The 57,292-nt window shown below is 69.0% G+C and carries 52 protein-coding genes and 1 riboswitch (2 of these 53 only partly in view); of the genes, 30 read left to right on the top strand and 22 right to left on the bottom strand.

Annotated features, from left to right (window positions below; all coding sequences use genetic code 11):
* The 9 genes in view from ACIHA7_RS16945 to ACIHA7_RS16985 are tightly spaced (at most 4 nt apart) and all read right to left on the bottom strand, a layout consistent with a single transcriptional unit that may run on beyond the window.
* Positions 1-971: the 5' portion of a dipeptide ABC transporter ATP-binding protein gene (locus ACIHA7_RS16945; RefSeq protein WP_397290260.1), read on the bottom strand. 715 nt of this gene lie to the left of the window's left edge; 971 of the gene's 1,686 nt are visible here — the first part of the coding sequence; the start codon lies at positions 969-971; its stop codon lies off the left edge, out of view.
* Entirely contained in the window at positions 968-1,840 is an 873-nt protein-coding gene (locus ACIHA7_RS16950; RefSeq protein ID WP_397290262.1) for an ABC transporter permease, read from the bottom strand. Before ACIHA7_RS16950 ends, ACIHA7_RS16945 begins: the two co-directional genes overlap by 4 nt.
* A complete protein-coding gene (locus ACIHA7_RS16955) occupies positions 1,833-2,843 on the bottom strand; it encodes an ABC transporter permease (protein WP_397290264.1) in 1,011 nt (336 codons plus the stop codon). The genes ACIHA7_RS16950 and ACIHA7_RS16955 overlap by 8 nt, the downstream gene beginning before the upstream one ends.
* A gap of 2 nt (positions 2,844-2,845) precedes the next feature.
* Positions 2,846-4,465: an ABC transporter substrate-binding protein gene (locus ACIHA7_RS16960; protein WP_397290266.1), complete on the bottom strand. Its 1,620-nt coding sequence runs from the start codon at positions 4,463-4,465 to the stop codon at positions 2,846-2,848.
* Positions 4,462-5,547: an LLM class flavin-dependent oxidoreductase gene (locus ACIHA7_RS16965; RefSeq protein ID WP_397290268.1), complete on the bottom strand. Its 1,086-nt coding sequence runs from the start codon at positions 5,545-5,547 to the stop codon at positions 4,462-4,464. The genes ACIHA7_RS16960 and ACIHA7_RS16965 overlap by 4 nt, the downstream gene beginning before the upstream one ends.
* Positions 5,544-6,071: a GNAT family N-acetyltransferase gene (locus ACIHA7_RS16970; protein ID WP_397290270.1), complete on the bottom strand. Its 528-nt coding sequence runs from the start codon at positions 6,069-6,071 to the stop codon at positions 5,544-5,546. The genes ACIHA7_RS16965 and ACIHA7_RS16970 overlap by 4 nt, the downstream gene beginning before the upstream one ends.
* Positions 6,072-6,075: 4 nt before the next feature.
* Positions 6,076-7,050 (bottom strand): ABC transporter substrate-binding protein, encoded by a 975-nt coding sequence (locus tag ACIHA7_RS16975; RefSeq protein WP_397290272.1) that lies wholly within the window; start codon positions 7,048-7,050, stop codon positions 6,076-6,078.
* On the bottom strand, positions 7,050-7,817 hold the full coding sequence (locus ACIHA7_RS16980; RefSeq protein ID WP_397290274.1) for an amino acid ABC transporter ATP-binding protein: 768 nt from the start codon (positions 7,815-7,817) through the stop codon (positions 7,050-7,052). Before ACIHA7_RS16980 ends, ACIHA7_RS16975 begins: the two co-directional genes overlap by 1 nt.
* The gene (locus ACIHA7_RS16985; protein WP_397290276.1) at positions 7,814-8,818 is read right to left on the bottom strand and encodes an amino acid ABC transporter permease; all 1,005 of its coding nucleotides are present in this window, start codon (positions 8,816-8,818) and stop codon (positions 7,814-7,816) included. Before ACIHA7_RS16985 ends, ACIHA7_RS16980 begins: the two co-directional genes overlap by 4 nt.
* A gap of 187 nt (positions 8,819-9,005) precedes the next feature.
* A riboswitch (SAM riboswitch) is annotated at positions 9,006-9,100 on the bottom strand.
* 245 nt (positions 9,101-9,345) lie between these two features.
* Here ACIHA7_RS16985 and ACIHA7_RS16990 point away from each other — a divergent pair.
* Positions 9,346-10,086, top strand: a complete 741-nt coding sequence (locus tag ACIHA7_RS16990) for a hypothetical protein (RefSeq protein ID WP_397290278.1) — start codon at positions 9,346-9,348, stop codon at positions 10,084-10,086.
* Here ACIHA7_RS16990 and ACIHA7_RS16995 read toward each other — a convergent pair.
* The 5 genes from ACIHA7_RS16995 to ACIHA7_RS17015 are packed head-to-tail and all read right to left on the bottom strand — an operon-like array spanning position 10,083 to position 15,190.
* A complete protein-coding gene (locus ACIHA7_RS16995) occupies positions 10,083-11,225 on the bottom strand; it encodes a glycosyltransferase (protein WP_397290813.1) in 1,143 nt (380 codons plus the stop codon). The two genes, ACIHA7_RS16990 and ACIHA7_RS16995, sit on opposite strands and share 4 nt — an antisense overlap.
* A 32-nt stretch (positions 11,226-11,257) precedes the next feature.
* Positions 11,258-12,049 (bottom strand): LppM family (lipo)protein, encoded by a 792-nt coding sequence (locus ACIHA7_RS17000; protein ID WP_397290280.1) that lies wholly within the window; start codon positions 12,047-12,049, stop codon positions 11,258-11,260.
* Positions 12,050-12,100: 51 nt separating this feature from the next.
* Positions 12,101-12,964 carry a carotenoid biosynthesis protein gene (locus ACIHA7_RS17005; RefSeq protein ID WP_397290282.1) on the bottom strand — a complete coding sequence of 288 codons (864 nt, stop codon included), beginning with the start codon at positions 12,962-12,964 and terminating at the stop codon, positions 12,101-12,103.
* Positions 12,961-14,526 (bottom strand): phytoene desaturase family protein, encoded by a 1,566-nt coding sequence (locus ACIHA7_RS17010; RefSeq protein ID WP_397290284.1) that lies wholly within the window; start codon positions 14,524-14,526, stop codon positions 12,961-12,963. Before ACIHA7_RS17010 ends, ACIHA7_RS17005 begins: the two co-directional genes overlap by 4 nt.
* 52 nt (positions 14,527-14,578) lie before the next feature.
* Positions 14,579-15,190, bottom strand: a complete 612-nt coding sequence (locus ACIHA7_RS17015) for an N-acetyltransferase (protein ID WP_107655151.1) — start codon at positions 15,188-15,190, stop codon at positions 14,579-14,581.
* A 142-nt stretch (positions 15,191-15,332) separates the two neighbouring features.
* Between ACIHA7_RS17015 and ACIHA7_RS17020 the strand changes: the two genes are divergently transcribed.
* The 22 genes from ACIHA7_RS17020 to ileS all read left to right on the top strand — a co-directional run bounded on the left by ACIHA7_RS17020 (position 15,333) and on the right by ileS (position 41,349).
* The gene (locus ACIHA7_RS17020; protein WP_397290286.1) at positions 15,333-15,773 is read left to right on the top strand and encodes an SAV_6107 family HEPN domain-containing protein; all 441 of its coding nucleotides are present in this window, start codon (positions 15,333-15,335) and stop codon (positions 15,771-15,773) included.
* Between the two features lie 147 nt (positions 15,774-15,920).
* Positions 15,921-16,349: a DUF3040 domain-containing protein gene (locus ACIHA7_RS17025; RefSeq protein ID WP_107655152.1), complete on the top strand. Its 429-nt coding sequence runs from the start codon at positions 15,921-15,923 to the stop codon at positions 16,347-16,349.
* Between the two features lie 414 nt (positions 16,350-16,763).
* Positions 16,764-17,195, top strand: coding sequence for a division/cell wall cluster transcriptional repressor MraZ (gene mraZ / locus ACIHA7_RS17030; RefSeq protein WP_107655153.1), 432 nt, complete (start codon positions 16,764-16,766; stop codon positions 17,193-17,195).
* A 181-nt stretch (positions 17,196-17,376) separates the two neighbouring features.
* On the top strand, positions 17,377-18,351 hold the full coding sequence (gene rsmH / locus ACIHA7_RS17035; RefSeq protein ID WP_397290289.1) for a 16S rRNA (cytosine(1402)-N(4))-methyltransferase RsmH: 975 nt from the start codon (positions 17,377-17,379) through the stop codon (positions 18,349-18,351).
* Positions 18,352-18,433: 82 nt separating this feature from the next.
* On the top strand, positions 18,434-19,234 hold the full coding sequence (locus ACIHA7_RS17040) for a hypothetical protein (protein WP_397290291.1): 801 nt from the start codon (positions 18,434-18,436) through the stop codon (positions 19,232-19,234).
* Positions 19,231-21,123 (top strand): peptidoglycan D,D-transpeptidase FtsI family protein, encoded by a 1,893-nt coding sequence (locus ACIHA7_RS17045; protein ID WP_397290293.1) that lies wholly within the window; start codon positions 19,231-19,233, stop codon positions 21,121-21,123. Before ACIHA7_RS17040 ends, ACIHA7_RS17045 begins: the two co-directional genes overlap by 4 nt.
* 206 nt (positions 21,124-21,329) lie before the next feature.
* Entirely contained in the window at positions 21,330-22,922 is a 1,593-nt protein-coding gene (locus ACIHA7_RS17050) for a UDP-N-acetylmuramoyl-L-alanyl-D-glutamate--2,6-diaminopimelate ligase (RefSeq protein ID WP_397290295.1), read from the top strand.
* Complete coding sequence (gene murF, locus ACIHA7_RS17055; RefSeq protein WP_397290298.1) at positions 22,919-24,433, top strand: UDP-N-acetylmuramoyl-tripeptide--D-alanyl-D-alanine ligase; 1,515 nt, start codon at positions 22,919-22,921, stop codon at positions 24,431-24,433. Before ACIHA7_RS17050 ends, murF begins: the two co-directional genes overlap by 4 nt.
* Before the next feature lie 147 nt (positions 24,434-24,580).
* Complete coding sequence (gene mraY / locus ACIHA7_RS17060) at positions 24,581-25,657, top strand: phospho-N-acetylmuramoyl-pentapeptide-transferase (protein ID WP_107660203.1); 1,077 nt, start codon at positions 24,581-24,583, stop codon at positions 25,655-25,657.
* 49 nt (positions 25,658-25,706) lie between these two features.
* Complete coding sequence (gene murD / locus ACIHA7_RS17065; RefSeq protein WP_397290300.1) at positions 25,707-27,143, top strand: UDP-N-acetylmuramoyl-L-alanine--D-glutamate ligase; 1,437 nt, start codon at positions 25,707-25,709, stop codon at positions 27,141-27,143.
* Positions 27,140-28,591, top strand: coding sequence for a putative lipid II flippase FtsW (ftsW, locus tag ACIHA7_RS17070; RefSeq protein WP_397290302.1), 1,452 nt, complete (start codon positions 27,140-27,142; stop codon positions 28,589-28,591). The genes murD and ftsW overlap by 4 nt, the downstream gene beginning before the upstream one ends.
* A complete protein-coding gene (murG, locus tag ACIHA7_RS17075; RefSeq protein WP_397290304.1) occupies positions 28,588-29,721 on the top strand; it encodes an undecaprenyldiphospho-muramoylpentapeptide beta-N-acetylglucosaminyltransferase in 1,134 nt (377 codons plus the stop codon). The genes ftsW and murG overlap by 4 nt, the downstream gene beginning before the upstream one ends.
* Positions 29,722-29,765: 44 nt before the next feature.
* Positions 29,766-31,205, top strand: a complete 1,440-nt coding sequence (murC, locus tag ACIHA7_RS17080) for a UDP-N-acetylmuramate--L-alanine ligase (protein WP_397290815.1) — start codon at positions 29,766-29,768, stop codon at positions 31,203-31,205.
* Between the two features lie 5 nt (positions 31,206-31,210).
* Positions 31,211-31,957: a cell division protein FtsQ/DivIB gene (locus tag ACIHA7_RS17085; protein WP_397290306.1), complete on the top strand. Its 747-nt coding sequence runs from the start codon at positions 31,211-31,213 to the stop codon at positions 31,955-31,957.
* 422 nt (positions 31,958-32,379) lie between these two features.
* Positions 32,380-33,612, top strand: a complete 1,233-nt coding sequence (gene ftsZ / locus ACIHA7_RS17090) for a cell division protein FtsZ (RefSeq protein ID WP_397290308.1) — start codon at positions 32,380-32,382, stop codon at positions 33,610-33,612.
* 213 nt (positions 33,613-33,825) lie between these two features.
* Positions 33,826-34,551, top strand: a complete 726-nt coding sequence (gene pgeF / locus ACIHA7_RS17095; RefSeq protein WP_397290310.1) for a peptidoglycan editing factor PgeF — start codon at positions 33,826-33,828, stop codon at positions 34,549-34,551.
* Positions 34,551-35,324: a YggS family pyridoxal phosphate-dependent enzyme gene (locus ACIHA7_RS17100; protein ID WP_397290312.1), complete on the top strand. Its 774-nt coding sequence runs from the start codon at positions 34,551-34,553 to the stop codon at positions 35,322-35,324. Before pgeF ends, ACIHA7_RS17100 begins: the two co-directional genes overlap by 1 nt.
* A 187-nt stretch (positions 35,325-35,511) precedes the next feature.
* Entirely contained in the window at positions 35,512-36,303 is a 792-nt protein-coding gene (locus ACIHA7_RS17105; protein WP_397290314.1) for a cell division protein SepF, read from the top strand.
* Positions 36,304-36,393: 90 nt separating this feature from the next.
* Entirely contained in the window at positions 36,394-36,696 is a 303-nt protein-coding gene (locus ACIHA7_RS17110; protein WP_040733487.1) for a YggT family protein, read from the top strand.
* 68 nt (positions 36,697-36,764) lie between these two features.
* Positions 36,765-37,619 carry a DivIVA domain-containing protein gene (locus tag ACIHA7_RS17115; RefSeq protein ID WP_397290317.1) on the top strand — a complete coding sequence of 285 codons (855 nt, stop codon included), beginning with the start codon at positions 36,765-36,767 and terminating at the stop codon, positions 37,617-37,619.
* Positions 37,620-37,738: 119 nt separating this feature from the next.
* Positions 37,739-37,939, top strand: coding sequence for a hypothetical protein (locus ACIHA7_RS17120; protein WP_397290319.1), 201 nt, complete (start codon positions 37,739-37,741; stop codon positions 37,937-37,939).
* 275 nt (positions 37,940-38,214) lie between these two features.
* Positions 38,215-41,349, top strand: a complete 3,135-nt coding sequence (gene ileS, locus ACIHA7_RS17125; protein ID WP_397290321.1) for an isoleucine--tRNA ligase — start codon at positions 38,215-38,217, stop codon at positions 41,347-41,349.
* Between the two features lie 105 nt (positions 41,350-41,454).
* Here ileS and ACIHA7_RS17130 read toward each other — a convergent pair whose 3' ends face one another.
* A complete protein-coding gene (locus ACIHA7_RS17130) occupies positions 41,455-41,622 on the bottom strand; it encodes a hypothetical protein (RefSeq protein WP_397290323.1) in 168 nt (55 codons plus the stop codon).
* Complete coding sequence (locus tag ACIHA7_RS17135) at positions 41,622-42,038, bottom strand: ester cyclase (RefSeq protein ID WP_397290325.1); 417 nt, start codon at positions 42,036-42,038, stop codon at positions 41,622-41,624. The genes ACIHA7_RS17130 and ACIHA7_RS17135 overlap by 1 nt, the downstream gene beginning before the upstream one ends.
* 100 nt (positions 42,039-42,138) lie before the next feature.
* Here ACIHA7_RS17135 and ACIHA7_RS17140 point away from each other — a divergent pair, with 100 nt between their 5' ends.
* Together ACIHA7_RS17140 and ACIHA7_RS17145 are read left to right on the top strand one after the other, a co-directional pair.
* Positions 42,139-42,732, top strand: coding sequence for a TetR family transcriptional regulator (locus ACIHA7_RS17140; protein WP_397290328.1), 594 nt, complete (start codon positions 42,139-42,141; stop codon positions 42,730-42,732).
* A 292-nt stretch (positions 42,733-43,024) separates the two neighbouring features.
* The gene (locus ACIHA7_RS17145; RefSeq protein ID WP_397290330.1) at positions 43,025-43,528 is read left to right on the top strand and encodes an NlpC/P60 family protein; all 504 of its coding nucleotides are present in this window, start codon (positions 43,025-43,027) and stop codon (positions 43,526-43,528) included.
* Between the two features lie 73 nt (positions 43,529-43,601).
* On the opposite strand, the gene ACIHA7_RS17150 is transcribed toward ACIHA7_RS17145, so the two are convergent.
* Positions 43,602-44,486: a UTP--glucose-1-phosphate uridylyltransferase gene (locus tag ACIHA7_RS17150; protein WP_397290332.1), complete on the bottom strand. Its 885-nt coding sequence runs from the start codon at positions 44,484-44,486 to the stop codon at positions 43,602-43,604.
* A 356-nt stretch (positions 44,487-44,842) separates the two neighbouring features.
* Between ACIHA7_RS17150 and ACIHA7_RS17155 the strand changes: the two genes are divergently transcribed.
* The 3 genes from ACIHA7_RS17155 (at position 44,843) to ACIHA7_RS17165 (ending at position 50,409) form a co-directional block, all read left to right on the top strand.
* A complete protein-coding gene (locus ACIHA7_RS17155; protein ID WP_397290335.1) occupies positions 44,843-46,243 on the top strand; it encodes a DNA polymerase IV in 1,401 nt (466 codons plus the stop codon).
* Between the two features lie 195 nt (positions 46,244-46,438).
* Positions 46,439-46,939, top strand: a complete 501-nt coding sequence (locus tag ACIHA7_RS17160; RefSeq protein ID WP_397290337.1) for a hypothetical protein — start codon at positions 46,439-46,441, stop codon at positions 46,937-46,939.
* Between the two features lie 152 nt (positions 46,940-47,091).
* Entirely contained in the window at positions 47,092-50,409 is a 3,318-nt protein-coding gene (locus ACIHA7_RS17165) for an arabinosyltransferase domain-containing protein (protein WP_397290339.1), read from the top strand.
* Between the two features lie 143 nt (positions 50,410-50,552).
* Here ACIHA7_RS17165 and ACIHA7_RS17170 read toward each other — a convergent pair whose 3' ends face one another.
* From ACIHA7_RS17170 to rarD, 3 genes are read right to left on the bottom strand one after another with little or no spacing between them, the layout of a single operon-like run.
* Positions 50,553-50,996, bottom strand: a complete 444-nt coding sequence (locus ACIHA7_RS17170) for a type II toxin-antitoxin system VapC family toxin (protein WP_397290341.1) — start codon at positions 50,994-50,996, stop codon at positions 50,553-50,555.
* Complete coding sequence (locus ACIHA7_RS17175; RefSeq protein ID WP_397290343.1) at positions 50,983-51,267, bottom strand: type II toxin-antitoxin system VapB family antitoxin; 285 nt, start codon at positions 51,265-51,267, stop codon at positions 50,983-50,985. Before ACIHA7_RS17175 ends, ACIHA7_RS17170 begins: the two co-directional genes overlap by 14 nt.
* A 28-nt stretch (positions 51,268-51,295) precedes the next feature.
* Positions 51,296-52,228 (bottom strand): EamA family transporter RarD, encoded by a 933-nt coding sequence (rarD, locus tag ACIHA7_RS17180; RefSeq protein ID WP_397290345.1) that lies wholly within the window; start codon positions 52,226-52,228, stop codon positions 51,296-51,298.
* A 35-nt stretch (positions 52,229-52,263) separates the two neighbouring features.
* Between rarD and ACIHA7_RS17185 the strand changes: the two genes are divergently transcribed.
* Together ACIHA7_RS17185 and ACIHA7_RS17190 are read left to right on the top strand one after the other, a co-directional pair.
* Positions 52,264-54,687, top strand: a complete 2,424-nt coding sequence (locus tag ACIHA7_RS17185; protein WP_397290347.1) for an HAD-IC family P-type ATPase — start codon at positions 52,264-52,266, stop codon at positions 54,685-54,687.
* An 80-nt stretch (positions 54,688-54,767) separates the two neighbouring features.
* Positions 54,768-55,586, top strand: a complete 819-nt coding sequence (locus ACIHA7_RS17190) for a PhzF family phenazine biosynthesis protein (RefSeq protein ID WP_397290349.1) — start codon at positions 54,768-54,770, stop codon at positions 55,584-55,586.
* 198 nt (positions 55,587-55,784) lie between these two features.
* Here the strand turns inward: ACIHA7_RS17190 and ACIHA7_RS17195 are convergent, their stop codons facing one another.
* On the bottom strand, positions 55,785-56,453 hold the full coding sequence (locus ACIHA7_RS17195; RefSeq protein WP_397290351.1) for a hypothetical protein: 669 nt from the start codon (positions 56,451-56,453) through the stop codon (positions 55,785-55,787).
* Positions 56,446-57,292, bottom strand: the 3' portion of a protein-coding gene (locus ACIHA7_RS17200; protein ID WP_397290353.1) for an RluA family pseudouridine synthase. Its footprint extends 80 nt past the window's final position; 847 of the gene's 927 nt are visible here — the last part of the coding sequence; its start codon lies off the right edge, out of view; it ends in the stop codon at positions 56,446-56,448. The genes ACIHA7_RS17195 and ACIHA7_RS17200 overlap by 8 nt, the downstream gene beginning before the upstream one ends.

A 57,292-nucleotide genomic window follows, 5' to 3' on the forward strand; every position in this document is an offset into this window, starting at 1 on the left:
ACCGCCGTCACCGAGCCGCCCGCCTGTGCGCGAAAGCGCTTGCGCACCTCACGCAAGGCCAGTAGCGGCGCACCCTCGCGCGGCTTGGGCGTCCGATAGGCGACCGCGGGCGCCAAGCTCGGCGAGGCGGCGAGCAGCCGCTTGGTGTACGGATGGCGGGGCGCGGCGAGCACCGTCGCGGTGGGCCCGCTCTCCACGATCTCGCCACCGCTGAGCACCACGATCCGGTCGGCGCGCTCGGCGGCCACCGCGAGATCGTGGGTGATCAGCAGCACCGCGGTGCCCTCGGCCGCGATCTGGGCGGCGAGCTGATCGAGTACCCGCCGCGCCACCGTGGCATCGAGCGCGCTGGTCGGCTCGTCCGCGATCACCAGCTCCGGCCGGCAGGCCAGCGCCGATGCGATGAGTACCCGCTGCCGTTGCCCGCCCGAGAGCTCGTGCGGGTACTGCACTTCCCGCAGTTCCGGCCGGTCCAGGCCCGCCTCGGCGAGCAGTTGGACGGCACGCGCACGCGCCGAATGCCGGTCGGCCAGCCGGTGCACCAGCAGCGCCTCGGCCACCTGTTCACCCACGCGCCGAACCGGATTCAGCGACAGCCCTGGGTCCTGCGGCACGAACCCGATGCGCGCACCGCGTAACCGTTGCAGTGCCCGCTCGGATCCGGTGTCGACGACCTTTCCGTCGAAAGCGATGGTCCCGCCGGTGATCTCGGCATTCGCGCCGAGCAAGCCGATCACCGACTGCGCGAGCGTGGACTTGCCGGAACCGGATTCGCCGACCAGGGCCACTACTTCGCCGTGGGACACGCTGAGCGAGACCCCGGCCAACGCGGTGACGTCACCGGAGTCGGACCGGTAGCGAACGCGCAGATTGTCGATCCGCAGCAGCGGACCGGTGTACCGCCCTACGTTGTCGGCAGTCGAGGGCACTTGTTCCTCGGTCGGTGCCTGCGGCGAAGTAGTGCTGGTCATAGCTGTTCGTTCCTTCCGACGGCGCGCCCGAGACGCTGGGCGGCCACGACCACCGCGATGATGACCAGGCCGGGCAGAGTGGTCATCCACCACGCGGTGGCGAGGTAGTTGCGGCCCTCGGAGATGAGCGAACCCCACTCGGGCGTAGGCGGTTTCGCGCCGTAGCCGAGGAAGCTCAGGGCCGACACCGACAGCACGGCCATACCGAACTCGACGGCGGCCAGCGCGAGCACCGGCTGATACGAGTTGGGCAGCACGTGCCGCAGCAGCACCGTGTACCAGCGGACGCCCGACGCGTGCGCGGCCTCGACATACGCCGCGCGGCGCACCCGCAGCACCTCCGACCGCAGCACCCTGGCGAAGTTGGCGACCAGTGAGACACCCACCGCGATCGCCACATTGCGCGTGCCGAAGCCCAGGGCGGTGACCAGGGCCAGCGACAGCAGCAGCGCCGGAATCGACAGCAGCACATCGACGACGCGCATGACGACCGTGTCGACGATGCCGCCCGCGGCACCCGAGAGCAGCCCGAGCACGGACCCGGCGATCAGCGCGATGCTCACCGCCGCGAGCGTCGCGGTGAGCGAGAGCCCAGCGCCGTGCACCATGCGCGTGTACAGGTCGCGCCCGAGGTTGTCGGTCCCGAACCAGTGCTCCGCACCGGGCCCGCGGAACTTGTGCGCGGGCACCCCGGTCAGTGGATCACCGCTGGCGAACAGCGACGGGAACAGCGCCCAGCCGACGGCCAGCGCCGCGACCAGACCGGACAGGATCAGAGCTATGTTGCCGCGCAACCACTTCCAGCGCAGCGTCGGCTTGTCCAGCCGAGGGAAGGCGGCACGCCGCCGCTCATCGATGACGTCAACCATGAATTGCCACCCCTTCGGCGGTGCCGCCGACCTTCTCGGCTGTCTTCTCGGGCGCGACCGCGCGCCGGGCCCGCGCGGCGATGCGCGGGTCGAGCAAGGGATAGAGCAGGTCCACCGCGAGGTTCACCGTGACGAACACGGCCGAGGTGAGCCGGACGATGCCCTGCACCACCGGAATGTCCTGGGCCAGTACCGCGGTCTGGGTGAGGCGGCCGACGCCCTGCCTGGCGAAGACCGTCTCCACCACGACCGACCCGGCCAGCATGTTGCCGATCAGCACGCCCGCGATGGTGAAGGTGGGCACGCTGGCGGGACGCAGCACGTGCTTGCGCTGCACCCACCAGCGCGAACCGCCCTTCGCCGAGGCGACGTCGACAAACGGCTGCCGCCAGGTGGCTTCGAGGCCTGCGGCCAGCACCTGGGCAATGACCGCGCCGATCGGCAGGGCCAGCGTCAGGGCGGGCAGGACCGTGCCCGCGAAGCCGTGCCCACCGAAGGCCGGAGCCAGGCGCCACTGGAACGAGAACAATTGCAGCAGCAGCAAGCCGGTCCAGAAGGTCGGCACCGAAACACCGAGTGACGGCAGGGCATTGAGCACGGTGCGCAGCCACGGCCGCCGCGTGTAGGTCGCGGCGAACGCCAGCGCCACCCCGCCGACAGTCGCGAAAAGCAGTGCCAGCCCGGCCAATCCGAGCGTCGCGGGCAGCGCGTCACCGATGGCGCCGGTCACCGGCTGACCGGTGCCGATCGAGTGCCCGAGATCGCCACGCACCGCGTGCCCGAGCGCGGTCCAATACTGTTCCCACAGCGGCCGATCCAGCCCGTAGCGGGCCTGCAACTCGGCGATGGCGGCCTTGTCCACGGGTGTCCCCGTGCCGCCGCCGTCGGCCGCGATGGAGATCGGGTCGGCGGGCAGCAGGTAGAGCACCACGAAGGAGATGGTGAACGCCGCCCACAGCACCCAGAACGCTTGCAGGACCCGCAGAGCCAGATAGCGCGCCATCGTTATCGCCCGCTCAACCAGGTATCGAAGAACTGTAGTCGCGCCGAGGCCTCGAACTTCAGATCCTGTGCGGTGCTGCCCGCCCCGATCGCCTGGGACAGCTCTACCGTCGGAATCAGCAGCCCGGCGTCGAGCACCTGTTGCTGTGCGGTGTGGATGAGGCCATGACGAACAGTGCTGTCGACCGTGCTCAGCTGCCCGTTGAGGGCGTCGTCGAGCGCCGGAATGGGCCCTCGCGCATTGAGATTGCGGCCGTCCAGCCCGAACGAGGTGCGCAGGATGTCCCCGTCCGCGCGCGTGGTGTTGCCGTAGCTGGTGTCGAAGTCCTTCGCGTTCTGCCGTGCCGTCGACTCGGCGGCCGACACCAGATCCAGCTTCAGCTCGACCCCGACCTGCCGCAGCTGTTGCTGCACCAGCTCGATGATCGCCTGGTTGCCCGCGAACACCTGACTGAACAGCACCGAGAACGACAGCCGCTCACCATTCTTCACTCGGACACCGTCACCGCCGGGCGCCCAGCCCGCCTGGTCGAGAATGCCGCGGGCCTTGCCGGGGTCATAGGCCAGCCGGGCCGACAGATCCTGGTAGCCGGGCGTGCTGCTGGCCAGCGCACCGGTCGCGGGCTTGAACTGCGGCCCGAGCACGGTGTCCACCAACTGCTTACGGTCGATCGCGGGCAGCAGGGCCTGGCGCACCGCCGGATCGCGCAGCGGGCCGCGGGTCACGTTGGTCTGGAAGCCGAACGGCACACCGGGATTCGCGGTGCTGAGCACCCGTCCGCCCGCCGCCTCGATCTGCGGTGCGTCCTGCGGCAGCGCGTCGCTGATCGCGTCGAGCTGTGCGGAGGCGAGACTGCCGGTGCGCACGCCGGACTCGGGCACCACGGTGAACTCGATCTTGTCCAGGTACGCCTCGCCGCGGTGCGCGAACACCGCGGAACCCCACTGATACCCGGCGCGTTTGGCCAGCGTGACCGAGGCGTCCTGGCGGTAGCTCGCGTAGGTGAACGGCCCGCTGGCGATGTTGTCGCCGAGGCAGCGTTGCTCGGCGGGCTTGGCGGTGGTGGCCTCGGCCAGAATGCCGAGCTGGGTGGTCGAGGACGCCTGCAGGAACTGCGCGTTGGGCTTGCTGAACTCCACCCGCGCGGTCAGCCGGTCCACGGCGGTGGTGCCGACATAGTTGGTGAGGTAGCTGGAGGCCAGCGGGGATTTGGCCGATCCGAGTTCGATGATCGAGTCGAAGGTCTTGCCCACCGACGCCGCGGTGAGCGGCGTGCCGTCGCTGAAGGTGACGCCGTCGGTGAGATAGAAGGTGAACACCTTCGCATCCGGCGTGACCTCCCAGCGCTGGGCCAGCCACGGCTTCAGCTCGCCGGTCCGCGGGTCCTGATCGGTCAGTGAATCGACGATCTGCCGTGTCACGTACAGGGTTTGGTTGGTGCCCGACTGTGCGGGATCCGAGCAGGTCGGCGCCTGCGACAAGCCATAGCGCAGGGTGCCGCCCGGCTGCGGCGGCCCCGCGTCGCCGCCGGGCGCAGCCGAATCACTGCCGCAGGCGGCCACCGTGCTGACTGCGGCGACAGCGCCTGCCAGCGCGGCGATGCGGTGACGGTAACGGATCACGGGGCGACTCCAGAGGTTTCGGTGCGGACCAGCTCGGCACCCGCGGCCAGCGGGCGGCTCGGAATACGGCGGCGCAACTCCGGCGCCACCTCGGTTTGGAACAGCGCGAGGCTGTCCAGGTAGTCGATCTCGGGGCGACCGTCCCGCTCGGCGGACAGGTGGATCACCTCGTGCCCGAACTGTTCGTGCTGCCTGCCGACCTTGTCGATCACCTGCTCCGGGCTACCGACCAGAGCCGAACTGCGGGTGACGAAGTCGTCCAGCGTCTCGAACACCACCGGCAGGCCGAGGGTGCGCGCCAGCGCCAGGCGGGCCTCGAAGATCGGCCGGTAGGTGTCGAGGGCCTGCTGGGAGGTGCGGGCGACGTGAAATCCCGCCGTACCCGCGCCGACCAGCGCATCGGCCGGGTTGTGCCCGTGGAACTCCCAGCGCTCCCGATAGTGGCGGACCAGTTCGGCATACGGCTCGATCGGGTTGGTCACATTCGCCGAGAACAGCGGATCACCATGGCGCGCGGCGAGTTCCACCGAATCGCGGCTGGTCGCGCTGCCGTGCCAGATCCGGATCTCGGGTTGCCACGGTCGCGGCAGCGCCTTGGCGTTCGTCAGCGCGGGCCGGAACCGGCCGGACCAGGTGACGCTCTCGCCGGCCCACAGCGCCCGAAACAGGTCGTAGCCTTCGCGGTTACGGTCCCACTGATCGTCGGTGCTGACATCGAACAGCTCGGCCTGCGCGGTCCCGTTGCCCTTGCCGATGATCAGCTCGAGGCGGCCGCCGGACAGATTGTCCAGCGTCGAGTAGTCCTCGAACGCCCGCACCGGATCCAGCAGGCTGAGCGTGGTGACGGCGGTGAACAGCGTGATCCGGGAGGTGACCGCCGCGATGTGGCTCAGGATCACCGGGGGAGCCGAGGACAGGAACGGATCCTCGTGCCGCTCACCGACGGCGAAGCCGTCGTAGCCGAGATCCTCGGCCAGCTTGGCCTGTGCGACGACGTCGCACAGCCGCTCCCTGGTGCCGGGCAGGCGACCGGTCGTGGGATCAGGCACCCGGGTGACCAGCGTGAACAGGAGAAACTTCATGCTGATGCTCCCAGTGCCTCGGTGGCCGCGGGCAGTCGCTTCTCGAACGGGTGCGGGCCGAGCTCCTCGGCAGGCACGGCCGGGTCGTAGAGCGCGGTGTATCCGGCGGCCAGATAGAGGCCGACGGCCTCCGGTTGCCGCGGACCGGTGGTCAGATAGATCCGCCGGTACCCGCGCCGCTCGATCTCGGCCTCTAGCTGCTCGAGCACGAACAGCCCGAGCCCTTGCCTGCGGTGTTCGCGGGCCGTCCAGATCCGCTTGAGCTCAGCGGTTTCCGCGTCGTAGCGCTGGAAGGCCCCGCCAGCCACCGGCTCGCAGTCGCGGGTGACGACCAGCAGCGCGCCGTGCGGGGGCGCGAACTCCGCGGCCGGATAGTCGCGTAGCGACGCGTGCATCTCACCGGGGCTGCGGCCGTAGCGGCTGCTGTACTCGACGGCGAGCTCGGCGAGCAGCGGCGCGGCCAATGGGTCGTCCTGGGCGACCCGGTGCACCCGCAGGTCCGTGGCCGAAAGCTGTTGCGTCACCGGGTCACCGCTGCTTCGGTAGGCCGGGCGGGTTGATCCGCGACTCGGTGATCTGCTCGCTGCGCAGGCCCCACCGATCGATCACCTGCTGGTAGGTGCCGTGTTCGATGGCGTGGTTCAGTGCCTTCTGGACGGCGGTGACCAGCCCGCTGTTCTTCTTGGTGAGCACCGCGATCTCGCCTTGCAGCGCGTCGCCCGCGCCGGAGAAGGTGCCGAGGATCTTGGTCTGGTTCGCGGTGGCAGTGTGGTAGATCGCGGTCGGATTGGGGCCGATGAAGCCATCCAGCCGCTGCGAAGCGAGCGCCAGGTAGTAGTCACTGGTCTGCTGGAAGTAGGCGATGTCGATGGGGGCCAGCCCTTGCGCGCGATTCTGCTCGTTCCACTTCACCAGCAGCTGTTCCTGGTTGGTGCCGCTGCCGACCCCGATTCGCTTGCCCGCCAGGCTCGTACGGTCCTTGAACTCGAGGGTGCTCTGCTTGGGCACCTCCAGCGCGACGGTGTCGTTGCGGTAGGTGGCGAAGTCGTACTTCTCCTTGCGCTCCTCGGTCACCGTCACGTTGGAGACGAAGGCGTCGACCTCACCGGAGTCGATGCGCACGAAGTTCTGCGCCCAATCCGCCACCCGCACATCCAGTTTCAGGCCGAGGATGTCGGCGACGAGCGAGGCGAAGTCGACCTCGGAGCCGACGACGGTCTCGTCGTCGTCGGCGTAGAAGCGCAGCGGCGGTGCGGTACCGGACGAGCCGGTCACCACCAGGGTGCCGCGGTCGCGAATGGCCGGTGGCACCTCGGCGGCGATGCTGTCCACCTTGGCGGCGCGGACACGGCCGGTCTGCGCGGCGGAGAGGTCGAAGGTGACCGTACCTGCGGGTGGGGGCGCGGACTCCGCGTCGGGGTCGGTGCAGCCGGTGGCCAGCAGGACGACCGCGGTCGCGGCGGCGGTGGCCAGGGCGGAAAGCTTCATCGGAAACCTGTTCATCAGCGGACTCGGGAGAGGAAGGCGCGGGTGCGCGGGTGGCGCGGATTGTCGAGGACCGCGGCGGGGGTCCCCTGCTCGACGATGGCGCCCGCGTCGAGAAACACGACGGTGTCGGCGATTTCGCGGGCGAAGCCGATCTCGTGGGTGACGATCACCAGCGCGGTGCCGCCGTGCGCGAGATCGCGGATCACGTCGAGCACCTCGCCGACCAGTTCGGGATCCAGCGCGGAGGTCGGTTCGTCGAACAGGATCACCCTGGGACGCAGGGCAAGTGCCCGCGCGATCGCCACCCGCTGCTGCTGTCCACCGGAGAGCCTGCGCGGGTAAGCGTCGGCCAGCTCGCCGATGCCAACCCGTGCCAGCAGCACCCGCGCCTCGGCCTCGACCTCCGTGCGGTCGCGGCGTTGCGCGGAAAGCGGTGCGAGCGTCACATTGTCGAGCACCGTCAGATGCGGGAAGAGATTGAAGTTCTGGAAGACGAACCCGATGCGGGAGCGCTGCTTGCGCACCTCGCGGTCGGGCAGCGCGTGCAAGGTGTTGCGGCGCAGCCGATATCCGATCAGCTCACCATCGATGCGCACGGTGCCCGCGTCCAGCGCCTCCAAATGGTTCAGCACGCGCAGCAGGGTGGACTTGCCGGAGCCGGACGGGCCGATCACCGTCACCACCTCGCCGGAGCGCACCGTCAGGTCGACCCCGCGCAGAACTTCCTGTGCGCCATAGGATTTGCGGACGCCGCGGACCTCGACGGCGGGCGCGGCGGTCATCGGGTCGCTCCGCGCGGCGCGGTGGCGCCGGACTCGGCGACTTCCCGCAGCTTCTGCCAGGCCCGCTGGACCGGTGACGGCGGTGGCGTGCGCTGGGTGCCCTTGGCGTAGTGGCGTTCGATGTAGTACTGCGCCACCGAGGCAATGGTGGTGAGCACGATGTACCAGGCGGTGGCAACCAGCAGCAGCGGCACCACCCGACCGTTGCGGCCGTAGATCACCTGGACCTGGTAGAACAGCTCCGCGATCGCCATCACCGACACGATCGAGGTGCCCTTGAACAGGCTGATCACCTCGTTGGTCGCATTGGGCAGGATCGACCGCATGGCCTGCGGGACCACGATGGTGCGGAACTGGCGCACCCGTGGAATGCCCAGCGCGGCAGCGGCTTCCAACTGCCCGGCGTCGACGGAGATGATGCCCGCCCGGATGATCTCGGCCGAGTACGCCGCCTGATGCAGCGCGAGCCCGATCACCGCCGCGGTGAACCCGCTGATCACGCCGTTCACGTCGAAGGTGAAAAACGCGGGACCGAACGGGATGCCGACCGACAGCGTGTTGTACAGGTAGGCGATGTTGAACCAGAACAGCAGTTGCACGATGAGCGGAATCGACCGGAACGCCCAGATGTAGCACCAGGAGATCACCCGCAGCACCGGGTTGCCGGACAGTCGCCCGATGGCCAGCGCGGTGCCGAGCAGGAAGCCGAGAGCGGTACCCCACGCGGTGAGTTCCAGTGTCACCCGCAGCGAGGCGAGCACCGACTTCGCGGTGATGTACTTGGCGAAGGTCGGCCAATCCCAGCCGGGATTGGTGACCAGGCCGTGGATGAACTGTGCGAGCAGGACGAGCGCGACCGCACTGACCACCCACCGCCACGGGTGCCGCGTCTTGGCCACGGTGGGTGCGGCACCCTCGGCGTCGGGCAGGTGGGTCGTAGTGGCGACCGGGTCGTCGCCTGCGTCGGTGTCGCCGGGCACGGCGGTGGCGGACGCACTCATTTCGAGGTCCTTCGGAAGAACGAACGAGACCGCACCACATCGGGCCGCGGTCACATCACCCGGCCAGCGACGGGTGCACAGACTGGCTGCGGGTCAGCCCCGACAGCTCGCGGACGTCACCTTGCACTGATCGATGTGGCGACGGCCCCAACGGGTGCCGAGGGCAGCGGAAATGATCACTTCGGTTCCTCCATCGGTCCCGGCGGAAGCACCCGCACCCGGTGAACCGGGGGGTTGCTGCGACGTCGACGAGCCAGGTCTCTCGGTCGCTCTGGATGGTTGTCGCCGATCCGGACACCGGCTGATGTCAGGGTCGGGCCGAATTATCATGCCCAGCAGGCGAACTCTGGGACAAGGGAACTAATCACCGTGAGCGTAAACCTCGCCGCGGCCCGGATATCGGGGGGTGCGGGGGCGGTGTGGTCGCCCGGACACGCCGATCGCTTGCCGGCGGCTATATCGCCTGATCACAGCGCTTTGCGGAGTACCGTCAGCCTTCGATCGCGTCGATGATGAGGGAGGTCTTCGTGGCTGTACCGCGCCGTTCGACCATACTGTCCGCCGTCGCGAGCTGCTCGGTCGCGCTGGCGCTCGCCGCACCGACCGCGGGTGGTGCGCCGCCGCCCGCCGTGGCACCGATTCCGACCGTCACCGCCCCGGTTCCGCCCGCAGCGGCCGGTCCGGCCCAGACCGGCACCAGCACGCTCAGCGATCTGTTCGGCGTCTACCACACCGCGGTCGACGGCCTGCGCGCCGCGGGCATGCAGCCTTTCCTGTACCCGACCGCGTCCGCGTACTGCCTCGGCGGCAGCTCCCTCGGCCTCGCCCCGGCGGTGGCCGCCGCCGTGCCCGGCCCGTGGCCCAAGACCACGATCGCCATTCCCGGCGTGGACCTGGCCGCCGTCAAGGCAGGCCAGACCATGTTCACCTTCGTGCCCTACGGCCTCGGCCAGGACGGGCCGGACACCACCGGCATGCAGGTCGCCTGGCTGAACCTGACCAGCGGCCGCGGCGGCATGGCCTCGATGGGCCCGCTGTCCACGGTGTTCGGCGCGATGATCCCCGCCGAAGTCCCGGCCGTGCTGCGCCCGATGGCCGAACGCGCCATCCAGGACTTCTTCTTCGCGGCCTTGCCGATGGGCGGCGTCCGCGCGGTACCCGTCGACACCGGTCAGGGCACCGTGCTCGCGGCGGTCTTCGGCACGGTCGACAACGGCGGCAAGTCCTGCTTCTTCCTGCCGACGGTGGGGATCACCGAAGTCCCTTAGATCTGGACCCGGCGGCCTTTCCAGCGCAACGTACCCCGTCGTCGAGCGCGATGGGAGCGGGCCCACAGCGCCAGGTAGGCGGCGACCGAGAACGGGTGGGCCAGGGCCGCGAGGACGTCGGTGCGGGCGAGTGGGCCGCCGGTCTCGGTGCAGCGAGCGAGCAGCCTGCCGGTGACCGCGGCCGCGTAACCGAGGAGGCCGACCCGGCGGAGCGCGCCGTGGCCGCGGAGTGCGACGGACGGCGGCACCCAATAGGCCAGGGCGGCAAGCGTTCCCACGGTCGCGCCGCCCGCGACGGTGCCGCCGTAGGCCGACCACAGCCATCGGGTGTAGCCCGCCGCGAGTTCGGTTGCGCTGTCGTACATTCGGGTGCTCGCCAGGCGTCCGGCGGCGACGAGCACGGTGGGTTGTCCTGCGCGGCGCAGGGTTCGGGCGATGTCGAGATCCTCGGTCGCGCTGGCGGCGACCGAGGCATGCCCACCGACGGCTCGGTAAGCGGCGGTGTCGAACGCCAGAAACTGCCCGCAGGCCACCGCGGTGGACGGCCGCAGGCTCCGATCGGCCACCGCGATCGGCAGCGTCGCGGCCCACGACCAGCACAGCAGCGGCTGCACCAGTGCCTCGACCGGCGACCCGGCCCGCTGCATCGGCCACGGCGACACCAATGCGGCTCGCCGCCTGCGCAATTCGCCGACCGCCCCCGCGATCGCGTCCGGTGCCAGCCGGACGTCGGCGTCCACGAAGACCAGCACCGGCGTCACCACCGCGTCGGCCAGTCGCACACACGCGGCAGCCTTCCCGGTCCAGCCGGGCGCGGGCGCGGTCTCGTTGCGCAGCACCGTGATTCGCGGGTCTTCGGCCGCCGCGTCGATCGCCGCGGCGAAGGTGTCGTCACCCGACGCGTCGTCGAGTATCAGCACGCTCATGCGCGGAACTCCGCGCTGCGCCCGCAGATCCGCGATCAACCGGGGCAGTCGTGCCGCCTCGTCACGGGCAGGCACGCACACGGTCACCGGCTCGGTCACCTCGACCGGGCTCGCCGCCAGCTGCCGCACCGTAAGCCGGTTGTAGAGCGCGATTCCGGCGCCCACCACCGAGATTCCGGTACCGAGCCAGGTCAGCCCGAGCGCTCCGGCGATCGGGCCTCCGCGCGACGCGAGTCGGCCCTCGCTCAGCGGCCCTGCTTGACCGTTTTCCACCAGCGACTCCAGGAGAGGCCGGTGGGGGCGCCCGGCGCGGGCGGGTTGCGGTCCATGTAGGCCATCGTGGCGATGACGGCGGCTACCGCGAGGGTGATGCCGCCGACGATGCCCGCCCAGCCCGCGAACGAACGGGTGTTGGGGTCGGCGTAGCTGACCTCGGCGCGCAACGGGGAGACGTCGCCGGCGGGCAGCTTCCAGGAGACGATGTTGTCGCCCTCGCGGTTGCCGTTGGTCTTGGCCACGCGGGCCGGGAACGCGACGGTGAACTGCACGTCGGAGCCGTGCGGCGGCACGGATTTCAGGTCGACCCGGCCGGTGAGGCTGACCAGGTCGCCGTTGCGCTGGAACTGCAGTTGGAACATGCCCTGGGTTTGCTCGGACAGCTGACCGAGCTGGCCGACCTCGCCGAAGGACATGTCTTCGAAGAACACCTGGCTGCCGACGTACCCGTCCTGGGTGTAGGGCTCCACCCGCACCTTCGCGGCGAGCGAGTCGGGCGCCTTCAGCTGCGGGCCCTTGTCATTGGGTTCGACGGGCACGACCGCGGCGACGATCCGCCCGGATACCCGGTCGTTGGACGAAACACCCATCGACACCTGCACCCGCAGGCAGCCCGCGAGCACGGGGATCAGCAACGCCGCGAGCAGAACGGCCGCGGCGACACGCGCTCCAGGGCGGGGCGTCCGCGGCGACGGTAGTACCGGGGCATCGGGGATCGTGGTGACGGGACTCGGCTGCACGCAGACATCGTGCCAGGCCATCCGTCCAGATTGCCACGCGACGGGCGGAACGGACCCCGCGATGTACGTCGGCTAGTCCGCCGTATCGGGTCGCGGACCGAAAAAGCCGAGGTGACGCAGCAGAGGCAGGCCGAGGACGGCCAGTCCGAGCCCGCCGTAACCGGCCGAGAACGGGAGCCCGAGAAACACCGCGTGCGCGAGCACGGACCCGAGCCAGGTCCACAGGAAAACAGCCACCGGCACGGCGAAACGGGGAGCGGTGTCCAGCCCCGCTGACGGATTCAGCGCTGCCGGCACCGGGGCCGCGCGCTCCCACCCGGTCAGCAGCGCACCCATGAGCACCGCCACCGCGAACCAGCCGAGATAGTTGGTGTACGGAATCTCGGCGAGCCCGGGCAGTCCGGCGCCCTGGTTACACCACGTCCATTGACCGTCGGTGACCATCTGCGGGTCGAGGAACAGATCCCAGCCGACCGCACCCACCGCCAGCAGGCCGATCCGGGGGGCCACCGCACGCGTGAGCAGCTTGGCGACCATCCAGATCGGATACAACCCACCGGTCCAGGCCAGCGGCACCACCAACGGCACGCCGCTGAGCGCGGGCCCAAGCCGATCCACCGCGTACGCGTAACACCCGAACGGCAGACCTGTTGCGGTACCGACGATCTCGGCGATCAACCCGACTCCGGAGACGATCACCAAAAACCCGGCCGCATAACGGATTCCGCGTGTTGCCGTCGCATGCGCCAACGCCGTGCCCGCCGACAGCAGGACAACCATGACCGTCACCCGATCCCGTCCGTCGCCGGACGTCAGCGGATAGGCGATCTGGACCAGGATCAGCACCCCCGCGAGCACCGCAGGCGCAAGTCTGCGCACTGTTACCGGTGCGCGGACTACCTGTGCTTCTGCTCTGGGCTGAGTGCGGTTCGTCATCGCTTGCGCAGCAGGGGGAGTCGGTTGCGGCGCAGATCGCGCAGCGCGAGCCGCGCGGCGCTGCGCCCGCTGGCGCCGGACACTCCGCCGCCCGGGTGGGTAGACGCGCCGGTCAGATACAGCCCAGGAGCTCCGGGTACGCGCTGCCCCGACAGTTCCGGCAGCGGGCGCCACATCATCATCTGATCCAGCGACATCTCCACGTGCATCACATTGCCGCCGAGCAGCCCCATCTCCCGCTCCAGATCGACCGGCGTCTGCACGAATCTTCGCAGCACGGAATCGGCGAAACCCGGTGCGTAGGAGTCGACTTCGGCAATGATCCGGTCGCCCTCCCGCTCGGCATGCGCGGCCCACTCGCCGCCGTCGGCCAGCCGATACGGATGCCACTGCGCCCACAGCGAGAGCTGATGCTCACCGGGCGGGGCGATGCTCGGATCCAGCGCGCTGAAACTCATAGCAAGCACCACCGGCCGCGGCGGCAGGTCCCCGGCCGAGGCCGCACCGTGGGCGAGGCGGAGCTGCCGCCGGTCGGACACGAGAAACTGTAGACCGCGGGCGGATTCGTCGGCCGAGCTGCCGGGATAGTGCGGCAGCGCGCTGGTGGCGACCCGCACCACCATCCCGATCCCGGGGCCGATCCGGATGCGCCGGCGCCAGTCGTCGAGCACGGCGGACTCGAAGCCGCCCGCGCGCAACAGATCCAGCGTGGTGAGCACGTGCGAGCCCGCGATCACCGTGTCCGCGTGCAGGTTTCGTCCCGAGGCCGTGTGGACCCGCCAGCCCGCACCGTCGCGCCGCAGCGCGGTCACCGCGTCACCCGCGGTCACCTCGCCGCCGTCGGAGCGCAGCCGGGCAATCAACGCCGCGGACAACGCGCCACTGCCGCCGACCGCGCGGCCCGGCGGCAGGGTGTGCATCAGCGCGGCGAACCCGACCATCGGCGCGGTGCCCGGCTCCGACATCGGCGGGCCGGACTGCGCGCCGAACCAGGCCAGCGACGCCTTGAGCCGTTCGTTCTGAAAGGTGCTGTCCAGCAACGCGTCCCCGGACTGCAGGAACTCACGCGACAGCGCGCTCCCGCCGTCCTTCGCGTCCAGCCCCCAGAACGAGCGCAGCAACCGGCCCGGCGTGGGTCCACCGCCGAACGCGCGCAGCACCCGGGTAGTGCGCGGGCCCCACACTTCGACGAACCGCCGATACGCCGCCGCGTCCCGGTCACCACACGCGGCGGCGATCGACGCGCAGGTGGCATCCAGGTCACGATGGAACACCAGCGGCGGGTGGTCGCCACTGGCCGGCGTGAAACCCCAAGGGTCGCAATCGATGTACCGCAGGCCGAAGCGGGCGAGCTCCAGCTCTTCGATGATCCCGGTGTGCCGCACCATGATGTGCGCGGAGGAGCCGCGATCGACCAGATGCCCGGGAAAGCGCTCGACCGTCGACACCGCGCCGCCGAGTACCTCGTCGCGTTCCAGCACCTGCACCGCGTGCCCGGCGCGCGCCAGATAGCACGCGGCGACCAGCGCGTTGTGGCCCGAACCGACCACAACGACCGTCACGTGACCCTCACCGCGGTACCCCGTGGCCCCTCGGATTCCGGCAGCGCCCGCGTCACAGCGGCAGCCGCCGTCCCAGAATGGCGAACGGCCGATTGTCGCCCGCGAACACGAAATTCCGTACCACGTCGGTGAATTCCTGCCGCCGATACAGCCGCCAGGCCCGGTTGTCCTCCTGGTCCACCTCCGGGGTGGACAGCAGCACCGCCTGCTCGGGCCGATCGCGCAGCAGCCGTTGCAGCAGGGTGGAACCGATGCCGAGCCCCTGCGCCGCCGGGTGCACGTGCAGCTCGGTCAGCTCGAAGTAGTCCGAAAGCAGTTCGCGCGTCGAGTGTTCCGGCCAGCCGGAGCGCCGCATCCCGCTGTGCACCTGCTGGTGCCACCACTGGTGTGGGGCACCGTGGTAGCCGTAGGCGATCGCCACGATCGGCGCGGACCGTAGGTCCACGTGCCCGGAATCGTCGGGGACCACCGCGGCGACGGCCTGCCAGCCCGGCCGGGTGGTGTGCTCGGTCCACATCGGCGCGCGATGGTGTTCGGTGCCGCGCGGATAGTCCATCGCCGCGACATACACCGCCAGCGCATCGTGCAGCCGGGAGCGCAGTGCCGTGACGGACAGGTCGACGACGACAGGTGCGGGGGTGTGATTGGGCTTGACGGCGGTCATGGCTCTCGTCGGGTCCACAGCGGGCGCGGAAGTTTGTCGGTGGGCGTCTCTATATTCAATCTCAATTCAAACGTTCGAATACCTGTTCGGTCACACCAAGGCGGTGTTGGGCCCGGGTAAGCGAGGGCGGAGGGACTCCGAGATGTCTAATCGGGTCGAACATCCGGGACAGCCCGGTCGAGCGGGCAAGCTGCTGCAACGGGCCGATGGCCTGCTCATGGAGGCGGCGGGGGAGCGGGACCCGCGCGAGCGGTTCCGCACGGCCTATCTCGCGGCATTACGCGGGGCCGGGGCGGTGATCGCGCTCACCGGCGCCGACAACGCGCCGCGGGCCCGATCGCGCAACGCGTGGGTGTTGATGCAGTCCGCCGCGCCCGAGTTCGTGATGTGGGCCGATTACTTTTCCGCGCGGTCGGAGACCAGGGCCGCGCTGGAGGCGGGGCTCGATCGCGACATCGACGACGACGAGGCCGACGAGTTCTATTCGCGGGTAGGAGCATTCCTGCACGACGTCGAAGATCTCCTCAGCGCATCGGCTCGGTTGCGCCCCGCGCCGGGGTGGACAAACGGCATGACCGGATAGTGACAGGCGGCACGCCCACATAGTTATGAGCGACTAGGTGGTACGGCCCTGATCGAACTCGTATCATTGGTGACAGATAGCCGCCAAGGTCGGCTATCAGTCGCCTACCCGGAGGCGACAGCCACGCCTAGTGCCGGGGGAGGTACCGTGCCACTCTCCGAGCACGAGCAGCGCATGCTCGAACAGATCGAGAGCGCGCTCTATGCTGAGGATCCGAAGTTCGCGTCGTCCGTCCGCGGCGGGCGCCTTCGCTCGACCTCGAGTCGTCGCAGACTCCAGGCCGCGGCCTTGTTCGTCCTTGGTCTGTTTCTACTCGTCGCCGGCATCGCTGCTCCAGTGAAGCCCGGCGGCTTCCCGATCATCAGTCTGGTCGGCTTCATCGTCATGTTCGCCGCAGGCGTACTGCTGCTGGTAGGCAGTTCCAAGGGCATTGCGAAGGGTGATCGGGCCGGCGGCGACGCCGCGCCCGGTAGCCCAGGCGGTGGAACGACCGGACAGCGTGGGCGCCAACGCAAGTCCGGCGGTTTCTCCGAGCGCATGGAGGACCGATTCCGGCGACGGTTCGAGCAGGAGTAACTCGCCCGTAGCCTGACAGCTCCAGACCACGGCGACGCCGCACCGATCCGGTGCGGCGTCGCCGTCTCGCGTGCGCCTTCGCCCGCGCCGCCGATGTTCGCCGCGCCGGTTTGCCGCGCTCGCTCCACATCTCCCCACAAGATCCCCCACTTCGCCCCCCGACTCGGCCGAGTCAGGGGGCACCTGGGCGTTTGCTGGGTGTTTCCGGGCCTTTGTCCATGCGGACTGTGCGTGTCGGCAGAACACGCAAAAAGTTCTCCACCACAGTGATAGCTGGGATGACCTGCGAAATCGTCTGGGTCGGGAGCCAGATCACCGGCAGTTTCGATTGAAAGTGGGGGAAAGTGGGGTAATGTGGAGCGCGCACTACAGGAAAGGCCGACCATCGAGGTGATCGACTAGGGAGGTATCGAGTTGTTTCTCGGTACCTACACACCTCGGCTGGACGACAAGGGGCGACTCACGTTGCCTGCGAAATTTCGAGACGATCTGGCGGGAGGGTTGATGGTCACGAAGGGTCAGGACCACAGCCTTGCCGTGTATCCGAAGGAAGAGTTCACCGCGCTCGCTCGCCGGGCCGCGGCGGCGTCTCGAAGTAATCCGCAGGCTCGCGCATTCGTCCGGGCGCTGGCGGCCGGAACGGATGAACAACGTCCCGACGCGCAGGGCCGCATCGTGTTATCGGCCGAACATCGGCGCTACGCGAACCTGCAACGGGATTGCGTGGTAACCGGCTCGGTCGATTTCCTCGAAATATGGGACAAGCAGGCGTGGGACACCTACCTCGCCGAGCACGAGGAGGATTTCTCGCAAGCGAGAGACGAGTCGCTGGGCGGAATCTTCTAGCCCCGAGCGAACGAGTGCCGCGCGGCCTCTGCCCGGACGCGGACCCTGACGTACTTCCCCGACGCCAGGTGCCGAGGTTCGGTCAGAGACCACGGGGCATTCGTCTCCGGCAACGGTTTCTTCAGACAAGGCGACCCGTGCGCGGTGCGCGACGAAGCGAGGCAGATCCCGGGAGGTCGAGGTGAACCGTGAGCAGGACGGCCCCCGCCATGTTCCTGTTCTGCTCGGTCGGGCCGACGCGCTGCTCGGGCCCGCGCTCACCGAACCCGGTGCGGTCTACCTCGACGCGACCCTCGGCCTCGGCGGGCATGCCGAACACTTCCTGCGTACCTATCCGGGCCTGCGTCTGGTCGGTCTCGACCGGGATACCGCCGCGCTGAAGCTGGCCGCCGAGCGGCTCGCGCCGTACGCGGACCGAATCACGCTGGTGCACACCCGATACGACGGGATCGCCGACGCGCTCGACCAAGCGGGTCTGCGCGCCACCGGCTCGGTCTCGGGCATCTTGATGGATCTCGGCGTGTCCTCGATGCAGCTCGACGAGGCCGACCGCGGCTTCGCCTACTCCGTCGACGCGCCGCTGGACATGCGGATGGACCCCAGCACCGGGCCCACCGCCGCCGACGTGCTCAACACCTACAGTCACGGCGAGCTGGCCCGCGTGCTGAAAACCTATGGGGAGGAACGCTTCGCGGGCCGCATCGCCTCGGAGGTGCTGCGCCGTCGCCAGCAGAAACCATTCACCACCAGCGCCGAACTGGTCGAGCTGCTCTACGCGGCGATTCCGGCGGCGACCCGCCGGACCGGCGGGCATCCGGCCAAGCGCACCTTCCAGGCGCTGCGGGTGGAGGTCAACCGCGAGCTCGATTCGCTGCGCGCCGCGCTGCCTGCGGCGCTGGACGCGCTGCGGATCGGCGGCCGCATCGTCGTCATGTCGTATCAGTCACTCGAGGACAAGGTGGTCAAGCAGGAGTTCGCGCCGCGCGCGGCCTCCAGGACCCCCGTCGACCTACCGGTCGAATTGCCCGGCATGGGACCGGAATTCCGGATGTTGACCCGTGGCGCGGAGAAGGCGACCGAGGAGGAAATAGCGGAGAACCCGCGGGCCGCACCCGTCAGGATGCGTGCCGCGGAGCGAATTCAGGAGGTCGGATGAGACATGAGCTTGTCCGGCCGGCCGGGTGTGGGGCCTGGACAAGGGAGGCCGGTAGTCCCGCACAGACTCACGAGGGGACAGTATGAGTATTCGGACGCGGACCGTCGACGCGCCCGGGCGGATCGCCCGCCGGGTCCATGACTCCGAGCGGGTGAAATCGGGTGCCGCGCAACGGGCTTACGCCCGCCGCCGGACCCGCGCCGAAACCCGTTCGGACACACCGGTGCTGCCGAAGCGCCAGGGTTCGGTGATGGCCGCGCGTATTCCGTTCGTCGCGGCGATCATCGCGCTGCTCGGCTGTGGCCTCGCGCTCACCCTGCTGCTGACCACCCGCGCTGCGGAGGACAGTTACCAGCTCGGTGACATCAAGGCGACCAACAAGCGACTGGCCGACGAGCGGGCAGCGTTGCTGCGTGAGGTCGAGGCAGCCGATTCGCCGCCCGAACTCGCCGCCCGCGCAAGGGAACTCGGCATGATCCCGGCCAAGGACCCGGCCCGGTTGGTGGTGGAGCCGGACGGCACCGTGACGGTGATCGGCAAGCCGACGCCCGCCCAGGGCCCGCCGGTGCCACCGCTGAACGTCTCGCCCACCGCCCCGATCGGCCCGCAGGCGGGCAATGCGCAGGCCCGCGGCGAGCGCGTGGTTCCGGTGACCACCACGCCACCGCCGCCCGCGCTGCCGCCGGCGCCCGGTAGCGCTGCGGCGAACAACGCGCAGGTGAACGCGGCTCCGGCGAGCCCGGTCCCGGTCAGCCCGGTCCCACAGGCGCCCGCCGAGGCCGCCCCGCAACCGGCCGAAGCCGCAGCGCCCGCCGCGGATGCCGCGCTGGGGCAGGCGGGATCCACTCAGCCACAGGTACTTCCAGACGGAGGGCAGCGGTGACCCAGACCAGGCCCGCGCCGCGCAGGCGCCGCGAGCCTGGTCCGAGCAAGGCCGCCCGACCACGCACCGCCGCACCCAAGAAGAATCAGCCGCTGCGCAGGCGCCTCGGCGCGGGCCGGATCATCATGCTGATCGCCCTCGGTGTCGTCGCGCTGCAGCTGCTGTGGATCCAGACCATCAACGCGCCGAGCCTGTCCGCGCAGGCGGCGGACCAGCGCACCACGCACGAGCCCGATTACGCCATCCGCGGCCCGATCACCGACCGCAACGGCAAGTCGCTGGCCTACACCATCGCGGCGAAACAGCTGCACTTCCAGCCGGTTCCGGTCCGTAAGCAGCTGGCCGACGCGAAAGCCAAGAATCCCAAGGCACCCGACCCGGACGAGCGGCTCGAAGCCATCGCCAAGACCGTGCACGACAAGCTGGGCAAGGCCGGCCCCACGGAGGCGGAGCTGCTCGCGAAGCTGCGCAGCGACGAGACGTTCGTGTACCTGGCGCGCGGCGTCGACCCGCGGATCGCCGCGGATATCCGCACGCAGTTCCCCGAGGTCGGCGCGGATGCCCAGTATCCGAGGGAGTACCCGGGCGGTTCGCTGGCGGCCAACGTCATCGGCGCCACCGGCTGGGACAGTCACGGCCAGATCGGCCTGGAGTCCTCGCTCGACTCGGTGCTCGCCGGCACCGACGGCTCGCGCACCTACGACCGCGGCTCCGACGGCACCGTCATTCCCGGCAGCTGGCGCGACAAGCAGGACGCGGTGAACGGCAACGGTGTCGAGCTGACCCTGGACTCGGACCTGCAGTACTACGTGCAACAGCAGGTGCAGCAGGCCAGAGACCTGTCCGGCGCGAACTCGGCCTCGGCGGTCGTGCTCGACGCCAAGACCGGGCAGGTGCTGTCGATGGCCAACGACAACACCTTCAATCCCAAACTGTCGCCGCAGAATTGGGCCGCCGCCGACATGGACAATCCGTCGGTGACCGAGGTGTTCGAGCCGGGGTCGGTGAACAAGATCGTCACGGCGGCCGCGGCCATCGAGTACGGATTGACCAATCCGGATGAGGTGCATCAGGTTCCGGGCAACATCCGGATGGCGGGCGTGACCGTCAACGACGCCTGGCAGCACGACGTCGCGCCGTACACCACCACCGGCATCTTCGGTAAGTCCTCCAATGTGGGCACACTCATGCTCGCCCAGCGGGTCGGCGAGGACCGCTTCGCCGACATGCTGCACCGGTTCGGGCTCGGCCAGCGCACCGGGGTCGGCCTGCCGGGCGAGAGCGCGGGCGTGGTCCCGGCCCGCGATCAGTGGTCGGGCGGCACCTTCGCCAATCTCCCCATCGGTCAAGGCCTTTCGATGACGACGCTGCAGATGACGGCCATGTACCAGGCCATCGCCAACGACGGGGTGCGCATCCCGCCGCGCATCATCAAGGCCAAGATCGCGCCGGACGGTACCCGCACCGACGAGACCCAGCCCGACGGCGTGCGCGTGGTGAGCCCGCAGACCGCCGCGACGCTGCGCACCATGTTCCAGTCGGTGGTCCAGCGTGATCCGATGGACGCCAACGAGAACGGCACCGGCGGGCCCGCCGCGATCGAGGGCTACCAGATCGCGGGCAAGACCGGTACGGCGCAGAAGGTCGACCCCAGCTGCGGCTGCTACTCGACCTCGTCGTTCTACATCACCTTCGCGGGCATCGCCCCCGCCGACAACCCGCGCTACGTGATCGGCCTCATGCTCGACAATCCGGTGCGCAGCTCCGACGGCAGCGGCGGCCAGTCCGCCGCGCCGCTGTTCCACAACATCGCCTCCTGGGCGATGCAGCGCGACCGCATCCCGCCGTCGCCGGAGCCGTCCAAGCGATTCGTGCTGCAGGCCGACTGAATCGGTGCGGTGCCCGACCAGCCGAGTAGACGGTGTGCCGCGTTCGCGGCACCCGTCTGCCCGGCCGCGGGTGCGGTATGCGCCGCGACGGCGACGGCAATGTCCGTCGGCGGCACGGCAACACCTGGGCGCGTTGCCGACCCGTGATCGGTCGTCGGTAACCTGACTCGTCGTCCCAGTCCCCGCCCGTATCAGAGAGGAGCAATGTGCCTGCGCAGTCCAGCCAGCACGCGCTCCGGCCCGCTCGCCCACCGTCGACCGCGCTGACCGCCGTGCTCGCGCTGACCGGCGCCGCGGCGTCCGGACCCGCGTTCGACGAGATCCAGGTCACCGGAGTCGAGCAGCGATCGCAGGCGGTACGCCCCGGCGACCTGTTCACCGCCCTGCCCGGCGCGCAGGCGCACGGTGCCCGGTTCGCCGCCGACGCGGTCGAGCGTGGCGCGGTCGCGGTGTTCACCGACGCGGCGGGCGCGCAGCTCGCGGGCGAACTGCCGGTGCCGGTGCTGGTGCGCGAGAATCCGCGCGCGGTGCTCGGCGAGCTGTCCGCGGCGATCTACGGCAACCCCTCTGAACAGCTGCGCATCGTCGGCATCACCGGCACCTCCGGCAAGACCACCACCTCTTATCTGGTGGAGGCCGGGCTGGCGGCCGCGGGCCTGTCGACCGCGCTGATCGGCACCATCGAGACCAGGATCGGCGGCAGGCGGGTGCCGAGCGCGCTGACCACCCCCGAGGCGCCCCAGCTGCACGCGATGTTCGCGCTGATGGTCGAGCAGGGCGTGGACGCGGTCGTGATGGAGGTGTCCAGCCACGCGCTGGCGCTTGGCCGGGTGGACGGGGTCCGCTTCGCGGTCGGCGCGTTCACCAACCTGTCGCAGGACCACCTCGACTTCCACGCCGACTTCGAGGACTACTTCGCCGCCAAGCGCAGGCTGTTCGAGCCGAGCTCGCCGGTGGCCGCACGGACCGCGGTGATCTGTGTCGACGACGAGTGGGGCGTGCGCCTCGCCGCGGGGCTCGACGGCCCGATCACGGTGTCCACCACCGGAACCGGGGATTGGCGGCTGGACGGCGCGATCGCGGCGCACGGTGGCGAACAGGAGTTCACCGCCGCCGGGCCTGTCGGCAATGTCGCTGTGCGACTACGTCTTCCGGGGCGCTACAACGTCGCCAACGGGCTGCTCGCGGTCGCCGTGTGCGCCGCCGCCGGGGTCGATGCCTCGGTCGCCGCGCCCGCCCTGGCCACCGTCGATGTGCCCGGCCGGATGCAGCGGGTCGAGCGCGGCCAGGACTTCCTCGCGATCGTCGATTACGCGCACAAGCCCGCCGCGCTGGAGTCGGTGATCGCCACGCTGCGTGGTCATCTCGCGGCCGACGCGCCGGAGTCGCCGGGGCGCCTCGCCGTGGTGGTCGGGGCCGGTGGCGATCGCGACGCGGGTAAACGGTCGCTGATGGGCGCCGTGGCGGCCCGCGGCGCCGATCTGCTGATCATCACCGACGACAATCCGCGCAGCGAGGATCCGGCGCAGATCAGGGCCGCGCTGCGGTCCGGTGCGCTGGAGGTGGCCGAGGCGGCGCGCGGCACCGTGCGCGAGATCGGCGATCGCGCCGAAGCCATTGCGGCGGCGGTGAATTGGGCTCAGCCCGGCGACGTGGTACTGGTTGCGGGTAAGGGGCACGAGGCCGGGCAGGAGATCCGGGGCGTGAAGCACCCCTTCGACGACCGCGACGTGCTCGCGGCGGCACTGGACAAGCGAAGTCCGCACGACGCGGACGCGGAGGACTTGACGGTTTCATGATCGAGATGACACTGCGGGAGATCGCGGACGTCGTCGGCGGCACGCTGCACGACGTCGCCGACCCGGAGGTGCGGGTGACCGGTTCGGTGGAGTTCGATTCCCGCCGAATCGGTTCCGGCGATCTGTTCCTGGCCTTGCCGGGGGAGCGGTCCGACGGCCACGACTACGCCGCCGCGGCGGTCGCCGCCGGTGCGGTCGCGGTGCTCGCGGCCAGGCCGGTGGGCGTGCCCGCCATCGTCGTCACGCCGAGTCCCGGCTCGGTGCCGTCGAGTTCGGTTGCGCTGGCGGCCGATTCGGACGGGTCGGGGGCCGCGGTGCTCGCCGCGCTCGGCGACCTGGCCCGCGCCAGCGTGCAACGCCTCACCGAGGCAGGCACTCTCACCGTGGTCGGGGTCACCGGGTCCTCGGGCAAGACCTCCACCAAAGACCTGCTCGCCGCCGTGCTCGCGCCGCTGGGCACCGTGGTCGCGCCGCCGGGTTCGTTCAACAACGAGCTCGGCCATCCGTGGACCGCATTGCGCGCCAACGCCGATACCCGTTTCCTGGTGCTGGAGATGTCCGCGCGCGGGCCCGGCCATATCGCCGCACTCGCCGAGGTGGCGCCGCCGAGCATCGGCGTCGTGCTCAACGTCGGCACCGCGCACCTCGGTGAGTTCGGTAGCCGCGAGGCCATCGCCAAGACCAAAGGCGAACTGGTGCAGGCACTTCCGCCGTCCGGGCTGGCCGTGCTCAACGCCGACGACCCCCAGGTCGCCGCGATGACGGCGCGGACGACCGCCCGGGTGGTGATGGTCGGCCAGTCCGACAGCGCCGACCTGCGGGCGACCGACATCCGCCTGGATCACGAAGCACGCGCCGGTTTCACCCTGCACACCGCGAAGGGCAGCATCCCGATCCAGTTGGCCGTGCACGGCGAGCATCAGGTCGGCAACGCGCTGTCCGCGGCGGCGGTCGCGCTGGAATGCGGCGCCGACCTCGAGACCGTCGCCCGCTCGCTGTCCGGCGCGCACGCCGCGTCGGCCCGCCGAATGGATGTGCGGACCAACGCGGGCGGGGTGACCGTCGTCAACGACTCCTACAACGCCAACCCCGATTCCGTCCGCGCCGCGCTGAAAGCCCTGGTCACCATGTCGCGCGCGGGCGAAACGCCGCGCCGCAGCTGGGCCGTGCTCGGCGAGATGGGCGAGCTCGGCGAGGAATCGGTCATCGAACACGATCTGATCGGACGGCTCGCGGTGCGGCTGGACGTGCACCGGCTGATCGTGGTCGGCACCGGAAGGCCGTCCCGGGCGATGCATCAGGGAGCGGTGATGGAAGGCTCATGGGGCGAGGAGGCGATCCTCGTGCCCGACATCGGCGCGGCCATCGCGTTGCTCGACGACGAGGTCGAGGCGGGTGATGTGGTGCTGGTCAAGGCGTCGAAGTCGGTGGGCCTCTGGGAGGTCGCCGAACACTTGATCAATGCGGAGCCATCCAGCGGACGTACGGGAAGCACGGAGGCAAGGGATTGAGCGAGCGAGTCATCAATACAGCGACCGCTTGTCGAACGGCGAAGCCGAGCGCTAGCGAGGCTTCGTCGTGAGGGAGCGAAGCGAGCGAGCCATCAATACAGCGGCTTTCTGTCGAACGGCGAAGCCGAGCGCTAGCGAGGCTTCGTCGTGAGACAGATCCTATTCGCGGCTGCGATAGCGCTCGCCGTATCGATTCTGCTGACCCCGCTGCTGATCAAGATGTTCGCCAAGCAGGGCTTCGGTCAGGAGATCCGGGTCGACGGCCCGGCCAGCCACCAGGCCAAGCGTGGCACCCCGACGATGGGCGGCGTTGCCATCATCATCGGCATGTGGGCCGGCTACCTCGGCTCGCATCTGATCGGCATCGGCTACCGCGCGGACGGCCCGTCGGCGTCGGGCCTGCTGGTGCTCGGCCTGGCCACCGCGCTGGGCGGGGTCGGCTTCGTGGACGACTTCATCAAGATCCGCAAGCAGCGCAACCTCGGCCTCACCGCCGCGGGCAAGTATCTCGGCCAGCTGACCGCCGCCGTCGTCTTCGGCGTGCTCGCCTTGCAGTTCCGTGGCGCGAGCGGGCTGACACCGGCCAGCAGGCAGCTGTCCTACGTCCGCGACATCAGCACGGTGACGATGGGTGTCGTCGTGTTCCTCGTCTTCGTCTGCCTCGTCGTCGTCGCCTGGTCCAACGCAGTGAACCTCACCGACGGACTCGACGGGCTCGCCGCCGGATCGATGAGCCTGGTGCTCGGCGGCTACGTGGTCATCACGTTCTGGCAGTACTACCACGCCTGCGAGATCAAGGCCGAGGTCGGCTGCTACAACGTGCGCGACCCGCTCGACCTGGCGTTGGTGTGTGCCGCGGGCGCCGCCGCGTGCGTCGGCTTCCTGTGGTGGAATGCCGCGCCCGCCAAGATCTTCATGGGCGACACCGGCTCGCTGGCGCTGGGCGGCATGCTGGCCGGGCTGTCCATCACCACACGGACCGAGCTGCTGATGATCGTCATCGGCGCGCTGTTCGTGGCCGAGACGCTGTCGGTGGTGCTGCAGGTCGCGGTGTACCGCACCACGCGCAACCGGCTGTTCAAGATGGCGCCGTTCCATCATCACTTCGAACTCAGCAAGTGGGCCGAGACTACGGTGATCATCAGGTTCTGGCTATTGGCCGCGATGGCTTCGGCCATCGGGCTCGGCTTGTTCTACAGCGAATATCTCTCTGCGGTCGGGTGAACTAGCGATGGTCGAACATTCTCCTCGGGCCCTGCGAACACCGGGGCCCATGCTCGAATTCCTGCGTGGCCGTGACGTTCTCGTCGCGGGCTGGGGCATATCGGGGCGCTCGCTGGTCGAGCCGTTGCGCGATATCGGCGCACGCCCGGTGGTCACCGACGGCGGCGCCGCGGCGCTCGCCGAGGCGGCCGGTCTCGGCCTGGACATCGCCACCTGCGTGGAGCTGGAAACCACGGACTGGAGCCGGTTCGCGCTGGTGATCACCAGCCCGGGCTGGCGGCCGGACTCGCCGGTGCTCGCCGCGGCCGTCGCCGAGGGCACCCCGGTGTGGGGCGACGTCGAATTCGCCTGGTGGGTCGATCAAGCCAGGATCTACGGCCCGGTCCGCAAGTGGTTGGTGATCACCGGAACCAACGGCAAGACCACCACCACGCAGATGACGCACGCCATCCTGCGCGCCGCGGGCATCCCGAGCGTCGCCTGCGGCAATATCGGCCTGCCCATCCTGGATGCGTTGCGGCGCAACCCGGGACCGCAGGTGCTCGCCGTCGAGCTGTCCTCGTTCCAGCTGCACTGGGCGCCGTCGGTGCGTCCGGAGGCGGGCGTGGTGCTCAATGTGGCCGAGGATCACCTGGATTGGCACGGCGGGCTCGATGCCTACGCCGCCGCGAAGGCGCGTGCGCTGGTCGGGCGGGTCGGCGTGGTCGGGCTCGACGATCCGGTGGCCGCCTCGCTGGCTCGTCGCTCGAAAGCCCGGCGCACCGTCGGCTTCCGGATCGGCGTGCCCGCCGACGGTGAGCTCGGCGTGGTCGACGGCAAACTGCTCGACCGCGCGTTCACCAAGGCCGCGATCCTCGCCGAGGTCGGCGACATCAGCCCGCCCGGCCCGGCAGGCGTCGCCGACGCGCTCGCCGCGTCCGCGCTGACCAGGGCCATCGACGTGGCGCCGCAGTTCATCAGGGAGGGGCTGATCGAGCACAAGGTCGGCCCGCACCGCTCGGCGTTCGTGCGCGAGGTCGGCGGCGTCGACTTCATCGACGACTCCAAGGCCACCAACCCGCACGCCGCGCGCACCGCGATCCTGGCGCACCCGCAGGTGGTCTGGGTGGCCGGTGGTCAGCTCAAGGGCGCGCAGATCGAGGACCTGGTCGAAGAGGTCGCCGACCGGCTCGTCGCCGTGGTGCTGATCGGGGCCGACGCGCCGGTGTTCGCGGTCGCGTTGGCGCGACACGCACCCGAGGTCCCGGTCATCGAGCTGATCGCGGGAGACGATGCAGGGATGGGTGACGCGTCGAGAGATAAGGCCGACGCCGTGATGGCGCGCGCGGTACAGGCCGCGGCCGGATTCGCCCGAAGCGGTGACACCGTCCTGCTCGCGCCCGCGGCGGCCTCGTTGGACATGTTCGCCGACTACACGCACCGGGGCCGCAGTTTCGCGGCCGCGGTGCACGCACTGGAAGACGGTGACGTCGGGCGGCAGCTATGAGCGAAACGACGCGGCGTAAGGAACAAGCCGGAGCCGGGGCCAGGTTCGTCGCCTGGCTGGCGCGGCCGCTCGCGTCGTTTCACCTCGTCGTCACCATCGCCACGCTGCTCACCGTGCTCGGCTTGGTGATGGTGCTCTCCGCGTCGAGCGTCGAGGCGTACGCCGATGGGGGATCGGCGTATTCGCTGTTCATCCAGCAGGCGCTGTTCGCCGCGATCGGTGCGGTCCTGTTCTACCTCGCCCTGCGTATCCCGTTGCGCCGGTTGCGGCAGTGGTCGTTTCCGCTGTTCGTGCTGTCGGTGATCGGTCTGGTGCTGGTGCTGATTCCCGGCATCGGCTCCAAGGTGCAGGGCGCGCGGCGGTGGATCGATCTCGGTCTGTTCAATGTGCAGCCGTCGGAGATCGTGAAGGTCACCCTGGTGGTGTGGGGTGCGCACCTGCTCGCGTCGCGCCGCTCGGAACACGCCGGGCTGAAAGACATTCTGATGCCGCTGGTGCCCGCGGGCCTGCTGGTGTGCCTGCTCGTCGTGGTGGAGCCGAACCTGTCGACGACGATCGCGCTCGGCATCGTGCTCGCCGCGCTGCTCTGGTTCGGCGGGCTGCCGCTGCGGTTGTTCGTGACGATCTCGGTGTCCGGTCTGATCGCCGCCGTCGTGCTCGCGCTGTCGGCGGGCTATCGATCGGATCGGATGCGCGCGTTCTTCAACCCCGGCGACGACCCGCAGGGCATCAATTATCAAGCGCGGCAGGCGCTCTACTCGCTCGCCGACGGCGGCATCTGGGGTCGCGGGCTCGGACAGAGCCGGGCCAAGTGGAGCTACCTGCCCAACTCGCACAACGACTTCATCTTCGCCATCATCGGCGAGGAGCTCGGTTTCCTCGGCTGTGCGCTGGTGCTCGGACTGTTCGCGCTGTTCGTCTACACCGGACTGCGCATCGCCAGCCGCTCGGTCGATCCGTTCCTGCGGCTGCTCACGGCCACCGCGACCACCTGGATCACCGGCCAGGCGCTGATCAACATCGGCTACGTGGTCGGCCTGCTCCCGGTCACCGGCCTGCAGCTGCCGCTGGTCTCGGCGGGCGGCTCGTCGCTGGCGATCACCCTGTTCATGTTCGGCATCATCGCCAATGCGGCCAGGCACGAACCGGAGGCCGTCTCCGCGCTGCACGCCGGGCAAGACGGTAGGTTCAGCAAGTTGCTGCGGCTGCCGAAGCCGGAGGTGTACTCGCCGGCCAGGGCGAGCGCCGCACGGGCCAGGTCCGCGCAGCGGGGTAGGGCGGCGGCACGGCCGGGCAGACAGTCGGCGCTGCCACCGGCGCGGCGTCCGCAGCCCGAGCCGCGGCGCCGTTCGCCGGAGAGCCGCGGCACCAGTTCGCTGCGCGCCACCAGAGCGTGGGAACCCAGCTACCCGGTCAACCACACAAGAGAACGAGGAAAATCTAGGTGATCTCGGTAATCGTCGCAGGCGGCGGCACGGCGGGCCATATCGAGCCCGCGCTGGCGGTGGCGGACGCGCTGCGGCGGCTCGACGATTCGATCAGAGTGACGGCGCTCGGCACCGAGCGCGGCCTGGAGACCAGACTGGTCCCCGAGCGTGGCTACCCGCTCGAGCTCATCCCGCCGGTTCCGTTGCCGCGCAAGCCGACCGCCGATCTGCTGCGGCTGCCCGGCCGGGTGCGTGCCTCGGTGGCGCGGACCAGGGCGGTGATCGACGCGGTCGAGGCCGATGTGATCGTCGGCTTCGGCGGTTACGTGGCGTTGCCCGCCTATCTGGCCGCCGGGCCGGGGCTGCTGCGGCGCCGGCGCCGGGTGCCGGTGGTGGTGCACGAGGCGAACGCCAAAGCTGGCATCGCGAACAAGGTCGGCGCCCGCCGCGCCACCAGGGTGCTCGCCGCCGTACCGGATTCGGGGCTGGCCGGTGCACAGGTCGTCGGCATCCCGGTGCGCGCCGCGATCACCACGCTGGATCGGGCCGCGCTGCGCGCCGAGGCGCGGGCACACTTCGGACTCCCGGCCGAGGGGCCGGTGTTGCTGGTGTTCGGCGGATCGCAAGGCGCGTTGAGCCTGAACGAGGCGGTCTCGGGCGCCGCGCCGCAGCTCGCCGCGGCGGGCATCTCGGTGCTGCACGCGCACGGCCCGAAGAACACCCTCGAGGTCGCCGCGCGAGCGGAGGCCGCACAGCGACCCGCGGACGAGAGTGGCGCGCACGCACCGTATGTCGCGGTGCCGTATCTTTCCCGGATGGATCTCGCCTACGCCGCCGCCGACGCGGTGGTCTGCCGGTCCGGCGCGATGACCGTCGCCGAGGTGTCCGCGGTCGGACTGCCCGCCTTCTACGTGCCGCTCCCGCACGGCAACGGTGAGCAGGAACTCAATGCCAGACCGGTGGTCCGGCAGGGCGGTGGCAGAATCGTGCCCGACTCGGAGTTGACGCCGAAATACGTGATCGATGAGGTGATTCCGCTGCTCATGGACCCCGCACGGCTGACAGCGATGGGCCGTGCCGCAGCCGGTGCCGGGCATCGCGACGCCGCCGACGCGGTGGCGCGGATCGTGTTGGAGGTGGCTCGGTCGTGAACGAGGATCTTTCGGCCTTGCCGCCGTCGTTGGCGCGGGTGCACATGGTCGGCATCGGCGGCGCCGGGATGTCCGGGATCGCGCGCATCCTGCTCTCCCGCGGCGGCGCCGTGTCCGGCTCCGACGCCAAGGAGAGCCGCGGTGTGCTCGCGTTGCGGGCGCGTGGCGCGCAGGTGCGCATCGGCCACGACGCCAGCGCGCTCGACCTGCTGCCCGGCGGCCCGACGGTGGTGGTCACCACCTATGCGGCCATCCCGAAGACCAATCCCGAACTGATGGAGGCCAATCGGCGCGCCATCCCGGTGCTGCTGCGCCCCGCCGTGCTCGCGTCGCTGATGCAGGGGCACCGCACCCTGCTCGTGTCGGGCACGCACGGCAAGACCTCCACCACCTCCATGCTCATCGTGGCGTTGCAGCACTGTGGCTTCGACCCGTCCTTCGCGGTCGGCGGCGAGCTGAACGAGGCCGGCACCAACGCCCACCACGGCACCGGCAAGATCTTCGTGGCCGAGGCCGACGAGAGCGACGGGTCGCTGCTGCAGTACGACCCGGATGTCGCGGTGGTCACCAACATCGAGTCCGACCACCTGGACTACTTCGGCACCGACGAGGCCTACGTACAGGTCTTCGACGATTTCGCCGACCGGCTCGCCGAAGGTGGCCTGCTGGTGGTGTGTTTGGACGATCCAGGCTCCCGTGCGCTGGCCGAACGGGTCGGCGACAGACTGGCCGAGAAGAACATTCGCGTGCTCGGCTACGGCTCCGGCGAACTCGCCGACGCGCCGGTGCCGGTCGGCGTGCGGCTGCACAGCTGGGAGCCGCGCGACGTCGGCGGTATCGCCCAGTTCCAGCTCGACGACGAAGCCGCGCCGCGCACCCTGCGGTTGTCGGTGCCGGGCAGGCACATGGCGTTGAACGCGCTGGCCGCGCTGCTCGCCGCCCGTGCGGCCGGTGCCGACGTGGACGAAATCATCCAGGGTCTGGAGGGTTTCGGTGGGGTGCACCGCCGGTTCCAGTTCGCCGGCCGGGAGAACGGGGTGCGGGTCTTCGACGACTACGCACACCATCCCACCGAGGTGCGCGCCGTGCTCGGCGCCGCGGCGGAGCTGGTGCAGCAGGAGGCCAGGGACGGTGCGCGGTCGCGGCAAGGCCGGGTGATCGTGGTGTTCCAGCCGCATCTGTACAGCCGCACCGCGACTTTCGCGCAGGACTTCGGCGCCGCGCTGAGCCTGGCCGACGAGGTGGTCGTGCTGGACGTGTACGGCGCGCGGGAGAAGCCGCTGCCCGGCGTGAACGGCGCGCTGGTGGCGCAATCGGTCACCAAACCCGTGCATTACCAACCGGATATGTCGCGGGTCGGCCGTCAGGTCGCCCGGCTCGCGCTGCCCGGTGACGTGGTGATCACCATGGGCGCGGGCGATGTGACCATGCTCGGCAGCCAGATCCTCGACGGTTTACGGGCGCGCCCCCAGTACGGGCGGTGAGGGGCGTGACTCGCAGGGAGCGTGGCGACGGTTCGGTGCGCAGGGCGGGTCTCGGTTCGGTGCGCTCGGCCGGCGCGTGGCTCGACCAGGACAGCTGGCGACGGGTCCGGTTGTGGGGATTGCTGGGCGTGTGCGTGCTCGCCATCGTCGGTGGCGTCGCGTTGTTCACGCCGGTGCTGTCGGTGCGGACGGTCGAGATCGATGGTGCGGTCGCGGTGCCCGAACAACAGGTGCGCGAACTGCTCGAAATCCCTTCGGGGCGCTCGATGCTGCGCATCGACACCGACGCCATCGCCCGGCGGGTGGCGAGCATTCCGAAGGTGCGCTCGGCCAGGGTGCAGCGGGTTTTTCCGTCGACGGTGCAGGTGACGGTGGTCGAGCGGGTTCCGGTGCTGTACTTCGAGAGTCCGCAGGGCGCACACCTGCTCGACGTCGAGAGCGTGGAGTTCGCGATCGAGGACGCGCCGATCGGGGTGCCCAAGCTGGTCACCGATCACCCGGCCAGTGACGCCCCGGCGACCAGGGCGGCGGTCGCGGTGCTCGCCGCACTGCCGCCCGCACTCGGTGTCCAGGTGGACGAGGTTGTGGCGCGGTCCATTTCGGATGTTTCGCTGAATCTGAAGGATGGGCGCACGGTACTCTGGGGCGGGATGAACGATGCCGAACGCAAGTCGGCGGTCGTGCTTCCGCTGCTGACCCGCCCTGGAACGGTGTTCGATGTTTCGAGTCCTAATCTGGTCACGGTAAAGTGAGCGATACCCATTGCGCCCGCATCGAATTGCCGTATTCGATGGGCGGCGTTCGCCGACTCTCCGGAGTCGCGCGGACCGTCGCCTCCGGGCCTGACGCTCACGCCGCCGGCCCTCGCGCCGCGCGGCAAGCGCCGGGGGGCAACCGTTCACCATACGTCGTGCGGGGCTGCGAGACGAGAGGGATCACACAAGATTCTGTCTCTCGTTTCGGCGCGCCTGCGCGTGTATTGCGGCGGCGGCGAATAGCGTTCCGCAGCAGTCGGATACTTGACATAACGCTAACCCTATGGTTGAGGTTTAGGGTTTGCCCGGGCGGCGGTTCGCTGAGTGAAGCCGCTCAGGCGAACTTCGGCCCGGCAGAACGGGCGAAGTGTCTCGAATCCGAAAACGACAGGCTTTAGATCGAAGGAAGGCGAGAGCCCATGACGCCCCCGCACAACTACCTTGCCGTGATCAAGGTCGTCGGTATCGGCGGCGGCGGTGTGAATGCCGTCAACCGGATGATCGAACAGGGCCTCAAAGGTGTCGAGTTCATCGCGGTCAACACCGACGCGCAGGCCCTGCTGATGAGCGATGCCGACGTCAAACTCGACGTCGGCCGCGAACTCACCCGTGGTCTCGGCGCAGGCGCCGACCCCGAGGTCGGCCGCCGAGCCGCCGAAGACCACAAGGACGAGATCGAAGAGGTGCTCAAGGGCGCCGACATGGTCTTCGTGACCGCGGGCGAGGGCGGTGGCACCGGCACCGGTGGCGCCCCGGTCGTCGCGCAGATCGCGCGCAAGCTCGGCGCGTTGACCATCGGTGTCGTCACCCGCCCGTTCTCCTTCGAGGGCAAGCGGCGCGGCGGCCAGGCCGAAACCGGCATCACCCAGCTGCGCGAGTCCTGCGACACGCTCATCGTGATCCCCAACGACCGGCTGCTCCAGCTCGGCGACGCGGCGGTCAGCCTGATGGACGCGTTCCGCTCGGCGGACGAGGTGCTGCTGAACGGTGTCCAGGGCATCACCGACCTGATCACCACCCCGGGTCTGATCAACGTCGACTTCGCCGACGTCAAGAGCGTGATGTCCGGCGCGGGCAGCGCGCTGATGGGCATCGGCTCCGCGCGCGGCGAGGGCCGCTCGGTGAAGGCGGCCGAGTCGGCGATCAACTCGCCGCTGCTCGAAGCGTCCATGGACGGCGCGCACGGCGTGCTGCTGTCCATCGCGGGCGGCTCCGACCTCGGCCTATTCGAGATCAACGAGGCCGCCTCGTTGGTTCAGGAGGCCGCGCACATCGAGGCCAACATCATCTTCGGCACGGTGATCGACGACTCGCTCGGCGACGAAGTACGAGTCACCGTGATCGCAGCGGGTTTCGACGGTGGCGGACCCGCCCGGCGCACCTTTGACACCGCAGGCCGGGGCACCATCGGAGCGGCCCGCGCGGGTGAGGTCGGCCAGAGCCGGACCACCGAGGTCGCGGCGCGCAGCACCGACGTGGCCGCCGCCACCGCCAGCTCGACCAGCTCCACCCGCGGCGCGGTACCGAGCTACCGCGACACCGAACGCGCCCGCTTAGCGGAGCCCACCGTGGCGAGCAACGCGCGCACCCACATCGAACCGCCCGACGACGATGACGACGATGTCGACGTGCCGTCGTTCATGCGGCGCTGACACCGGGCAGCACTTTCGAAGGCCCTGACCCCGACGGGATCAGGGCCTTCGTCGTACCCGACGCGCTCCGTCGTGGGCGCCGGTGCGGTCGTGCGGGTGGAAGTTGTTGATCTCACAGGGCTTCCGAACGTTTGACTGGAGTTGCAGGGTCTGCGCGAGGGCTGGAACCTCTGTGAGATCGGTGGGGCGGGACGGTTGACTACGCTCGGGGGCATGACTTCTGCTCCTACACTGACCGTTCGACGGGTGACGACGACCAGGGCGGGCGGGTTCTCGGCCCCGCCGTACGAGTCGTTCAATCTCGGTGATCATGTGGGGGACGACCCGGCGGCGGTCCGCCGGAACCGGGATCGGCTGGCCGAGGGGATCGGGTTGACGCCCGACCGGCTGGTGTGGATGGAACAGATCCATGGTCGCAATGTCGAGATCATCGATGGGCCACGCGATGAGCCGGTGCCTGCCACCGATGCGTTGGTGACCACGGTGCCGGGGCTGGCGCTGGTGGTGTTGACCGCCGACTGTGTGCCGGTGCTGCTGTCCGACGACGAGGCGGGGGTCATCGCCGCCGTGCATGCCGGACGGATCGGGGCGCGGATCGGCATCGTGCCGCTGGTGCTCGAGGCGATGGTGTCGGTCGGCGCTCGGCTGGAGCGGATCGGCGCGTTCCTCGGACCCGCCGCGTCCGGGCGGCAGTACGAGGTGCCCGCCGCGATGCGGGCCGATGTCGAGAAGCATCTGCCGGGCAGCGCCGCCACCACGGTGCGCAACACCCCGTCGCTGGACCTGCGGGCCGGAATCAGCAGGCAGCTGCTCGACGCCGGGGTCAACGGCGTGGCGATCGACCCGCGCTGCACGATCGAGGACCACACCTTGTTCAGCCATCGCCGCGGCGCGCCGACCGGCAGGCTCGGCAGCGTCATCTGGTCGGAGGTGCGGTAGTGAATGAGGTTGCGGCGCAAGTCGACGCGCGCACCGCGGAACTGGCCACCAATCTCTCCGCGCTGCTGCAGCGGGTGGACGCCGCGTGTCTCGCGGCGGGGCGCGCGCCGGACTCGGTGCGTCTACTCCCCGTGACGAAATTTTTCCCGGCCGAGGATGTGGCGATCCTGTATCGCTTGGGCCGCCGCGAGTTCGGCGAATCGCGCGAGCAGGAGGCCACCGCAAAGGTGGCAGCACTGCCATCTTTGGTCCGTCAGGACGCCGAACGTGACGAAGGACTCCCGGATGTCCAGTGGCACATGATCGGACGCCTGCAGCGCAACAAGGCACGCGTGGTCGCGCGCTGGGCACACACCGTGCACTCGGTCGACAGTGAACGCTTGGCAACGGCGCTCGACGCGGGTGCGCGCGCCGCGTTGGACGCGGGGCAGCGCAGCGAGCCGGTACGCGTCCTGCTGCAGGTGAGCCTGGATGAGGACCCCTCCCGCGGCGGTGTCGCACCCGATGATCTGGCGCGGCTCGCGGAACATATTTCCGCCGCGGCGGGATTACGACTGTCCGGTCTGATGGCTATTCCGCCATTGGGGGCCGAGTCTGATGCGGCATTTGCCCGACTTGCGACTTTGCACACCCTGCTGCTCGCCGAGCATCCCGCTGCGACAGAACTTTCCGCAGGAATGTCGGGCGATCTGGAATCTGCCATCGAACACGGCGCCACGTGTGTGCGTGTCGGTACCGCCTTGATGGGCGCTCGACCGATAACCTCGGCGTAGCAAAGAAACCTCATCAGTCACATTCGACACATATGCTTGAGACAGACGAGGGCTGAGCAAGACTTCAACACCCGGCCGCCACCGGGGCCGAAGGAAGGTCGACCAACATGAGCGAGCGGAGCGAGCGAGTTCTCGACGCAGCCACCATCGTGGTCATGACTGCGCCGAGCGACAGCGAGGTGCAGTGATGAGTACGCTGCACAAGTTCAAGGCGTATTTCGGCATGGTTCCGCTCGAGGATTACGAAGACGACTACGTCGACGATCGCGCCCCCCGGGCTGGCGACGAGCGTGGTGTTCGTCGCCCTCGGCCCCGTGACTACTCCGACCGCTACGTCGAAGATCGTTACGGCGCAGACCATTACGGCGCCGACGGCTTCGACCGCGAGGACGCCGACTACCCGGAACCCGCCTACAAGTCGCCCTACAAGGGCGGTTACCCGGTTTCCCGGCGCGACGAGTACGCCGACGAGCCCTACGGCGAGGACCGCTACGAGCCTGCCCGCAGGCCGACCCGGATCGACGCCGCGCCCTCGTCCGGCCGGTTCCGCGCGGGCGGCACCGCGCCGCCGCCGCTGCGGGGCACCACCCGTGGTGCGCTCGCGGTCGATCCCGACGCCGAGGAGCGCCGGCTGGAGGAGCGCGTGCGCCCCGAGCCGGCACCCGCGCGCAGGCCGGGGATCTTCGAGGACGGAGGCCCCTTGTCCAAGATCACGACACTGCGCCCGCGCGACTACAGCGAGGCCAGGATCATCGGCGAGCGGTTCCGCGAGGGCAACCCGGTCATCATGGACCTGGTCGAGCTGAGCAACGCCGACGCCAAGCGCCTGGTCGACTTCGCCGCCGGACTCGCGTTCGCGCTGCGTGGCTCGTTCGACAAGGTGGCCACCAAGGTGTTCCTCCTCTCACCGGCCGATGTCGACGTATCAGCCGAAGAACGCCGACGCATCGCCGAAACCGGCTTCTACAACCAGAAATAAGCTCGTGATCTGGGGGGTGTTGCAGACCGGTCGCAGGTGGGGCGGCGCGGTCATTTTGCGCAAAGCGGATTTTGCGGCAGAGTGAACTCCGTGGCCTTGTTCGCGGTGCTGTACTTCGTACTGTTCATCTTCTGGCTGTTGCTGATCAGCCGGGTGATCGTCGAGTTCATCCGAAGCTTCGCGCGCGACTGGCGCCCGACCGGTGTCGTAGTCGTCATCCTCGAGGTGATCTTCACGATCACCGATCCGCCGGTGAAACTCCTGAGGCGCTTGATACCACCGGTGTCATTGGGAGGAATTCGCCTGGATCTGTCGATTATGGTCCTGCTTTTCATCGTCTTCATCCTGATGTCGATCGTGGGCAGGCTCGGGCAGCCGGTAGCCCCGGTGTGACAGAATGGGCCGTGAAGTAGCTTGCTAGATCTGCTAGATCTCCAAAAGACGCGTGAAGGGATCCTTCCATGCCGCTGACTCCAGCCGATGTGCACAACGTCGCGTTCAGCAAACCGCCGATCGGGAAGCGCGGCTACAACGAGGATGAAGTCGACGCCTTCCTGGATCTCGTCGAGCAGGAACTCTCGCGTCTCATCGAGGAAAACGCCGACCTGCGTCAGCGGGTCGCCGAACTCGACGCAGAACTTGCTGATGCCAAGAAGAATCGCGGCCCGGTCGGCCCGAACAACGTGAAAGCGCCTGTCCAGCAGGCACCGCCGCCGCCGGAGCCGATCAAGCCGCCGGTGCCGCAGGCCCCGCCCGCGCCGATGCCCGCCCCGGCCCCGCCGAAGGAGGCGCCGAGCGCGGATGCCAACCTGCAGGCCGCCAAGGTGCTCAGCCTCGCCCAGGAGATGGCGGATCGGCTCACCAGCGACGCGAAGGTCGAGGCGGAAAACCTGCTGTCGAACGCACGGGCAAACTCCGAGCGTCTCGTCGGCGATGCCAGGACACGCTCCGAGGCGATGATCGCCGACGCCCGCCAGAAGGCCGACGCGATGCTGTCGGACGCGCAGTCCCGTTCGGACAACCAGCTGCGTCAGGCGAAGGAGAAGGCCGACGCACTGCAGGCCGATGCCGAGCGCAAGCACACCGAGATCATGGCGACCATCACTCAGCAGCGCAGCGTGCTGGAGAGCCGGATCGAACAGCTCAAGACCTTCGAGCGGGAGTACCGGGTGCGGCTGAAGTCCTACCTGGAGTCGCAGCTCGAGGAGCTGGAGAACCGCGGCTCGGCGGTCCCGGTCGACGGTGGCGAGGCGTTCGCGGACGCGAACACGGCCAACAACCTGCAGCCTGCCTCGTTCGCCAAGGGTGGCAAGTAAGTCGCTCGCCTCGAGCGCACCACAGTTCGTACAATTGAAGAACCTGTCGAGCCGCCCGGCGTGGCTCGGTATACCCACCCCGTCGGCTTCGCCTCCTTGCCAACCCCCGGGGGGTCACCATGCTCGTCTTGACGCTCGTTCTCGCCGCCGTCGGCTTCGCCCTGCTGGTAGCCGCGCTGACCACCGGATCGGTGATCTGGGCGTGGGGCTGCATCCTGGTCTGCGTGCTCGGCGCCGTGCTGTTACTGGCCAGTGCCCTGTCCATGCGTCGGCCGGACGAGGACTCCGCGCCGCCGCCGGGGCGTCATGCCAAGCGCTAGGTAGGCGGCACCGTAATCAGGTTTGACCGCACTGGCTAGAATCAAACATGAACATGGTGTTGATCCGGCCATCACCGGGGAGCCTTCGGAAGAACAGCACCCGCTGCCCGCTCGGCGGCGGTGCCAAGTAGAACCGAACGGGTGAGCCCGTCACAGCTCACAACGAGAGGTTCGGCCGCTCTGGCCGGACAAGCGGGGTGGTACCGCGGTATCGGCGCACCGGCGTCGGCATCGTCCCCGTGCCAACGGAAACGGCACGAGGAGACGCACCCGCGATGGCGGACCAAACTTCCAGCAACAGCGGATACCCGCGCGTGGACCTCGGGGTCGGCACGGGCTCGGCGTTCCCCGCGATGGAGCGCCGCGTGCTAGACGCCTGGGCGGCCGCCGACACCTTCCGCGCGAGCATCGAAAACCGTTCCGGGGCAGCGGAGTTCGTCTTCTACGACGGACCGCCGTTTGCCAACGGTCTGCCACATTACGGGCATTTGCTCACCGGATACGTCAAAGACCTGGTACCGCGTTTCCAGACGATGCGCGGCAAGCGGGTCGACCGGCGATTCGGCTGGGACTGTCACGGATTGCCCGCGGAAATCGAAGCGGAGAAACAGCTCGGTATCACGGACAAATCACAGATCGACGAGATGGGCCTCGCCGAATTCAACGCGGCCTGTAAATCTTCCGTGCTCCGCTACACCGGTGAATGGCGTGATTATGTGACACGTCAGGCGCGCTGGGTCGACTTCGACAACGACTACAAGACACTCGATCTCGACTTCATGGAGTCGGTGATGTGGGCGTTCAAGTCGTTGCACGAGAAGGGGTTGATCTATCAAGGCTTCCGGGTGCTGCCTTACAGCTGGTATGAGCAGACGCCGCTGTCGAATCAGGAGACCCGCCTCGACGACGCGTACAAGATGCGCCAGGACCCGGCGGTCACCGTCGACATGGTGCTGCGCGTGCCCGCCGAGCATCCGCTGCACGCCCTGGACGGCGCCAACGCGCTGATCTGGACCACCACCCCCTGGACGCTGCCGTCGAACCTCGCGATCGCCGTGCACCCCGACGTCCGCTACGTGCACCTGCGCGCCGCCGACGGCAAGCGCTATCTGCTGGCGGCCGAACGCGTGTCGCACTACGCCCGCGAATTCGGTGACGAGCCCGAGACACTCGGCGAGTACGACGGCGCCGCGCTCACCGACCTGTCCTACGAGCCGCCGTTCGACTTCTTCGCAGGCCACCCGCGCGCGCACCGCGTGCTGAACGCCGACTACGTGACCACCGACTCCGGCACCGGAATCGTGCACCTCGCACCGGCATTCGGTGAGGAGGACATGGACGTCGCCACCGCCAACGGCATCGAGATCGTGCAGCCGCTGGACCCGGGCGGCAAGTTCACCTCGATGGTGCCGCCGTACGAGGGCCTGATGGTGTTCGACGCCAACCCGGTCATCATCAAGGACCTCAAGGCCGCCGGAAAGCTGTTGCGGCACGAGACGATCGAGCACTCCTACCCGCACAGCTGGCGCTCCGGTCAGCCGCTGATCTACATGGCGGTGCCGTCCTGGTTCGTCGCGGTGACCAAGTTCCGCGACCGGATGGTGGAGCTGAACCAGCGGATCAGCTGGGTGCCCGAGCACATCCGCGACGGCCAGTTCGGCAAGTGGCTCGAGGGCGCGCGGGACTGGAACATCAGCCGGAACCGCTACTGGGGCAGCCCGATCCCGGTGTGGGTCTCCGACAACCCGGAATACCCGCGGATGGACGTCTACGGCTCGCTCGACGAGCTGGAACGCGACTTCGGCGTGCGCCCGACCGACCTGCACCGGCCGATGATCGACGAGCTGACCCGGCCGAACCCGGACGACCCGACCGGGCAGTCGACCATGCGCCGGGTGCCGGAGGTGCTCGACTGCTGGTTCGAGTCGGGATCGATGCCGTTCGCCCAGGTGCACTATCCGTTCGAGAACAAGGAGTGGTTCGACAGTCACTTCCCCGGTGACTTCATCGTCGAGTACAACGGGCAGACCCGAGGCTGGTTCTACACGCTGCACGTGCTCTCGACCGCGCTCTTCGACAGCCACGCCTTCAAAACCGTTGCCGCACACGGCATCGTGCTCGGCGACGACGGACTGAAGATGAGCAAGTCCAAGGGCAACTACCCGAACGTCAACGAGGTGTTCGATCGGGACGGCTCCGACGCGATGCGCTGGTTCCTGATGAGCTCGCCGATCCTGCGCGGCGGCAACCTCATCGTCACCGAGCGCGGCATCCGCGAGGGCGTCAGCCATGCGCTGCGGCCGCTGTGGAACGCGTGGACCTTCCTGAACCTGTACGCCTCGAAACCGGGTACCTGGCGCACGGATTCGCCGAACGTGCTCGACCGCTACATCTTGGCCAAGCTCGCGCAAACCCGCGACGCGATGACCGAGGCGCTGGAGACCTACGACATCGCCGGGGCGTGCGAGCAGCTGCGCGGTTTCGCCGACGCGCTCACCAATTGGTATGTGCGCCGGTCGCGTTCGCGCTTCTGGAGCGAGGAGCCGGACGCGGTGGACACGCTGCACACGGTGCTCGAGGTGGTCACCCGGCTGGCCGCGCCGCTGCTGCCGCTGATCACCGAGGTGATCTGGCGTGGGCTCACCGGCGGCGAGTCGGTGCACCTGACCGACTGGCCCAAAGACGGTGAGCTGCCCGCCGATCCGGAGCTGGTCGCGGCGATGGACGAGGCACGGGTGGTCTGCTCGACGGTGCTGAGCCTGCGCAAGGCGCAGAACCTGCGGGTGCGGCTGCCGCTGGCCGAGGTCACCATCGCCGCGGCCGACGCCGAGCGGCTCGCGCCCTACGCCGACATCATCGCCGACGAGGTGAACGTCAAGAAGGTCGACCTGACCACCGACGTCGCCGTGCACGGCCGGTTCGAACTGGTCGTCAACGCCCGTGCCGCGGGCCCGCGCCTGGGCAAGGACGTGCAGACGGTGATCAAGGCGGTCAAGGCTGGCGAATGGTCCGAGGACGCCGACGGCGTCGTCACCGCCGCCGGAATCGCCCTGCTTCCCGAGGAGTACACGCAGCGCCTGGTGGCCGCCGAACCCGAGTCCACCGCCGCCCTGCCCGGCAATGCCGGCCTGGTGGTGCTGAACTCGGTGGTCACCGAGGAACTGGAGGCCGAGGGCTGGGCCCGCGACCTCATCCGTGATCTGCAGGAAACCCGGAAGTCCTTGGGGCTCGACGTTTCCGATCGGATCTCGGTGCTGCTCGAGGTACCGGCGGACCGGGCCGGGTGGGCCGAGACGCACCGTGAGCTGATCGCGGGCGAGATCCTCGCCACCACCCTCACCTTCGGCGCGGCAGGGGCCGACGCCGCCGACCTGGTCGGGGGCGTGCGCGCGCAGGTCACCAAGGCCTGACACGTCGAACGGCAAGGGCGGGACCACTGGTCCCGCCCTTGCTCATCCTGCCGCTGGCTCGCGGCGCTTCTGGCGCGGGCGAGCTCTTCGTGGTCGGTCCGGTTGCTAACCTTCGGCGCGGTCGGCGCCGGACTGGTCCGCGCTGCCCGCTGAGGTCGACGGGAAGTTCCCGACCACCGGTGAGTAGCACTGGTATTCGCTGTTCCAGCGCCGGTCGCGTCGTTCGTAGCGCCGCACCGCGATCCCGCGTTCGGCGGCCTTGTAGGCACCCATCAGAGCGGCGCCGTCAACTGCTGCATGATCGCGGCGGTGTCCAGCCAGACGTTCTCCCGGCTGATCCTGTCGTCGCGGACCTCGCAGACGTGCAGTATCCGGAAGTCGATGGGGCGGTTGCCGCCGGGGATGCCGAGGAACGTGCCGGTTGCCCGGCCGTACCAATGGGATTCGTCGACGAAGAAGTCCGCGCCGTAGTACCGGCGAACGGTTTCCATCTTGTCTTCGCTGATCGCGTCGAACAACTCGCGGTAGCGCTCGGCGATCGCGGCCGGGTCGCGCAGGGTGCCCTGCGGATCGCCGACGGCGTCGTGCTCGACGTCCTCGGCCAGGGTGTCCATGATCGCGTCGACATCGTTGGCGGCCTCGGCCGCGCAGTGCCGCTCGAACAGCTCGTCCATCTCTTCACGTGTCATCGGCCACGCCCTCCTGAAAGTGAGAACCTGCTATCGTGGTGAGATGACTTTCTCACGGCGAGATGAGATTCTCAATAGTGGCCGAGCGAAGAATCAAAAGATGCGCACCAGGGAGGCGCTGCTCGCCGCCGCGCTCGAACTTGCTCGCAACGGTCACTCGCCCTCGATCGCCGAGGTCGCCGAGGCCGCGAAGGTCTCCACCGCCACCGCATACCGGTACTTCCCGAACCCGCAGTCGCTGTGGTCGGACATGGCGACCAGGCAGGCCGGGACCACCGGCGGCTTCCCGGACTTCCTCGACGACCTGCCCGACGATCCGGAGCAGCGCATCGACCGGGTGGTGCGCGAGGTCTGTGCCTTCCAGTTCGCGGACGAAGTGGTGTGGCGTGGCGTATTGCGAGCAACCCTCGATCGCTGGTTCAGTCAGGTCGATTTCGCTGAGGCGGAACGGGTTCCGGTGCGTGGGGTGACCCGGCTGGAGATGGCGCGGGTGGCCTTGGCGCCGTTGCGGGACACGTTGTCGGCGGAGCGGATGGAGCGTTTGGTGAACGCGGTGACCTTGGTCTTCGGGGTCGAAGCCCTGGTCTCCACTCGGGACACGTGTGGTCTCGACATCGAGGCGGCCACCGAGACGATGAGCTGGGCAGCCCGCTCATTGGTACGCGCCGCCCTTGCCGAGTCGGGCAGCGACTGACCGGCCGCCGACGGACGTCGCTTGAGATGTGATACAGATCACATGTCAGAAATTTGCTGAACTGGGGTTGCAGGTTCAAGCCGCACGGCAGAATCGAAGATGGTGCTGCTGTTGCGGAGATCGACTTCTGGGGCAGTAGTGAGCTCGTGAGTTGTCCTACCTGAATGCGCTGTGCCGGGTACTTGTTCGCCGGACACAGCGGCTGCGGCCCCTGTGGCGCTGCACGACCCAGGCGTCAGCCGGGACCGCCGAATGGTGGCCCGCGCGCCGGGCCGCCGGAAGGGACGAGCACGTGAACAGAAAACCCTTGCGTCGCATCGCTTTCGGATTTCTCCTAGCCACCGCCGCGACCCTGATCCTGGCTGGCCCCGGGTGGTCGGACACCGGTAGCGCTACCGGTAGCGCCCAATCCCTGTCCGCCTCCGGCTCGGCCGCGATCCCGCTGCCGAGCTCGAACGGGTTGGGTGCGCTGGCGGCGGCCGTCTCCCAGACCGGAAAGCCCTACGAGTGGGGCGGCACCGGCCCGTTCACCTGGGACTGCTCCGGCCTGGTCCAGTGGGCATTCCGCCAGGTCGGCGTCCGCATTCCGCGCACGACCTGGGAACAGGCCAGAGCGGGCGCGCCCGTCCCGTACTACGCGCTCTCGCCCGGCGACGTGGTGGTGCTGAACACCGACGGCTCGCACGTCGGCATCTACGCCGGCTTCGGCCAGATCTTCAACGCCTACGACTGGGGCGTACCCGTCGGCCTGAGCCCGCTCAAGCAGTTCGACATCTACGCGATCCGCCGCTTCTAGCCGCACATCCGCTGATGTCCCGCACCGGACATCGCGGGCGATTCGGTCTGCGGGACATCAGGATGCGTGCGGCTCAGTCCTTCTCGTCGACCAGGCTGCGCAGCAGTGGGGCGTACTGCGGGTTGGCCAGCGCCGAGGCGAACTGGGCGACCAGGTAGTCGGCCGGGTTGCCGGTGTCGTACCAGCGACCCCGGATCACCTGGCCGTAGACGGGATTGTCCGCGGCGTGCACGTTGATCGCGTCGGTCAGGTAGACCTCGCCGGAGCGGTGCTCGTACCAGGCCTTGGTCTGGGCGCGCAGCTCGTCGATGATGCCGGGGGTAACCACGTAACCGCCGATCGCGGCGAAGTCCGACGGTGCGTCCTCCGGCTTGGGCTTCTCTCGCAGGCCGGTGATGCGCAGCAGGCCGTGGCCCTGGTCGTCGGCGACGACGGGGACGCCGTAGCGCTGCGACTCGGCCGGGTCCATCGGCATCAGCGCGAGTACCGGTGCGCCGGTGGCCTCGTAGGCGTCGATCAGCTGCTGGGCGCGCGGCACCTCGGCGACGAACACGTCGTCGGGCCACAGCACCAGCATCGGCTCATCGCCCAGGTTGCGGGCCGCGTTCAGGACCGGGGTGCCGTTGCCGTACGGGCCGTGCTGGTCGAGGTAGGTGATGTGGCCGAGTCTGGACAGTTCACCGACCTCCGCCACCGCGTCGGCGTAGGCGGTCTTGCCGTCGGCGCGTAGCTGCGCCACCAGCGCGGGGTTGGGGCGGAAATGGTCCTGGATCAACGACTTTCCGCTGCTGACCACGATGGTGATGTCGGTGATGCCCGACGCGACCAGCTCGCGGACCGTATGTTCGATGACCGGCTTGTCGCCGACCGGCAGCATCTCCTTCGGGATGGCCTTGGTCAGCGGGAGGAGCCGGGAACCGATACCGGCGGCCGGGATCACGGCCTTGCGGATCTTCATAGGTCCGATCATCACACATGAAGCTGTGCCGCAAGGGCGGTCCCCGCGCTTCGTCAACTGTTTACCGAAACCGTGTAGTGCGCTCGGCGGGATGGTATATGCGCAGGTAGTGGGCTGGTTGTCCGTTCAAGGGAGAAATTGCCTCGCTTCGGATCGCTACAGGAAACCGACAGCAAGTGCACAGTCACCACACAGCGTCGGCGCCTGCCCGATGCTGTCGGTGGGCGGGCGTAGATTTCCGACTGTGAGGCAGGGCAGCGAGCGAACCATGGGCACGGCGGCTATCGAACGCACGGAGCCGAGCTTCGGCGAGGCGCGGTCGTGAGCACGGGCGGGAAACTCTCTGCGAAACCACGGTGAGCGAACAGCATCCACCGACGCGCGCCGACGCACAGAGCACTGCCCGGCGCTGGGTGCTGCACATCGATATGGATGCGTTCTTCGCGTCCGTGGAACAGTTGACGCGTCCCACCCTGCGCGGGCGCCCGGTTCTGGTCGGCGGCATCGGCGGGCGCGGTGTCGTCGCGGGCGCCAGCTATGAGGCGCGGGTGTACGGCGCGCGTTCGGCGATGCCGATGCATCAGGCGCGCAGGCTGGTCGGCGTCACCGCGGTGGTGGTGCCGCCGCGCGGCGCGGTGTACGGCGTGCTGAGCGGGCAGGTGTTCGACACCCTGCGCAGCCGGATCCCGGTGCTGGAGACGCTGTCGTTCGACGAGGCGTTCGGCGAACCCGCCGAACTGGCCGGCGCCACGGTGGCCGAGGTGCAGCAGTTCTGTGCGGACCTGCGAGCCGCGGTGCGCGAACGCACCGGCCTGACCGCATCCGTCGGCGCCGGCACCGGTAAACAGCTCGCCAAGATCGCCTCCGGCCTCGCCAAACCCGATGGGATCCGGGTGGTTTCGGCGGTCGAGCAGACCCAGCTGCTTGCCGCGCTGCCGGTGCGGAAGCTGTGGGGGATCGGTCCGGTGGCCGAGCACAAACTGCGCTCGCTCGGCATCGAGACCGTCGGCGCGTTCGCCGCGCTGCCGGAGTCGGAGGCGATATCGATATTGGGTGGTGCGGTCGGCGCCGCGCTGCACCGCCTCGCACGCGGTATCGATGATCGACCGGTCGCGGAGCGGGCCGAGGCCAAACAGATCAGCGCCGAGACCACCTTCGAGACCGACATCGTCACCCTCGCGCAGTTGCGCCCGGCGATCGAGGCGATGGCCGCGTCGGCGCACCGTCGCCTGATCGCCGACGGGCGCGCCGCCCGCACCGTCGTGCTCAAGTTGAAGAAGTCGGATATGAGCATCGTGACGCGCTCGTTCACGCTGCCGTACGCGACCGAGGATCTCACCACGCTGTCCACCGCCGCGCAGCGTTCCGCGATCGACCCGACCGAGCTCGGCCCGATCCGGCTGGTCGGGGTCGGCTACGGCGGATTGTCCACGGTGCGGCAGGAGTCGCTGTTTCCCGAGTTGGATCAGGCGCCGGTCGCCGAGGACGGTGTCTGGGAGCAAGCCGCCGCACCGGCCGACGTGGCAGCGGAGGCACCCGCGACCACGCCGCTTGCGAGCGCGCTGCCGGTTCCGCTCTGGCATCCCGGCATGGACGTCGAACACCCCGAGTACGGCCACGGCTGGGTTCAAGGGGGCGGATACGGCGTCGTCACAGTGCGATTCGAGACGCGCTCGACCGGTCCAGGCCCGGCCCGTACCTTCGCCGCCGACGACCCCGGTCTGAGCAGAGCCGATCCGCTGCACAGTCTGTGGTGACCGGGTCGGCGCACCGCTCGACATCGCCGAGCCCACCGCGTACGTTCGCTGCCGACGACATCAGTCCGTCCCGTGTGGGTCCACGCGGTGGTCCTCTGTGCCGGTAGCCTGGGAGCTCGTGCAGCGCCGCCGGTCGGGTGGAGGCTGCCATTGGTGGACATGACACGGACCTACTCGAACGCAAAGGACGAGCAGTTGAAGCTTCGTAAGACTGGACGCATCGCGATCGCCGGCCTGGCCGTCGTTGCCGCGCTGGGTATGACCGCGTGCGGCGACGACAAGGACAGCAAGCCCGCCGCCAAGACGTCGACCAGCGCCAAGGCGTCGGCGTCGGCCAGCGCCGCGAACCTGCCGCCGGTCCCGACAGTCGCGGAGCTGAACGCCGCACTGGCCCGCGCGCTGGACCCGGCGGTGCCCGCGGCGGAGAAGCTGGACGGTGTCCAGGGCGCCGAGGCCGACCCGACCCTGCCGGATCGCCTGTCCCAGGCCGCCAAGGGCGCCGACGTGAAGATCGAGGTCACCGACGTGACCGAGTTCGGCGACAGCGTCAACGCCAAGGCCAAGTTCGTGGTCAACGGCCAGGAGAACCTCGTCGACGTGCCCTTCGTCGCCGACAACGGCAAGTGGAAGATCCAGAAGTCCTGGGCCTGCGCCATGCTGACCAACCTGGGCCAGACCTCCACGGCCTGCAGCTAGTTCGTGCCGTCGCGGCCGGCTCCCAGCGAGTCGGCCGCGACAACGGCCTTCGCTGCGAGACGGTGACCGAACACGCAGCCTGAGTGCGTGATTCGAGCGTTGATAGCTGGGACTCTGTGTCATCCGATGATTACCCGCTAGCATCCAGCGTCGTGACTGTCAGTGACGCTGTGCGTGAATCCGCCCAACCGCCGGCACACCCGGGGGAGCCGCAGGATTCCGGAGCGCACCGCGGTGTCGCTCGCCGAATCAGGTTGCTGGCAATCGTCAGTGGGTTGCTGGCAATCCTCGCCGCCGCGTCGATTCCGTTCCTGCCGGTAAAGCAGGATCAATCCAGTGTGGCGTGGCCGCAGACCGCCGCGGTCACCTCGGTGACGGCGCCGCTGCTCACCTACGCGCCGATGGATCTGTCCGCCGAGATTCCGTGCGCCGCCTTCGACGCGCTCGCCGACGCGGGTGGCGTTGTGGTGTCGACCATTCCGCGGCAGTCGCCCGATCTGGAACGCTACGGATTCGTCGCCAAGGTCGTCCCCGACGCCGCCGACCGCGCGGGACGGGTCGACGTGGTGTCCCGCAACACGCTGCTGTGGTCGGCCCCGCTGAGCGAGGTCCGCAATGGATCCTGTGCGGTCCGCGTCCAGATGGATACGCAGCGGACCACGGTGACCGCAACGGGGCTCGCGGATTCCGGCAAGGAGTTCACCACCGACATCCGCCCGCAGGTCGTCGGTGTCTTCAGTGACCTGACCGGTGCGGCGCCATCGGGCCTGCACGTGAATGTGCAAGTGGATTCCCGTTTTTCGGCCTCGCCGACGCCGCTGAAACTGGCCGCGATCGTGCTGGCCGGGCTGGCGACGCTCGTCGCTTTGGTCGCGCTGTACCGCCTGGACAGCGCCGACGGCCGAAAGTCACGGCGGTTCCTGCCCACCCGATGGTGGCGGTTGCAGCCCGCCGACTACCTGGTGTTCGCCACGCTGCTGGTGTGGCACTTCATCGGTGCCAACACTTCTGATGACGGGTATATCCTCGGCATGGCGCGGGCCGAGCGGAGCTCCGGGTTCATGTCGAACTATTACCGCTGGTTCAGCGTCGACGAGGGGCCGTTCTACACGCCGTACACGAATCTGATCGGGTTGCTGACTCATGTGTCGTCAGTGAGTCCCTGGGTCCGGTTGCCCACACTGCTCGTCAGCATCGTCGCCTGGTGGGTGATCAGCCGAGAGCTTCTACCCCGGCTCGGGACCGTACTGCGGGACAATGCCGTCGTCGTATGGACAAGTGCACTGGTGTTTCTCGCGTTTTGGCTGCCTTACAACAACGGACTGCGGGCCGAACCCTTTGTGGCACTGGGCGTGATCCTCACCTGGGCTTCAGTTGAACGGGCAATCGCAACCCGGCGTCTGCTGCCGTACGCGCTCGCGATCATCATCGCCGCGTTCACCCTGACCGCCGCACCCTCCGGCCTGATCTGCATCGGCGCGCTGGCGGCCGGAGCACGCACCATGGTCGCGGTCCTCGCGCGGCGGGCGAAAGTCTCCGGCTACTTTGCCCTGCTTCTCCCGCTACTCGCCGCCGGTCTGGTGGTGCTGACCGTCGTCTTCGCGGATCGCACCTTGGCCGGCGTGCTCGAGTTCTTCTACGTGCACGACAGGGTCGGGCCCGGCGATGGTGCCTCGTGGTTCTTGGAGTTCCTGCGCTACCAGTATCTGCTCCAGCCGAGCGGCGACGGGTGGCTGACCCGGCGGTTCGGCATGTTCATGATGTTGCTGGGCTTGGTGGTCTGCGTGGTCATCATGCTGCGTCGCGGTGGGCACATTCCCGGCACCGCGGTCGGGCCGTCGCGCCGACTCCTCGGCATCACCGTCGCCGCGATGGTGCTGATGATGTTCTCGCCCACGAAGTGGATTCATCAGTTCGGCGTCTTCGCGGGATTGGCCGCCTGCGTTGCGGCGCTCACCGCCGTCGGGATCAGCCCCCACGTGACGCGCCCGGTGCGCAACCGGGCACTGTTCGCGGCGGCCGTCTTCTTCGCACTGGCGCTGACTTTCGTCGGTGCCAACGGCTACTGGTGGGTGTCCGCCTGGGGTGTGCCGTGGTGGGACAAGGCACCGACATTCGCCGGTTTCGGCCTGTCGACCTTCGCGGCCGGTCTATCGGTGCTCGCACTGCTCGTCGCTGCGTGGTTCCACGTGCGCCCAGAGACGCAGCCGCGCCCCGACTCGGTGCCCGGTCGTATCGCGCGTACTCCCGTGCTGGCCGTCGTCGCGGCCGCCATGGTGTTGTTCGAGGTGTTGTCGATGGCCAAAGCGGCGGTGGCGCAGTATCCGTCGTACTCGATTGCCCAATCGAACCTGTCCGCAGCCTTTTCCGGTGGCTGCGGGCTCGCGGACAAGGTGTTGATCGAAACCGACCCCAACGCGTCGGTACTGAGTCCCCAGACCGGTGATGCGGCAGCGGCGTTGGCCGGTGCCGAGTCGACCGGATTCACCCCGAACGGGGTGGCTGCCGATCTCACCTCCGATGAGATCGAATCCACCACGGGCAAGGCGAACTCCGTGACCAGCGCGGACTCCGACGAGGCCGCGGATCCGAAGGCGGGGTCGAAGTCGCCCGGTTCGGAGACCGGCACGTCGAAGGGCGCCGGAATCAACGGCAGCAGTGTTCCGCTGCCCTTCGGTCTGGATCCGGCGTCCATTCCGGTGCTCGGCAGCTACCGGGATGGTGACCAGGTGCCCGCCGAGCTGACGACCGGGTGGTACCGACTTCCGCAGGACAGCAATGGAAGTCGCGGCCCGATCATCTCGATCGCGGTCGCCGGGCGGATCCGCCACGTCGACAGCGACGGCATCGTGCATCCGGGTCAGGACCTGCGTGTCGAGTACGGTCGCGCCGAATCCGACGGCGCGGCAACAGCACTCGGCAGCGTTGAACCGATTGACATCGGTCCATCACCGTCATGGCGCAACGTACGCGTCCCGCTCGACCGGCTGCCCGCTGACGCGAACGTCGTCCGGATCGTCGCGAGCGACAAGGATCTCGGCAAGGATCAGTGGCTCGCGGTGACCCCGCCGCGCGTGCCGCAGCTGAAAACCCTCACCGACGTAGTCGGTTCGCAGACGCCGGTGCTGCTGGACTGGGAAGTCGCCATGACCTACCCCTGTCAGAACCTGGTGGCCACGCACGCCGGCGTGGCCGACCTGCCCGCCTACCGAATCCTGCCGGACCGCAACGGCGCCACCATCACCAACCTCTGGCAGGACCACAACGGCGGTGGACCACTCGGCTGGACCCAGCTGCTGTTCACCGCCCGAACCCTGCCCGCCTACCTGAGCGACGACTGGGACCGGGACTGGGGCTCGATCGAGCAGTACCTACCCCTCGACCCCAATGCCCGACCCGCCGAGGTGACCATCGACGAAACCCAACGCTGGGGCACCTGGACCCCCGGCCACATCAACACCGCCTGGTAGGTAGGCCGCGCTCGGCAGAACTGCTGGCCGTACACCTTATGTGAGGCACAACCCGTATAGCGGGTTTTGCGCGCCGAAAAGGTGCACGGCCAGTGTTGGCTCCCGGTGCTACCTGCGCGGCGGCCATCAAACCCGTTGCCGCGTCAGCCTTTCGACTGCACCGCGAACGGGTGCTGCCAGCGGAGGCCAGGGAAGCGGGCGAACCCGCGATCGCAGGTGATCAGTTCGCTACCGGACTCGATGGCCAGCGCGGCGTGGTAGGCGTCGGCGACGTCGTTGCCTCGGGCGTCGACGGTGCGGCACAGCTGCGCGAAGATCTCGTAGTGGCGGGAGCCTGGGCGCACGGGGCGGGAATTCGGTGCACCGATCAGGATCTCGGTGAATTGGAGGGCTTGGTCCGGCGGGGTAGGTGTCCGGAAGATGCGCGGATTGGTGACTACGCGAACGAACCCGCTGAGCACCAACTCGCTCAATGCGAAGGTGGCGGGTCCGTTCACCAACGTGGTCAGCCAGGCGTGCGCGGCGGCGTGCTCGGGCGACTCGACCCGGAAGGCGTAGACCAGGACGTTGACGTCAGGAAGCAGCATCGGACAACGTCGATCGCAGCCGTGCGTCGTCGTCCTCGTAACCGGCGTCGCGGACCGTACTCCACTGAGCGAGGTTGATGCCGACCTGAACCCCGTCGCCGCCGCCCGTCGGTAGGACGATGTCCATCCGTGCGGTGTCGCGTGCGCTGAGATCGTCGAGCAGCATGCGTAGCGCCTCCTCGATCAGGCTGGTCAGGGTTCGTCCGTCGCGAGCGGCCTGTTGCTTGGCGGCGCGCAGCAGCGCGTCGTCCAGATCCAAAGTCGTCCGCATGCAGATCACCGTACTCCGCTATGCAGATTTATGCATCGGCCGATTTGGCTTGCGAGCGCGAAGTGGCGGTGCCGCGGTTCGCGCGATGGGCGTGGCGGGCGCGCAGCAGGGCGTGGGCGGTGAAGATGGCCAGGGCAGTCCAGATGAGGGCGAAGCCGGCCCAGCGGGAGGCGGGCATCGGTTCGTGCGCGACGGCGACGCCCCAGGCCATCTGGAGAGCCGGGGTGAGGTATTGCAGCAGCCCCATGGTGGACAGCGGAACACGTTGGGCGGCAACGGCGAACAGCAGCAGCGGGATGAGCGTGACCGGGCCGGTGGCCATCATCAGCGCGGCATGTCCTGTGCTGGAGCCGAATTCGCTGCGGCCCGTGACGGCGAGCACGATCACGAAGGCGAGGGCGAACGGCGCGGCCACCACCCCCTCGGCGGCGATGCCGCGCACCGCGTCCAGCGGGATAACCTTCTTCACCAGACCGTACGTCGCGAACGAGCAGGCCAGCACGAGTGCGATGACCGGCGGCCTGCCGTAGTCGACAGTGAGCACCGCCACGGCCGCGGCGCCGAGCCCGAGCGCGGCCCACTGCGCCTTCGCCAGCCGCTCGCGAAAGATCAGCACCCCGAACGCGACGGTCACCAAGGGGTTGATGAAGTACCCGAGCGCACACTCCACGACGTGCCCCGACGTGACGCCGAACACATACACACCCCAGTTGATGGCGATCGCGGCCGACGCCACCGCGGCCAACCGCCAGATCCGCGCGCCGATGCCGCACAGCTCGCGCAACCGTCCGCTCACCAGCAGCATGGCGAGCACCAATACCAACGTCCACAGAATCCGCTGCGCAACCACCTCGGCCGCGCCGGCGAAGGCCAGCAACCCGAAGAAAGCGGGGAACAAACCCCAGAGGAAAAACGCGCTCGTACCGAACGCAACACCCGGGATAGTCCTGCTCCGCTGCACGCTTCCGACGCTACTTCTCACGTAGCCTTGCGGTCATGTCGACTAGCGTGCAGGCGGCGCCTGCCACCGGATTGACCGCGGCGGAGGTCGAGCAACGTCGCCGCGACGGGCTCACCAACGATGTGCCGGACCGGGCGAGCCGCTCGGTCCGCGACATCGTCAGGGCCAACGTCTTCACCAGGATCAACGCTATCCTCGGCGTGCTGTTCATCCTCGTGCTGGCCACCGGATCGATCATCGACGGCATGTTCGGACTGCTGATCGTCGCCAACAGCGCGGTCGGCATCATCCAGGAGGTGCGCGCCAAGCGCACCCTGGACAAGCTGGCCATCGTCAGCCAGGCCAAGCCGACCGTGCGCCGCGACGGCGAATCCGTCGAGCTGGCGCCGCGCGAAGTGGTGCTCGACGACCTGATCGAGCTCGGCCCCGGCGACCAGATCGTGGTGGACGGCGAGGTCGCGGAGGCCTCGCTGCTGGAGATCGACGAATCGCTGCTCACCGGTGAGGCCGACCCGATCGACAAGCAGGTCGGCGCCGAGGTGATGTCGGGCAGCTACGTGGTCTCCGGCAGCGGCTGCTATCGCGCGACCAAGGTCGGCAAGGACGCCTACGCGGCGAAGCTGGCCGAGGAGGCGAGCAAGTTCACGCTGGTGAAGTCGGAGCTGCGCAGCGGTATCGACACCATCCTGAAGGTGATCACCTACCTGCTGATCCCGGCGGGCGCGCTGAGCATCTACAACCAGTTGGTCTCCAGCAAGGAGTCGTGGCGGCCCGCGGTGACCGGCATGGTCGCGGCGCTGGTGCCGATGGTGCCGGAGGGCCTGGTGCTGATGACCTCGGTGGCCTTCGCGGTCGGTGTGGTCCGGCTCGGCAGGCGTCAGTGCCTGGTGCAGGAGCTGCCCGCCATCGAGGGCCTGGCCAGGGTCGACGTGGTGTGCGCGGACAAGACCGGCACGCTCACCGAGAACGGCATGCGCCTGTCCGAGATCAAGACGCTGGATTCCTTCGACGACAACGACGTTCGGCAAGCCCTGGCCGCGTTGGCGGCCGACGACCCGCGCCCGAACGCGAGCGTGCAGGCGATCGCCGCGGCGCTGCCGGACGGGCCGGGCTGGACGCGGACCGCGGTCGCGCCGTTCTCCTCGGCCAAGAAGTGGAGCGGCTGCTCCTACGGTGAGCACGGCGACTGGCTGCTCGGCGCGCCCGACGTGCTGCTCGACGCGAAGTCCGAAGACGCCAGGGTGGCAGAGGAACTCGGCTCCTCGGGGCTGCGCATCCTGTTGCTTGCCCGCAGCGACCGCCCGGTCGACGCCCCGGACGCGCCGGGCACCGTCCGGCCCGCGGCGCTGGTGGTGCTGGAGCAGCGGGTCCGGCCCGACGCCAAGGAGACGCTCGAATACTTTGCCAGCCAGAATGTTTCGATCAAGGTGATCTCCGGTGACAACGCCGTCTCGGTGGGCGCGGTGGCCGCCTCGCTCGACCTCACCGGCGGCGACCACGCGGTCGACGCGCGTAAATTGCCGGAGGGCCGCGAGCAACTCGCCGATGTGCTCGACCACGAGACCACCTTCGGCCGGGTCCGCCCGGACCAGAAGCGGGCCATGGTGGCCGCACTCCAGTCGCGCGGGCATACCGTCGCGATGACCGGCGACGGCGTGAACGACGTGCTTGCGCTCAAGGACGCCGACATCGGCGTCGCCATGGGCGCGGGCAGCCCGGCCACCCGTGCGGTGGCGCAGATCGTGTTGCTGGACAACAAGTTCGCGACCCTGCCGTACGTGGTGGGCGAGGGTCGCCGGGTGATCGGCAATATCGAGCGGGTCTCGAATCTGTTCCTCACCAAGACCGTCTACTCGGTGCTGCTCGCCTTCCTGATCGGCATCGCGGGCGTCGGCTCGCAGATCTTCGGCTACGACCCGATCGGCTATCCGTTCCTGCCGCGCCATGTCACGATCGCCGCCTGGTTCACCATCGGCATCCCGGCGTTCATCCTCTCGCTCGCGCCGAACAACGAACGCGCTCGCAGCGGGTTCGTCCGTCGCGTCATGCGATTGGCGATTCCGTCCGGCGTGGTGATCGGCGTGGCCACCTTCGTCGCCTACCTGATCGCCTATGCCGGTCCGGAGGCTTCCGCGCAGCAGAAGGAGCAGGCGGGCACCACCGCGTTGATCACGCTGATCATGATCGCGGTGTGGGTGCTCGCCATCGTCGCGCGGCCGTACGTGTGGTGGAAGGTGGTGCTGATCTCGGTGTCGGTCGGCGCGTACATCTTCCTGTTCAGCGTCCCGTTCACCCGGGAGTTCTTCAAACTGGACCCGTCCAATGTCGCCCTCACCACCGCCGCATTCATTTGTGGCGCTGTGGGTATCGTGCTCGTCGAGGTCGCGTGGTGGGTGAGCGCGACACTGCTGGGGGAGAAGGGGCAACTCTTCCCGACCCCGAATAACGGCGGTTCCTGACAAACTGGACATCTGACCCGGCGCGCCGCGAGAACCCTTGTGCGGTGCGGTCATTCAGTGTTGGAGTACCTTCTCCGGATATGGAGGTACTGCTGCACCAGATCGACGCGTTCGCGGACGCACCGTTCTCGGGCAACCCAGCCGCGGTGATGCCGCTCTCGTCGTGGCTCCCGGATTCGTTGCTGCAAAACCTGGCCGAGGAGAACAACCTCGCCGAAACCGCCTTCTACACCGCGGAATTACCGCCGGAGGCCGGTGCGCCGCCCGGGGAGTGGCCCGCGTTCCATCTGCGCTGGTTCACCCCGGCGGTGGAGGTCGACATGTGCGGGCACGCCACCGTGGCCAGTGCCGCCCAGATTTTGGAGGACATGCACCCTGGCGCCGACCGGGTGAGCTTCTTCACCCGTAGCGGCTGGCTGCACGTGGACCGCACCGACGACGACGAATTCGTGCTCGACCTGCCCGCGGTGCCCGCCACCGAGGTGACCCCCGATGTGGTGCTGGTCGCCGCGCTCGGCGTCCAGGCGGTGCGCGCCTACACCGGCACCGACGTGGTCATCGTCGTGGCGAGCGAACAGGAAGTCCGCGACGCCGCACCGATTTTCACCGCCTTCCCCCCGTTGCCGCGCGGCGCGATCGTCACCGCGCGCGGCGAGAGCGCCGACTTCGTCTCGCGCTTCTTCGCGCCGGGCGTCGGCGTGCCGGAGGACCCGGTCACCGGATCGGCCCACGCCCAACTGGTTCCGCTGTGGGCACGGGAGCTCGGCCGTACCGAACTCACCGCCCGTCAGCTGTCCCGGCGCGGCGGTAGCCTGCGCTGCGAGCTCGTCGGCGACCGCGTGCTGCTCGTCGGCCGGTGCCGCCGCTACCTGGACGGCGTTGTGCAGCTGCCGGACTGACCCGAACCCCGCGACTCACACGTGCCGCCACCGGCTCGCACGTGCCGATCCGGCGCCACCGAAATGCGGTCGTGCCGTGGCCGAGTCGCGCTTCGTCACCGCGTCGCACACGAATCACACTGCGGCGCGGTGATGTCCGGCCTCCGCCGGGATGGAGCGGGGATGAGTCATCCCGGCGGAGGTCGGTTCCATGCGGGGCTACCGGTCGGGCACTTCGCCGTCGTCAGGTCCGGGCCGGACGATGTCGACTTGGTCGGGCAGCAGTGGCACGACGCCGAATCGGCCGGCTGTCGCGTCGGACGGCAGCGCCTGTACCGCACGGATTCCGTTCTGCGTGGCGAGGTTTCGGAGACCGTCCAGTGGTCCGCGCAGGACGAGGCCGACGGCGCAGGCGCAGCCGGAACGCAGGCGGGCGGCGGAGAGGGCGTTGATGCCCGCGGCGCGCTGGTCGGCGACGATGCGCGGGAGCAGCCAGGCCGCCGCCTCGGCGGAGCTGACGGCCGCCTCGTCGCCGCGGGGGACCGGGACCGCGACCAACGGGGTCTGCACGCGGGGGATCGAAACCTGGTACAGCACTTGCGATATCCGCATGCCGCCGCTGTGCTGTGGGAGCTGTTCCGGCACCAGGGCTTCGGTGAACGAGACCAGCGCCCAGCGGTCGGCCGTGTCCGTGCCGTCCAGCGAAGCCTTCGCTCGGGCAAGGTAATCCGCGACCTGCTCACCCTGCTCGGGGCCGAGCCGATCGGTGGATACGCCGTCCTTGCGCGGCGGGTTCAGCACACCGAGCAGCACGATGAACACGACGAGGGCGACGGCCGCCGCCGCGAGGGCGAGACGGCCCAGCGGCAGCGTCCGCCGGTCAGGCATTGCGCAGGACGTCCAGGGCGTGCTTCAGATCGTCGGGGTACTCGCTGGTGATCTCCAGCCAGCGACCGTCCGCCGGATGGTTGAAGCCGAGCGAACGCGCGTGCAGCCATTGCCTTTCCAGGCCGAGGCGCTCGGCGAGCCGCGGGTCCGCACCATAGGTGAGGTCACCGCAGCATGGGTGCCGGATCGCGGAAAAATGCACCCGGATCTGGTGGGTGCGGCCGGTCTCCAGGTGGATATCGAGCAGGCTCGCCGCCTGGAAGGCCTCGACGGTGTCGTAGTGGGTGATGCTCGGTCGCCCGTCCGCGGTCACCGCGAACTTCCAGTCGTTGCCGCGGGCCCGCCCGATCGGGGCGTCGATGGTGCCGCTGCTCGGGTCCGGATGTCCCTGCACCAGTGCGTGATACCGCTTGGCCACGGTGCGCTGCTTGAACGCGCGCTTGAGCACCGTGTACGCGTGCTCGGACTGCGCGACCACCATCACGCCGGAGGTGCCGACGTCGAGCCGGTGCACGATGCCCTGGCGTTCGTGCGCGCCGGAGGTGGAGATGCGGTAGCCGGCCGCGGCCAGCCCGCCGATCACGGTCGGCCCGGTCCAGCCGACGCCGGTGTGCGCCGCGACGCCGACCGGCTTGTCCACCGCGACGATGTCGTCGTCGGCGTAGAGGATCCGCATCCCCTCCACCGGTGCGACCTCGATCGAGAGCTCCCGCTTGGGTTCCGGGAAGATCACCTCGAGCCAGGCGCCCGCGGCGAGCCGGTCGGATTTGCCCGCGGCGACGCCGTCGAGCTGCACGGAGCCTTCCTCGGCCAGCGCCGCGACGGCGGTGCGGGACAGG

The organism is Nocardia sp. NPDC052316 (assembly GCF_044547795.1).
Taxonomy (GTDB): Bacteria; Actinomycetota; Actinomycetes; order Mycobacteriales; family Mycobacteriaceae; genus Nocardia.

Bases quoted from the DNA above. Each gene is read 5' to 3' on its own strand.
- ACIHA7_RS16950 (WP_397290262.1), bottom strand. From the start codon at position 1,840: ATGGTTGACGTCATCGATGAGCGGCGGCGTGCCGCCTTCCCTCGGCTG.
- ACIHA7_RS16955 (WP_397290264.1), bottom strand. From the start codon at position 2,843: ATGGCGCGCTATCTGGCTCTGCGGGTCCTGCAAGCGTTCTGGGTGCTG.
- ACIHA7_RS16965 (WP_397290268.1), bottom strand. From the start codon at position 5,547: ATGAAGTTTCTCCTGTTCACGCTGGTCACCCGGGTGCCTGATCCCACG.
- ACIHA7_RS16975 (WP_397290272.1), bottom strand. From the start codon at position 7,050: ATGAACAGGTTTCCGATGAAGCTTTCCGCCCTGGCCACCGCCGCCGCG.
- ACIHA7_RS16980 (WP_397290274.1), bottom strand. From the start codon at position 7,817: ATGACCGCCGCGCCCGCCGTCGAGGTCCGCGGCGTCCGCAAATCCTAT.
- ACIHA7_RS16985 (WP_397290276.1), bottom strand. From the start codon at position 8,818: ATGAGTGCGTCCGCCACCGCCGTGCCCGGCGACACCGACGCAGGCGAC.
- ACIHA7_RS17000 (WP_397290280.1), bottom strand. From the start codon at position 12,049: ATGGCCTGGCACGATGTCTGCGTGCAGCCGAGTCCCGTCACCACGATC.
- ACIHA7_RS17005 (WP_397290282.1), bottom strand. From the start codon at position 12,964: ATGACGAACCGCACTCAGCCCAGAGCAGAAGCACAGGTAGTCCGCGCA.
- ACIHA7_RS17015 (WP_107655151.1), bottom strand. From the start codon at position 15,190: ATGACCGCCGTCAAGCCCAATCACACCCCCGCACCTGTCGTCGTCGAC.
- ACIHA7_RS17020 (WP_397290286.1), top strand. From the start codon at position 15,333: ATGTCTAATCGGGTCGAACATCCGGGACAGCCCGGTCGAGCGGGCAAG.
- ACIHA7_RS17040 (WP_397290291.1), top strand. From the start codon at position 18,434: ATGAGTATTCGGACGCGGACCGTCGACGCGCCCGGGCGGATCGCCCGC.
- murF (WP_397290298.1), top strand. From the start codon at position 22,919: ATGATCGAGATGACACTGCGGGAGATCGCGGACGTCGTCGGCGGCACG.
- murD (WP_397290300.1), top strand. From the start codon at position 25,707: ATGCTCGAATTCCTGCGTGGCCGTGACGTTCTCGTCGCGGGCTGGGGC.
- ftsW (WP_397290302.1), top strand. From the start codon at position 27,140: ATGAGCGAAACGACGCGGCGTAAGGAACAAGCCGGAGCCGGGGCCAGG.
- murC (WP_397290815.1), top strand. From the start codon at position 29,766: ATGGTCGGCATCGGCGGCGCCGGGATGTCCGGGATCGCGCGCATCCTG.
- ftsZ (WP_397290308.1), top strand. From the start codon at position 32,380: ATGACGCCCCCGCACAACTACCTTGCCGTGATCAAGGTCGTCGGTATC.
- pgeF (WP_397290310.1), top strand. From the start codon at position 33,826: ATGACTTCTGCTCCTACACTGACCGTTCGACGGGTGACGACGACCAGG.
- ACIHA7_RS17105 (WP_397290314.1), top strand. From the start codon at position 35,512: ATGAGTACGCTGCACAAGTTCAAGGCGTATTTCGGCATGGTTCCGCTC.
- ACIHA7_RS17115 (WP_397290317.1), top strand. From the start codon at position 36,765: ATGCCGCTGACTCCAGCCGATGTGCACAACGTCGCGTTCAGCAAACCG.
- ACIHA7_RS17120 (WP_397290319.1), top strand. From the start codon at position 37,739: ATGCTCGTCTTGACGCTCGTTCTCGCCGCCGTCGGCTTCGCCCTGCTG.
- ileS (WP_397290321.1), top strand. From the start codon at position 38,215: ATGGCGGACCAAACTTCCAGCAACAGCGGATACCCGCGCGTGGACCTC.
- ACIHA7_RS17130 (WP_397290323.1), bottom strand. From the start codon at position 41,622: ATGGGTGCCTACAAGGCCGCCGAACGCGGGATCGCGGTGCGGCGCTAC.
- ACIHA7_RS17135 (WP_397290325.1), bottom strand. From the start codon at position 42,038: ATGACACGTGAAGAGATGGACGAGCTGTTCGAGCGGCACTGCGCGGCC.
- ACIHA7_RS17140 (WP_397290328.1), top strand. From the start codon at position 42,139: ATGCGCACCAGGGAGGCGCTGCTCGCCGCCGCGCTCGAACTTGCTCGC.
- ACIHA7_RS17150 (WP_397290332.1), bottom strand. From the start codon at position 44,486: ATGAAGATCCGCAAGGCCGTGATCCCGGCCGCCGGTATCGGTTCCCGG.
- ACIHA7_RS17170 (WP_397290341.1), bottom strand. From the start codon at position 50,996: ATGCTGCTTCCTGACGTCAACGTCCTGGTCTACGCCTTCCGGGTCGAG.
- ACIHA7_RS17175 (WP_397290343.1), bottom strand. From the start codon at position 51,267: ATGCGGACGACTTTGGATCTGGACGACGCGCTGCTGCGCGCCGCCAAG.
- ACIHA7_RS17185 (WP_397290347.1), top strand. From the start codon at position 52,264: ATGTCGACTAGCGTGCAGGCGGCGCCTGCCACCGGATTGACCGCGGCG.
- ACIHA7_RS17190 (WP_397290349.1), top strand. From the start codon at position 54,768: ATGGAGGTACTGCTGCACCAGATCGACGCGTTCGCGGACGCACCGTTC.
- ACIHA7_RS17195 (WP_397290351.1), bottom strand. From the start codon at position 56,453: ATGCCTGACCGGCGGACGCTGCCGCTGGGCCGTCTCGCCCTCGCGGCG.